This is a genomic window from Massilia niastensis DSM 21313 (assembly GCF_000382345.1).
Classification (GTDB): domain Bacteria; phylum Pseudomonadota; class Gammaproteobacteria; order Burkholderiales; family Burkholderiaceae_D; genus Telluria; species Telluria niastensis.
The window spans coordinates 1-56,927 of record NZ_KB908082.1; the positions used below are offsets into that span (position 1 = coordinate 1).

Here is a 56,927-nt window from a genome sequence, read left to right on the forward strand (position 1 = left end):
GCCATGGGCGCCTCGCGCGCAGCGGTCGACGCGGGCTTCGTGCCGAACGACTGGCAGGTGGGCCAGACCGGCAAGATCGTCGCCCCGACCCTGTACATCGCGGTCGGCATCTCGGGCGCGATCCAGCATTTGGCCGGCATGAAGGATTCGAAGACCATCGTCGCCATCAACAAGGATCCGGAAGCGCCGATCTTCTCGGTGGCGGACTACGGCCTGGTGGGCGACCTGTTCGAGGTCGTGCCGCAACTGGTCAAGGAACTGGGTTAATCGGCGCCATGGGCAATGCGTTACTGCGTTGCCCGTTGCCAGACCAGTCAAACACGTCGTTCCAGCGCACGCCGGAACGACGTTTTGCATGACGCGTACAGATTTACAATCAGGAGACAAAGGTGAGCTACAAAGCCCCGCTGAAAGACATGCAGTTCGTGCTGAACGAACTGGCCAACCTGGCCCAGATCAACCAGTTGCCCGGCTGTGAGGACGCGACCGCCGACACCGTCGAGGCGGTCCTCGAAGAGAACGCGAAGTTCTGCGGCGAAGTCATCGCCCCGCTGAACCATGCCGGCGACAAGGAGCCGAGCTTCTGGAAGGATGGCAGCGTCACCACCTCGAAGGGCTTCCGCGAAGCCTTCCGCGCCTTCGGCGAGGCGGGCTGGCAGGGCGTCCAGCATCCGCAGGAATTCGGCGGCCAGGGCCTGCCGAAGCTGGTGGCCACCCCCTGCATGGAAATGCTGCACGCCGCCAACCTGTCGTTCGCGCTGGCGCCGCTGCTGACCGACGGCGCCATCGAGGCGCTGCTGACCGCGGGTTCCGACGAGCAGAAGGCGTTGTTCCTCGAGCCGCTCATCTCGGGCAAGTGGACCGGCACCATGAACCTGACCGAGCCGCAGGCCGGCTCCGACCTGGCCGCCGTGCGCACCCGCGCCGTGCCGCAGGGCGACGGCACCTTCAAGGTCTACGGCACCAAGATCTTCATCACCTACGGCGAGCACGACATGGCGGAGAACATCATCCACCTGGTGCTGGCGCGTACGCCTGACGCGCCGCCGGGCGTGAAGGGCATCTCGCTGTTCATCGTGCCGAAGTTCCTGGTCAATGCGGACGGCTCGCTGGGCGCGCGCAACGATGCGCACTGCGTCTCGATCGAACACAAGCTGGGCATCAAGGCCAGCCCGACCGCGGTGCTGCAGTTCGGCGACCACGGCGGCGCGATCGGCACCCTGGTGGGCGAGGAGAACCGCGGCCTGGAATACATGTTCATCATGATGAACGCGGCCCGCTTCGGCGTCGGCATGCAGGGCGTCGGCCTGGCCGAGCGCGCCTACCAGCAGGCGGCCGCCTTCGCGAAAGAGCGTATCCAGTCGCGCGAAGTGGCCGGCTCGCCGGGCCCGGTGGCGATCATCCACCACCCGGACGTGCGCCGCATGCTGATGTCGATGCGCTCCCAGACCGAGGCGGCGCGCGCGCTGGCCTACGTGGGCGCGGGCATCTCCGACATCGCGCACAGCCACGCCGACGAAGCGACCCGCAAGGCCAATCTCGCGGTGTACGAATACCTGGTCCCGGTCATCAAGGGCTGGTCGACCGAGATGTCCGAGAACGTCGCGCGCGACGGCGTGCAGGTACACGGCGGCATGGGCTTCATCGAGGAGACCGGCGCGGCCCAGCACTACCGCGACGCCAAGATCCTGACCATCTACGAAGGCACGACCGCGATCCAGGCCAATGACCTGGTCGGCCGCAAGACCGTGCGCGACGGCGGCGCCGTGGCGAAGTCGCTGATCGCCCAGGTGCGCGCGACCGAAGCCCAGCTGCGCGAAGTGCAGGGCGCCGACTTTGCGGCGCTGGCGGACCGCCTGGCGGCCGGCAGCGCGGCGCTGGAGCAGGTGGTGGACTTCGTGGTGGCGAACGCCAGATCGGATGTGCGCGCGGTGTTCGCGGGCAGCGTGCCCTACCTGAAGCTGGCCGGCATCGTGCTGGGCGGCTGGCAGATGGCGCGCGCGGCGCTGGTGGCCAGTCGGAAGCTGGGTGCGGGGGAGGGCGATGCCGCCTTCCTGCGCGCGAAGATCGCGACGGCGCGCTTCTTCGGCGATCATGTGCTGTCGCAGGCGGATGGGCTGCGCATCGCGATCGTGGAAGACGCGGCGGGTGTGCTGGCGCTGGACGTCGAGCAGTTCTGAGGCGTTCCGATGTGGTAAATGAAAGAGCAACCTGCGGGCTGCTCTTTTTATGGTATCAGCCGTACGCCCCGCCCGTGTACAGCAGATCGAACAGGCGCGCAATCGTCCCGATCAGCACCACCGCCCCCACCATCACGGTCAGCACCAGCGTCAGCGCCAGCACCCAGTTCGAGCGCGACTGCCGCCCGCTGCCCGCGTTATGCTGCGCATCCCACTTCTCATCCGGCGTCAGCCCGATCACCAGCGCCTCGATGAACCCGGCAACGTAGGACACCAGCAGGGGCAGCAGCACATAGAAGGGATGCGGCTTCACCGCCCCCACCAGGATCCCGGTGACCGGCACGCTGCACAGGTGCAGCAGTCCCAGGCGGTCGGTGCCGCCCTTCAGGTAGAAGCGGTGCACCCCGAACCCGCCCAGCAGCAGGGCGAGCAGGGTGGCGACGGTCTTGTTCTTGTGCTTGACGGCCATGAATGTTGCCAATTGTTCAGGAAAGCCAAGAGTATCACCCAAAATGATGCAAATGGCAGGTTTTTGCCCGAAGCTGGCCGGCGGAGCGGGATCGCGGTGGCGGTGTGGCGAAAAATAGGCCATAATGTTTGATTCGGCGGGACTGCGCGCCCTGTTGTCATTAACGCTTGCTGCTGTGCGGTGTCGCGCGCTATAATCGTCGACTTTCTTCGTCCAGCACAACTTTTTCGGAATTATTATGGTCGTTATTCGTTTGGCTCGTGGTGGCGCTAAAAAGCGCCCGTTCTTCAATATCGTTGCAACCGATTCGCGCAACCGTCGCGATGGTCGTTTCATCGAGCGCATCGGCTTCTACAACCCGATGGCTTCGGGCGCCGAAGTCGGCCTGCGTATCGCTGCTGACCGTCTGGCTCACTGGCAAGGCGTTGGCGCACAACTGTCGCCGACCGTTGCTCGCCTGGTCGCTGGCCAGAAGCCGGCTGCTTAATTAAAGCAGGCAAGGTAGTTCAAGTCTTGACTGATTCAGCAGCAAGCGGGGTGCAAATCCCCGACGACCTGGTTCAGGTCGGGCACGTGACCGGTGCGTATGGAATCGTGGGTGGCATCCGTGTCTCCCCTTATTCGGACGACGCGGACGCGCTGCTGAACATCAAGACCTGGTGGCTCGACAAGCCGACCCTGCACGCCGTCACCGTACGGAGTGCCAAGCTGCACGGCGGCGACGTCGTTGCAACCCTGGTCGGCATGCGTGACCGCAACGAGGCCGAGGCGCTCAAAGGCGCTTCCGTCCAGGTGGCGCGCAGCGAGTTCCCCGAGCTCGAGGAAGACGAGTATTACTGGTCCGACCTGATCGGCCTCGATGTGGTCAACCTGCAGGGCGAAGCGCTCGGCAAGGTGGCCGACATGATGCACAACGGCGCGCAGTCGATCCTGCGCATCACGCCGCAGGTCAACCCCGATGCGCCTGATGCGAAAGCGTCCGAGCGCCTCGTGCCGTTTGTCGACCAGTTCGTCAAGAACGTCGACCTCGAAGCAAGACTGATTACCCTGGACTGGGGCCTCGATTTTTGAGCCCATCCAACCCGGAGCGGGATCCCGATGCAGTTTGACGTCGTGAGCTTGTTCCCAGAGATGTTCGCCGCGTTGACGCAGTCGGGTGTGACCCGGCGCGCCTTCGAGCAGCAGCGCTGGGGCCTGTCGATCTGGAATCCGCGCGATTTCACGCAGGACCGCCACCGCACCGTGGACGATCGCCCCTATGGCGGCGGCCCCGGCATGGTGATGCTGGCAAAACCGCTCGAAGCCGCGATCAATGCGGCCAAGCAAAGGCAGGTCGACCTGGGCCTGCCCGCGCCGCGTGTGGTGTTCATGTCGCCGCAAGGCAAACCGCTGACCCACGAGCGCGCGATGGCACTGAAGAACGAGCCCGGCCTCGTGCTGCTGTGCGGCCGCTACGAAGCGGTGGACCAGCGCCTGCTGGACCGCTGCGTCGACGAGGAAATCTCGCTCGGCGACTTCGTGCTGTCGGGCGGCGAGTTGCCGGCGATGGCCCTGATGGATGCCGTGGTGCGCCTGCTGCCCGGTGTGCTGGGCGACGATGCCTCGGCGGTCGAGGACAGCTTCGTCAACGGCCTGCTCGATTCGCCGCACTATACGCGGCCTGAAGTCTATGACGGCGAGCCGGTTCCGCCGGTGCTGCTGGGCGGGAACCACGCCGAGATCATGAAGTGGCGCCGCCAGCGCATGCTGGAGGCGACCGCGAAGAAGCGGCCGGATTTGCTGGAGCAGGCGCGCGCCGCCGGCCAGCTCACCGCGCTCGATGAAAAGTTTTTGGCAGGCATGAACAAGCCTGCCGTGTAAGGAATGCGTTTTTCGCATGAACCGCGCGGGCATGTTGCCCATGTGGTCAACCCCATCCTCTACTGGGCGAAGGTAGCGCCAGCACGATGGTTTATGGAGTCTACAAATGGATCTGATCCAGCAACTCGAGCAAGAAGAAATTGCGCGCCTCGGCCGCAACATCCCTGATTTCGCACCGGGCGACACCGTTGTCGTCAGCGTCAACGTCGTCGAAGGCAACCGCAAGCGCGCCCAGGCATACGAAGGCGTGGTCATCTCGCGTCGTAACCGCGGCCTGAACTCGAACTTCATCGTTCGCAAGATCTCGTCGGGCGAAGGCGTCGAGCGTACGTTCCAGCTGTACTCGCCGCTGATCGCTTCGATCGAAGTGAAGCGCCGTGGTGACGTGCGTCGTGCGAAGCTGTACTACCTGCGTGAGCGTTCGGGCAAATCGGCGCGTATCAAAGAAAAGCTGCCGAACCGTCGCGCCGCGACCACGGCCGCCAAGTAATAGCGTCCGCGTCCTGAAAAAGGCATCCGCAAGGATGCCTTTTTCTTTTTCGACGCTCACAATACGAATTCGATAAGAGGGGGAAGCCATTGGTCAAACTCGTATTCGACCCCACCCAGATGCCGCTTGCCGGCCTGGCCGGCGAAGCGCCCGTCGTGCCGGAGCGCCTGACGGCGGCCGCGCTGCGCGCACGCTTTGCGCAAACCCTGGAGTGGCAACCCGAAGTGTCGGAAGAAGTGCTCATGCTGCGCGGCCAGCGCCTGCGCTGCGCCGCCGTGCTGGTGCCGCTGGTCATGCGTCCCGAAGGCCTGACGGTGCTGTTCACGCGCCGCACCGATCACCTGTCCAGCCATGCCGGCCAGATCAGCTTCCCGGGCGGACGCACCGAGGAGCTCGACTCTTCGCCGATCGAGACCGCATTGCGCGAGACCGAGGAAGAGATCGGCCTGCACCGCCGCCACGTCGAGATCATCGGCGTGCTGCCCGATCACACCACCATCAGCGCCTATCGCGTGACCCCGGTGGTCGCGCTGGTCGCGCCGCCGTTCGCGCTGCTGCCCGACCCGAACGAAGTCGCCGAAGTCTTCGAAGTGCCGCTGGCCTTCCTGATGGATGGCCTGAACCACCAGCGCCGCACGCTCGACCTGCCCACGTCCGGCCGCCGCAGCTTCTATGCGATGCCATATGAACAATACTTCATCTGGGGCGCGACCGCCGCCATGCTGCGCAACCTGTTCCATTACTTGCGCGCGTAAAACTTTCTTACAGGTCCAAATTTGATTATGGCGGCCCACTGCGCTATCTTAGCGGGCAGTTGTAATGCGATAACAAAAAAGGGTTCCTGAATGACATTCTTTTCTATCCTGTGCGCCTTGCTGATCGAGCAGCTGAAACCGCTGCGCGCGGATAACCAGGTCTACGGTGGCATCAAGGGTTTTGCCATGCGCATCGAGGGCTGGTTCAACGCGGGCGAGCGGCGCAACGGCCGCATGGGCTGGATCCTGATGATGGCGGCGCTGATGCTGCCGACCTGGCTGGTCTGGTGGGTGTTCATGCACTACAACCTGGTGTTCCTGGCCTTTGCCTGGAACGTCCTGATCGTCTACCTGACCCTCGGCTTCCGCCACTACAGCCATTACTTCACCTCGATCCAGCTGGCCCTGAATTCGGGCGACGAAGCCAGCGCCCGCAGCCTGCTGGCGGAGTGGACCCGCCTCGACACGGTCGGCATGGACGCCACCGAGATCGCACGGGTGGCGGTCGAGAAAGCCCTGATCACGACGCACCGCAACGTGTTCGGCGTGTTCTTCTGGTTCCTGATGCCGCTGGGCCCGGCGGGCGCCGTGATGTACCGCGTGTCGGAATACCTGGCGCGCGCCTGGAACGAGCCGGACCACATGCGCAACGAAGCCTTCGGCCAGTTCGCCGCGCGCGCCTTCTACTGGATCGACTGGATTCCGGTGCGCCTGACCGCGATCGCGTTTGCCGTGGTCGGCAACTTCGAGGACGCCATCTATGCCTGGCGCAATTTTGCCAACCGTTGGGCCGACGAATCGCGCGGCATCATCCTGGCCGCCGGCGGCGGCGCGATGGGCGTGCGCCTCGGCACCCCGAACGAGAACGCGCCCCAGCTGCTGCCGGCCGACGCCGCCACGGTGGACCTGAGCGACAGCGATACCGAGGTGTTGCCGGGCGAGGAGCCGAATTTGCGCGCTCTCCAAAGTACAGTGGGACTCGTGTGGCGCGCCCTGATATTATGGATGATCCTGTTGCTGCTGACGTCGAGCGTGGTCTGGCTTGGCTGAAAATGGCGCGCGGGCTCGTGCCCAAGTCTTCTATAAGATATAATACTGGGCTGAGGTTGTTCTCATCCACGCAGTACTTTCTGTTTGAGCAAGCAGCACTATGGCCGAGTTACCCCAAACCACGGATAAAGAGCTCACTGGAGAGTTTTTTATCATGGGCATCACGAACAAAGGCAGGCAATTTCGCCCGAGCGACTGGGCGGAACGCCTGTGCGGCGTCATGTCCTGCTTTTGCCCAGGCTCGAGCGGCCTGGATGCCCACCTGAAGTTCTCTCCTTACGTCCACCCGACGGTGGTCAATGGCACCAAGGCGGTGGTGGTCGACCACCGGCTGCGCACGATCGAGCCGATGGCCTACCACTTCGTCGTCAGCTTTGCCAAGGACAACGATTTGCAGGTGGTCGATGCCTGCTTCGTTCCCTTGCCGGGCGAGAAGAAACCCGGCGCAGCCTGAGAGCGTTTAACAAAACCCACAGGGCAAGGCGCATCGTCGAAGACAGTACTGTTGTACGGCGAGACGATGCAAGGTCGCCATGGGGTTTTGTTAGGCGCTCTACATCCCGGATCCCACTGGCGCTTTGATTATGTCAAAGCGCCAGTTTCGTTTTAGACTACGCCTGTCAAGACGAGGGAGGGAGTCATGAACATCGGTGAAATCTGTACCGTCCACACCGTCTGCTGTTCCCGCGACGACACCGTGCAGGACGCAGCCATCCTCATGCGCATGCACCATGTCGGCGACCTGATCGTGGTCGAGGGCAATGGCGGCGGCAAAGTTCCAATCGGTATCCTGACCGACCGCGACATCGTGGTTTCCGTCATCGCGCCCGGACTCGATCCGGGCAGCCTGCTGGCAGGCGACGTCATGAGCGAAGACCTGCTCACCGCGAGCGAGACCGACGATGTGTACGAGACCATCGAACGCATGCGCCTGCGCGGCATCCGGCGGGTGCCGGTGGTCGATGCGTCCGGCATCCTGAGCGGCATCGTCAGCTCCGACGACCTGCTCGAATTCCTGGCCGAGGAGATGGGCGAGCTGTCGCGCATCAGTTCCTGGCAACAGGCCCACGAACGGCGGGCGCGCCAGTAAGCACATACGCGGGTCGGTCGACGACGGCGCGTCCGCGAGGGCGCGCCGGCTGCCCCGCTCGTGCCCATCTGTTACCATCCCTGATTCGCGGCGGGACGGTTGGCGTCCTGCCCCCAATGACGGGATGCCATGGATTGGATGAGCTTCAAGCGCGGCGCGGCCGCGCAGGTGATGGTGGGCGCGCTGGCCTTCGTGGTGGCCGGCGCGGCCCTGGCTGTGCAGCTGCCCAAGGGCGTCAGCCTCGGGCCCTCGGTCGAGGGCATTACCGAGTACCGGCTGGCGAACGGGCTGAAGGTCTTGCTGTTCCCGGACGCCTCGCGCCCGACGGTGACCGTCAACGTCACCTACCTGGTCGGCTCGCGCCACGAGAACTACGGCGAGACCGGCATGGCGCACCTGCTCGAGCACCTGCTGTTCAAGGGCGCGAAGAACAACCGCGACATTACCGGTGAATTCTCCGGGCGCGGCATGCAGTTCAACGGCACCACCTCGCTCGACCGCACCAACTACTACGAAGTGTTCCAGGCGTCGAACGACAACCTGCGCTGGGCGCTGCAGATGGAGGCCGACCGCATGGTCAATTCCTTCATCTCCGACAAGGACCTGGCGTCCGAGATGACCGTGGTGCGCAACGAGTTCGAGAGCGGCGAGAACTCGCCGGGCGGGGTGCTGTTCAAGCGCATGCAGAGCGTGGCCTACGACTGGCATTCCTACGGCCGCGCGACGATCGGCAACCGCAGCGACATCGAGAACGTCAGGATCGCCAACCTGCGCGCCTTCTACCGCACGTATTACCAGCCGGACAATGCGGTGCTGCTGGTGGCCGGCAAGTTCGAGCCGCGGGAAACCCTGGCGACCATCAGCCGCCTGTTCGGCGCGATCCCCAAGCCGAAGCGCACGCTGCCGCAGTTCTGGACCGTCGAACCCACCCAGGACGGCGAGCGCAGCTTCACGGTGCGGCGCCAGGGCGACGTGCAGATCGTCGCGGTCGGCTACAAGGTCCCGTCCGACCTGCACCCGGATGCCGATGCGCTCGGCTTCGCCTCCGAGATCATGGGCGACGCGCCGAACGGCAGGCTGCACAAGCTGCTGGTCGAGACCGGCAAGGCGAGTCAGGTGTTCAGCTTCGGCCAGACCGGCTATGCGCCCGGCCTGCAATTCTTCGGCGCCGTGGTGAAGAAGGGCGACCCGGTCGAGCCGGTGCGCGAGGCGCTGACCCAGGCGGTCGAGGACATCGCGCGCCGTCCGCCCACGGCGGAGGAAATGGAGCGGGTGCGCCGCGCCGCCATGAACAGCATCGAGCGCAGCCTGAACGACCCGCAGGCGGTCGGGGTGGCGCTGTCGGAAGTGATCGCGCTGGGCGACTGGCGCCTGTACTTCCTTGGCCGCGAGCGCCTCAAGACGGTGACGGCGGAGCAGGTGGCCGCCAGTTCGGGGCGCTATTTCCTGCGCAGTAACCGGATCAGCGGCAGCTTCCTGCCCGAGGACGCGCCGCAGCGCGCCGTCCTGCCGCCCGCGCCGAGCGTCGAGAGCGTGCTGCAGGACTTCAAGCCGGAGGCGTCCAGCCTGGTGTCGGAAGACTTCGAGCCGACCCAGCAGAACATCATGAAGCGCACCACGCTCGCCAGCGCCGGCGGCGTCAAGCTGGCCCTGCTGCCCAAGAAGAACCGGGGCGAGACCGTGACCGTGAACCTGCGCCAGCACATCGGCGACGAGAAGAACCTGTTCGGCAAGGGCGCGGTGCCGGCCCTGACCGCGGCGATGCTGATGCGCGGGACCACCCGCTACAGCCGCGCCGAGCTGGCCGACGCCTTCGACAAGCTGAAGATCGCCGGCGGTCCGGCCCACTTCCAGACCACGCGCGCCAACCTGCCGGAGGCGCTCAGGCTGGTGGCCCACGTGCTGAAGGAGCCGGCTTTCCCGGAAGCCGAATTCGAGCAGCTGCGCCAGCAGTCGCTGGTCGGCCTGGAAGCCAGCCGCGGCGAACCGCAGAGCGTGGCGACGCGCGCGCTGGCCCGGCATTTCGAACAATACCCGCGCGGCGACATCCGCCACGAGAACACGCTGGAAGAAGACATCGCCGACATCAAGGCCGCGCGCCTGGAGGAGCTGAAGGCCTTCCACCGCGACTACCACGGCGCCCATCCGGCCGAGATGGCGATCGTGGGCGACTTCGACCCGAAGGAGGTCGTGCCCCTGGTGGACGAACTGTTCGGCGCCTGGCGCGCAAAAGAGCACGTGGAGCCGGTGCTGCGCAAGCACGCCGAGGTGGCGCCGGCCACCCGCACGCTCGACACGCCCGACAAGGAAAACGGCTTCTACACGGCGCGCATGAACCTGGACCTGAACATCGACGATCCCGACTATCCGGCCCTGATGCTGGCCAATTACATCTTCGGCGACGGCGGACTGAAGTCGCGCCTGATGGACCGCATCCGCCAGAAGGATGGCCTGTCCTACGGCGGCGGCTCGGAGCTGTCGGCGGGCGACCTGGACCGCGCAGGCAGCTTCTCGATCAGCGCCATCGCCGCGCCGCAGAACATGGGGCGGCTGGACGCCGCCATACGCGCCGAGCTGGCGCGTGCGGTGAAGGAGGGCTTCACGGCCAGCGAACTGGCCGGCGCCAAGTCCGGACTGATGCAGCAGCGCCAGCAGACCCGGGCCGAGGATGGCGCCCTGGCGGCCGGCTGGACCTCCTACCTGTACCGGGGGCGCACCTTCGAATGGTCGCTGGCTTTCGAGCGCAAGCTGATGGCGGTCAGCTTGCCCCAGCTGAACGCGGCCTTCCGCAAGGCGATCGACCCGGCCCGGCTGTCGGTGGTCATGGCGGCCGACCAGGGCAAGGCGGGGCCGGGATAATTCTTACATGTACATACAAATCAATACCAAATACCTATCCCCACACTGTGACACGGTCGTGACCATGCGTTAAAATGTTTCCTTTCGGAAGTATTTTGCAGTGGCGGGAGTATCATGAAGGGCAATACCAAGCAGCAGCCGGAGGTGGGCAAGCCATTCGCCGGCAAGGTCGTCCTGGTCACCGGTGCGGCCAGCGGGATCGGACGTGCGATCGCCCTGGCCTTCGGCCGTTCCGGGGCCAGCGTCGTCGTCGCCGACACCTCGATCGAAGGCGGCCATGCGACCGCGGCGATGATCGTCGAGTCGGGCGGCAAGGCACTCTTTGTACAGAGCAACGTCACCCGCGCGGCGGACGTCGAGGCGCTGGTGGAAAAGACCGTCAATTACTACGGCCGGCTCGACTATGCGGTCAACAATGCCGCGGTCGAGGAAGAGGGCCAGCCGCTGGCCGACGCCGAGGACGACCAGTTCGACCGCATCATGGGCGTCAACGTCAAGGGTGTCTGGCTGTGCATGAAGTACCAGCTGCGCCAGATGCTCAAGCAGGGCAGCGGGGCGATCGTCAACATGGCGTCGGTGTCGGGCCTGGTGGCCGCGCCGAACCGCGCGATCTACGGCGCCAGCAAGCATGCGGTGGTCGGCCTGACCAAGAGCGCGGCCGCCGAGTACGCGCGCGACGGCATCCGCGTCAACGCGCTGTGCCCGTCCGCGGTGCGCACGCCGATGCTGGCGCGCATGGTCGAGCGCGATCCGGGCACCGAGAAGCGGCTCGAGTCGGCGCAGCCGATGGGGCGTGTGGCGGAACCGGTGGAGATCGCGAATGCGGCGCTGTGGCTGTGTTCGGACCAGGCCTCGTATGTCAACGGCCACGAGCTGGTGGTGGACGGCGGATTCACGGCTGTCTGACCGCTCACGCCGAGGCGGCCTGGCATGCCAGCCGCCTCAAGCCGCGTTCAGCTCCGCCACGAAGTCATACATATCGCCCCGGAACCACGAGCGGCAGAATTCCACCGCGCGCCCGTCGCGCAGGAAGCCCAGGCGTTCCACGCACAGTCCCGCATCGCCCTGGCTGGCTTCCAGCAGGCGCGCCTGCTCGGCATTGAGCAGCAGCGCCGTCAGGCGCTGCAAGGCCCGCACCGGCCGGTTCCCCGCCGCCTCCAGCGCCTCGTACATCGAATTGTCGACCGCCTCCAGCGAGGGCAGGGCGAAGGCCGCAATGGTGGCGTATTCGAGGCACATCGGCACCTCGTCCGCATAGCGGATCCGGTGGAAGCGGTACACCCCGGTGCCCGGCGACAGCCGCAGGCGCAGCGCCTCCTCGGGCGTGACCAGTCCCTCCGAGCGCTTGATCCAGACGCTGCGCGGCACCCGCCCGCGCGCCCGCATGTCCTCCGAAAACGAGCTCAGCTTGGCGAAGTTCTTTTCGATCCGGGTGTTGATGAAGTTGCCCGAGCCGGGCCGGCGCACCAGCAGGCCTTCCTCCACCAGCCCATCGATGGCCTTGCGCACGGTGATGCGCGAGATGCCCAGTTCGGCCGCCAGCTGGCGCTCGGCGGGGAGGGCGGCGGCAGGTCCGAGCGCGCCCTCGTCGATCGCCTGGCGCAGCGCGCGCTGCAGCTGCTGGTAGAGCGGCAGCTTGGCGGTGCCGGCGATGTTGTACATCAGTTGGGCGAGCGGGGTCATGCGGCCTGTCAGGGGTGTGCGAATGGGCGCATGATACCAAGGCCGGGCCCTTATTTGGGGCGCGGATCCCTCAGGGCGTGGGTGTTGACGGCCACGCGGCCGGCGCGCACCTCGCGCACCGCCTCCGCCACCGCGCGCGCGACATTGCGCACCTCTTCCTGCAGCGCGGTATCGCGGTCGAAGGTGGCGTGGCTGTCGGCATAGGATTCGTAATAGCCGACGTAACGGTCGAGCTGGCCGAAGCTGCCCGAGTCGACCAGGCCCATCCAGTTCAGCCAGTCCGACAGCGAGCGCCGCGTGCCTTCGATGCCGGCCACGTCGCCGTGCACCACCAGCCCGAAGGCGCGTCCGGCCAGGTGCTTCGGATAGTCCCATCCGGCGCGCTCGATCTCCTTGGCCAGTTCCGGCTTCTTGCCCTGGGTCGAGGTCGGATCGGGATTGCCGCCGTCGGCGCACACCAGGCGGTCGATCATCAGCTTGAGCACCGAGGGCGCCTGGTACCAGTACACCGGGGTGACGATGATGACGCCGTGGGCCAGCACCCAGCGCTCGTAGATCTCGTTCATCCAGTCGGCGGTCTGGCGTTCGGCGTTGTTCGGGTAGCAGCTGCAGGGCCAGTGGCACAGCGGCATGGCGGTCGAGACGCAGCCCTTGCAGGGATGGATGTGGCGGTCGTAGTCGGAGGTGAGCAGGCTCAGGTCGAGCAGGTCGGCCTCGAAGCCCTGTTCCGCCAGGACCTCGCACGCCAGCCTGGTCATGCGCCAGCTCTTCGAGGCTTCGCCCGGACAGCTGCCGTCGTTGCGCGCCGAGCCGTTGATGAGCAGGATGCGGTTGCGCGAGGCCGGGTCCTTCTGCTGCTGCTCCGCGCCCAGCAGGCGCTCGTGCGCCTCCTTCCACTCGACCGACAGGTCGTAGCCGGGGTCGGCGAAGCCGGGACCGGCCTTGACCGTGCGCGGGGCCTTGCGGCCGTCCGTGTAGGCGCTCCAGGCGACTTCCTCGATCTCGGCCAGCTGTGCTTCCAGCGGGTCGTAGGCGGGATCGTAGAATGCGCGCCGGAAGCGCAGGTGGAATTCTTCGCGTCCCAGCTTGGCGGGAGCCTGGCCTTTTCGTACGGTCGTCATGACGCCTCCGAGGTGATTGGCGGGATTATCCGCCGCGCTCGGCAGGGGGAATGTTCGGGCGCGCACATTCCCGGGTTAAAAAGCGAGAGGAAATCAGCCTGCCTGGCGGCGGAGCGCCTCGGCCCTGCCGAACACCTTCCTGGCCTGCCCGCGCACCTGCACGAACTCCAGTTGCTCGCCTTCCGGGCCCTTCGCATACATCAATGTCCAGCCGTCGGACTTGCCGCTGGTGATGCGGTTGGTCATGGAATTCAATGGCGCCGACAGGCGCTCCTTCTCGCTGGCCGACGAGATGATGCGGTTTGCCTTGACATTCGCCATGCCGCGTTTCGCCGCTTCCGCTTCCAGGTCGCGCACAAACTGGTTGAAGTCGACATCGTCGCGGATGTAGAAGCAGACGTGCATCGATGTCGGGAAGGCGGGACTGGTGTTCGCGTGCGGCGGCGCGAAGCTGGCGCCACTTCCCTGTGGCTGGCTGCTATCGCGGTACTGCAGCAATTCGATGACCACGTTGTCGAACTGGATGAAGCGCACGTCGAGGCGCTGGGCCCCGCCGCGCAGGTCCGGAATGCCGAGCGTGCGCGGGTTGACCTGGCGCTCCCTGGCCTTCAGCTCCTCCGTCAGCAGCAGCGTGTTGTGAATGACTTCGCCCTGGAAATCACCATCGCGCATGATTTCCGTGCCGCCCAAGACCTGCGTATAGAACTCGAAGGCGCGATCCATGTTCTGCACGGTGATGCCGACATGCTGCACGCCCTGCAGGCGGGCGCCCAGCACGCCGCGTCCGTCGGCGGGAGCGGCTTGCGCCATCGACGGCAGTCCCGCCGACAGTCCGGCAAGTCCCGCCACCGTCGCCATTCCCGCAGCGCGCATCAGTTCACGGCGCTGCGGATCATGCGACCCGCCTGTTAGCTCATGTTTGGATTCCATTTACGTTTCCTCAAAAATAGTTAGCGCAATAAACCGCCATCTTCCCAATGGCATGGAGCAAGGCTACCTGAGACGGAGGATCGCAATGGTTAAAGCTCGGATAATTATGGTAAACGTCCCGGCGAAAATTTAACCGCGATTAACTTCGTTTTGGCACGGTGCCTGACTACGCTACCAGCCTTTCAGTACTTTTTCAGGAGACCAGAAAATGCGTCAATTCCTTTTGGCGGTGGCGTCGTCGCTCGCGCTCGCCGCTTGCGCCAACCAGGCCCAGGTCAAGCCAGCCGTCGGCCAGGTAGAGATCGTGGCGGAGCTCGATATCACGCCTGGCAATGTCACGGCCAGCAAAGACGGCCGCATCTTCGCCAGCATCCACGGCATGCGCCGGGGCCCCGTACAACTGATCGAGGTGACCGGCAAGAACACGTACAAGCCATTCCCGGACGCAGCCTGGAATGGCACACCGGGTTCCGGCCCGAATGTCCTGAACACCCCGCACGGCGTGCTCATCGACAGCAAGGATCGTCTCTGGGTCATCGATCACGGCAACTGGCTGGACCAGCCGCAGCCACCGAAACTGGTCGCGTTCGACATTGCTACCGGCAAGCTGGCATACCGCTTCGACTTCGACAAAGCCGCCGCCCCGCGCACCCAGATCCTGCAGGACCTGGCCGTCGATGGCGAGCGTGGCTTCGTCTACATCGCCGACTGCGGCGACGATCCGGCCATCGTGGTCGTGGACATCAACAAGAACACGGCGCGCCGCTTCCGCGGGCATCCTTCGCTGGCCGCGGAGAATGTCGACCTGGTGGTGGAAGGGGAGTCCTTGCTGTTCCCGGATGCGAACGGCAAGATGGGCCCGGCCCGTGTCGGCATCAATCCGATCACCCTGTCGGCCGATGGCGAAACGCTGTATTACGGTCCGATGAATGGCACCCGCTGGTATTCGCTGCCGACACGCCTGTTCCGCGAAGGCGCATCGGACGCCGGCATCGCCGCCGCCATCGCCAATGCCGGTCCCAAGCCGGTATCGGACGGTGCAGCCACTGATGCGGAGGGCAATCACTTCTTCACCAATCTGCCGGACAACGGCATCGACATGCTGACCAAGGATGGCAGGCTGCACCCGCTGGTGCGCGATCCACGCTTCCTCTGGCCGGACAACGCCCACTTCGGTCAGGACTCCTGGCTGTATGTGGCGGTCAATCAGCTCCACCGCAATCCCATCTTCTCCGGCGCCGGAGACAAGGGCAAGCCGCCTTACCTGATTGCGCGTGTCTGGACGGGGACGCGTGGCCAGCCAGGCCGTTGATCAGTCGAGCCAGCAGCCACGGCATTCAGGGTCAGATCTGTCATTCGGACACCGATCGAGCACCTTTGCGCTATCTCACAATGCTGGCTTGTTTATCCCAAACCCGTCAATGCTCGGCTCCCATTTGTCACCGCAAGCGGCGCATCATGGACCATGTCGGAAAGTGGGAAAAAATCTCAGCCTACTTAAACCGTTCTGAGATTTCGCAAGGGTTGTGCGTCCATGTCCGAATGACAGACCTGACCCCGAATGCGAAGCAACAAACCATACAGGCGAAAAAAAGCCGGGCACCAGCCCGGCTCTTTTAGCGCAGCGAGAATTACATCGCCGCAGTCTGCTTGCCGCCCTGTTTCTGGTTCAGCAGCAGGATCCAGTACTTGGCCAGGTCGCCCGCGCCGGCGCCGCCCTTGACCGACTCGAAGGTCTTGATCGCCTCGGCAGTCTTGCCGCCGCGCGCCTGCGCCATGCCCAGGCGCAGCTTGGCTTCTTCCGCGTTCTTCAGGCTGCCCTTGGCGATGCCCTGCTGGATGAACTGGATGCCCTTGTCGTGCTGGTCCATGGTGGCGTAGGCCCAGCCCAGGTTGACCAGGCCGGCGCCGGTCTTGGCCTTGGCGGCCGAGGCTTCGCCGCTGGCGATGTTCTTGGCGTCGTCGGCCGCGCCCTTGTTCGCCTTGTCGCGCAGCGCGGCGTGGGTCTTGGCGTTGGAGCCCTTGCCCAGCACGCCCGCGGCATAGCCGGCTTCGATCACTTTCTTGGCTTCGGTCGGGAAGCCGTCGCGCAGCGACAGTTCGGCCAGGTCGACGTATTCCTCGGGCGCCATCTGCTTGACCGCAGCGAACTCGAGACGGTACACGTTGATCATGTTGACCTGTGCGTCGAAGCCCGACTTGCGCGCCACGCCGCGGTTCAGGACGTCGGTCCAGAAGTCGTCGTTCGGGTAGTAGGACACCAGCTTCTCGAGCGCGGTCAGGTAGCCCGCGTCATCCTTGACCTTGTTGGAAGCCGAGGCCAGCAGGCGCAGGTCTTCCTCGGTCGGGGTCTTGCCGGCCTTTTCCATCTCGGCGATCATCGGCAGCAGTTCGCTCTTCGCGGTCGCGAAGTCGCCGCTCAGGTAGTAGGCGCGCACCAGCGACGGACGGATCTTCTCCGGCGTCGGGCTGTCCTTCTGGTAGCGCTTGAACCACTCGATCGCTTTCGGGTAGTCCTTGGCGTTGTAGTGCATGTTCGCCAGGGCCTGGATGAAGTCGGCCTGCTCGGCGCCCTGCAGGCGGCCCGAGTTGATCACGGCTTCCAGCGCCGGCATGGCGATGGCGTTGTTGTTGGTGGCCGAGCCCAGCGACAGCTTCATGCGGTTCAGCACGTAGTCTTCGTACGGGGTGCGGTTCGGGAAGGCTTCCGCCTGGGTGATGCGGTTCTGCACCTCGCCATAGTTCTTGGCATCCATCAGCGGCTTGATCGCGGCGGGATCGAGCAGCTTGAACAGCTCGGGACGAACGGTGTCCTTCGCCGCCGCGGCGGCGGCCGGCGCATCGGTCTTTTGCTGGGCGTGGGCGCTGGTGACCAGGGCCGGGGCGGTGACGCCGATCGCGGCGAGCATCAGGCAGAGGCGGGCAAGACGGAATTGGGACATGAATTATCCTTCAATCAAGACAAAAAATGAGCGGGGTGCGTTTTCGTTAATATAGCGAAAATGCCAACTCGGACAAAGCGTGCATTGTCCCATAAAAACGCCATTTTCAGGCGTCGGCAATTGTGCCGCAGAGCGTCATTTCACGCCCCGACGGTTACATTGCGTTACCTTGGTGTCATCTTCCGATGACGGGACCTTCCTGTAACGCTCGACAAGCCGAAATGGTTGAATCGAACAGCCTGAGCCGTGTCGATTTTGTGCATGAACAATGCATGGGAGAAGGGGCGCCGTGGCGCTCCCGTGCTTCAGCCGTCGAACCCGGGCACCGGGCAACGGCCCGTCGCGTCGAGATCGCCCGCCAGCCAGCCGACCACGGCGTCCAGCGCCGGCGCCGCGAAGCCATAGGTCATCAGCGCCGGGGCATCGAAGTCGAGCGCCTGGTACGGATTCCAGAGGGCAATGTGAAGGTCGGGCCGCCAGGTCGCGCGGGCATGCGGACCGTAGCGCCGGCGCGAGGTCGAGGCCAGCATCGTGAGGCGGCCGTCCTGCGGCAGCGCGCTCCAGTCGAAGGTCTCGGCGTCGGCGAAGGTCGCCAGTTCCACGTCGTACAGGCGACCGAGCGCGGCGGCGATCGCCGCCGCCGGCACGCCGGCTTCCGACACGCCGTCGCTGACCACGTCCTGGCGCGCCACCAGGCGCACCTTGCTGCCTTTCGGCGGGCGGACCGGCTGGCGCAGTGCGGTCAGGCCGGCGCGCCAGGCGCGCGCCATCAGGACGCGGTCGGCGCTGTCGGTATCTGCGGCGTAGGCCGCTCCGCCCGCCGGGTGCGACCGGGCCAGCGCGGACAGCCGCGCCAGGCGCGCCTCGACTTCGGGCAGCGGCAGCACCCCGCTTTCGATCGCGGCGGCGATCGCGTGCAGGGTCTCGACCTGCGTCTCGCGCGCACCGATCGCCATCACCATGTCGGCGCCCGCCACCAGGGCGTTGACGGCCGCCTGGCCGGCGCCGTAGCGGTGCGCGATCGCGTGCATGTCCATGCCGTCGGTGATGATCACGCCCTGGTAGCCGAACTGCTCGCGCAGGATGCCGGTCAGGATCGCGCGCGACATCGTGGCCGGATTGTCCGGGTCGAGGGCAGGGTAGACGATGTGGGCGGTCATCACCGCCGGCGCGCTCGGCGCGGCGATGCGGAAGGGCGCGAACTCGAAGCGTTCCAGCTCGGCCAGCGGCTTGTCCACGGTCGGCAGGTCGCGGTGCGAGTCGACGTGGGTATCGCCATGGCCGGGGAAGTGCTTGACGCAGCAGGCCACGCCTTCCGATTCGCTGCCTTCCATCCAGGCCAGCGCGATGCGCGTGGCGGTTTCCGGATCGGCGCCGAAGGAGCGCTCGGCGATGACGGGGTTGTGCGGATTGTTGTTCAGGTCCAGCACCGGCGCGAAGTTCCAGTTGAAGCCCAGCGCACGCACGGCGCGCGCCACCGCCGCGCCGATCGCGCGCGCCAATTCAACATCGTCGGCCGCGCCCAGCGCCATCGCGCTCGGCGGCGCCGGCACCCAGGTCGAGCGCACCACGGCGCCGCCTTCCTGGTCGAGGGCGACCAGGGCCTCGGGCCCCATGGCGTCGCGCAGCGCCCCCGTGAAGCGGGTCAGCTGCGCGGCGTCCGTCATGTTCTGGCGGAACAGGCAGGCGCCGCGCACCTTGTGGGCGCGCAGGAAGGCGTCGGTGTCCGCATCCAGCTCGGTGCCGAACAGGCGCACCATCATCAGCTGGCCGGCCAGGCTCAGGTAGTCGGTCATGGCGCCCGCCCTCAGTTGGTTTTGGTGACCTTGCTCAGGTGGCGCGGACGGTCCGGATCGAGGCCGCGCGCCTTCGACAGCTTGGCCGCCATCACGTAGAAGGCCTGGATCGCCGCGATCGGGTCGAGGTCGGGAATCGCCGCCGTCGGCAGGGTCAGGTCGCGGCTCGCGATGTCGGCGGGCGCCGCCAGCAGCACGCGCGCGCCGCGCCCGCGCATCTCGTCGGCCAGCGCCACCAGGCCGGCCTGGGCCGGGCCGCGGGTCGCGAAGATCAGCAGCGGATAGCCGTCCTCGATCAGGGCCATCGGGCCGTGCTTGATCTCGGCGCCGGAGAAGGCTTCGGCCTGCAGGGCCGAGGTTTCCTTGAACTTGAGCGCCGATTCGAGGGCGACCGGGAAGCTGATGCCGCGGCCGACCACCATGATGTTGCGGGCCGGGGCCAGCACCTCGATCGCGGCCGACCAGTCGGCCTGGCAGGCTGCGCCCAGGGCGTCCGGCAGGGCGGCGATGCCGTCCTTCAGCTCGGCGTCGTTCTGCCATTCGGCGACCAGGCGCGCGCCGGCGACCAGGCTGGTGATGAAGCTCTTGGTCGCGGCCACGCTCTGTTCCTTGCCGGCGTGCAGGGGCATCGCCCATTCGGCGGTCTGGGCCAGCGGCGAGGTGACATCGTTGACCAGGGCCACCGTGGTGGCGCCGCCGTCGCGGAAGTAGCGGATCGGCTCGACCACGTCCGGGCTCTGGCCCGACTGCGAGATCGACACGGCCAGGGTGTCGCGCGTGGTCAGGGGCGACTTGTACAGCGTGATCAGCGACATCGGCAGCGAGGTCACCAGGCGGCCCATGCGCGCCATGATCAGGTAGGCCAGGTAGCTCGACGCGTGGTCCGAGCTGCCGCGGGCGACCGTCACCGCGCTGTGGAAGTTGGTGGACCGCAGCTTGCGGCCCAGTTCCGCATAGCGCTCGGTGTCGTTCGACAGTTGCAGGGCGACACACTCGGCGGCGGACAGCGCTTCCTGTAGCATCAGTGAGGTCACAGAACTTCTCCTTCGATATAAACGGCTTTGATATTCAGTTCGCGGTCGAGCACCACGAAATCGGCATGGCAGCCCGGCGCGAGGCGGCCGCGCTGGGTTTCGCCGAGGTAGTCGGCGGCATTGGTGGAGACGCGGCGGCTGGCTTCCTCGAGCGGCAGGCCGATCTTGACCAGGTTGCGCAGCGCCTGGTCCATGGTCAGGGTGGAGCCGGCCAGGGTGCCGTCGGCCAGGCGCACGCCGCCCATGCACTTGTGGACCACCTGGCGGCCCAGCATGTACTCGCCGTCCGGCATGCCGGCGGCGGCGGTCGAATCGGTCACGCAGAACAGCTTCGGGATGCAGCGCAGCGCGGTCTTGATCGCGCCCGGGTGCACGTGCAGCAGGTCGGGGATGATCTCGGCGTATTCGGCGTGCGCGAGCGCGGCGCCGACCATGCCGGGATCGCGGTGGTGCAGGCCGGGCATGGCGTTGAACAGGTGGGTGAAGCCGGCCGCGCCGTGCTCCAGGGCCGCCACGCCGACCTCGTAGTCGCCGTTGGTGTGGCCGATCTGCACGCGGATGCCGGCATCCGCGAGCGCCCGCACCAGCTCCATGTGGCCGTCGATCTCGGGCGCCACGGTGATCAGCTTCATCGGCGCCTGGGCGTCGAAGCGCTTCACTTCGTCCAGGCGGGCTTCGCGTGCGAACGGCGGCTGGGCGCCCAGCTTGCGCGAATTGATGTACGGGCCTTCCAGGTGCACGCCCAGGATGCGCGCCTCGCCCTTGCCGCGCTCGCGGCAGGCGACGCCGATGGCGGCGAGGGCGCGCTCGATGTCCTCGACCGGCGCGGTCATGGTGGTGGCCAGCAGGCTGGTGGTGCCGTGCCTGGCGTGCAGGGCGGCGATCACGTGGGCGGCGTCGCCGCCTTCCATCATGTCGCGCCCGCCGCCGCCGTGCACGTGCACGTCGATGAAGCCGGGCAGGATGTAGTCGTCGCCATTGGCGCCTGGATCGACCGGGACGCCGTCGATGGCGTCGATCCGGGCGCCGAAGCGCAGCGCGCCGTGGACCCAGCCGCCGGGCGTCAGGATGTTGCCATTCATTGTTGAGTGTCCTTCAAGTGCAATGCGATCATGCGCAGCGCGCCGGCGGCGGAGTCGCCGTGCGGGGGGCTGCAGTGCGCCAGCGTGGCGGCCGGCAAATAGGTGCGCAGCGGTTCGCCCAGGCCGCCGCACAGCGACAGCGGCAGGGCGCCGGACGGGTCGAGGGCGCGCGCGATGCTGGCCACCTCGCGGCCGGCATGCTCGAGGATGGCGAGCGCCACCGGATCGCTCGGGCCGTGCGCCACGACGTGGCGCGCCAGGCTGGCGTAGTCGGTCTGGGTGGCCTTGCCGAGCCAGACCTGGACCGCGTCGCGGGTGCCGCCGCAGGCTTCGATCACCTCGCGTGCGAAGTCGCCGCCCTGGACGCGGCCGTCGATGACCTGTTCGATGTGGTTCAGCGCGCGCAGGCCCATCCAGGCGCCGCTGGCTTCATCCCCGGCCGGGAAGCCCCAGCCGCCCACTTCGCGCCGGGTGCCGTCGGGCAGCAGCGCGTCGCCCACGCTGCCGGTGCCGATCGCGACGATCGCGCCCGGACGGCCCTGGTGCGCGCCCATCAGGGTCGAGTAGCCGTCGGTCTCGAGCACCAGGGCCGCATAGCCGGGATTGGCGGCGCGAAAATTCGCGGCCCAGTCCTTGTTGTGCACCCCCGCCAGGCCGAGGCCGATGGCGCAGGATGGCAGGGGAATGCCGTCGATGCCGATCGCCGCGAAGGCCTGGGCGACCGCGGCGTTCACCGCGTTCCAGGCGTTGGCGATGCCGTGGCGCAGGCCCGAGGGGCCGCTGGCGCCCTGGGCCAGTTCGCTGCCGTCGGCGCGGGCCAGGCGCACGCGCGTGCCGGTGCCGCCGCCATCGACGCCGATGAGATAGTCGATCATGGTAAATATGAAGAGCCGGGGAGTCAGCGCACTATAGGCAGGGCCCCCATGCTTGTCAACAGGTATTTAAGTGGTATGCAAAATTCCCGCACCGGCATACCTCGATAGCCCTTGGTTATGGGGTCAAGTGCTTGATTTGGAAGGAAAAATAATTGGTATTGTCGTTGGTATTGCCAGGGCGGGGAGCCCCATTACCCGGGAGCTCAGCGCCAGCCAGGGGCGGGTCCCGGAAAATGGGTTCGCCATGACACAGCCCGAGGGAGGACAGCATGGAACACGCACCAACGATCGCCCGCCAATAGCCATGATCGCGGGGGCGCAGCACACTTTCCGGGCGCCGCTTGGAACTGGCCGACACGCCGGATGGGCACAACGATGTGCCGCGCTTTTCCTGGACCCTGCCCGGGCCGGGCGGGGCGGTGGCGGCGCGGGGCGCCGATGCCGCGGTGCTGGACGGTGACGGCCGCCCGGCCAGCGTCACGGGATTCCTCGACGGCGCTGCCTGAGGCGGCAGGGCGCGGGAACCCGGATCCAGGCCCGGGCGGCGATGCGGGACGGGTGATCCCGCGGCCGGTTACTGGGCCGAGTGGCGGCTGCCGCTGCGGTCGACCACCAGCAGCTGGGCCTCGCCCTGGCCGTGGCGGCGCTCGCGGCCGGCGACGTGGACCGCCGCGGTGCCCGGGCCGCGCACCGCGATGTCGGCGCGGCCGGCCGTCAGCCGGCGGCCTTCCAGGCTGCCCGAACCGCTCATCTGGGCCCGCACCAGGTCGACCCTGCCGTCGATATGGGCGCCGCCCGGACCGCTCATCTTCAGCAGCAGGCGCTTGCCCGCCATGCTCGCCTTCAGGTCGCCCGAGCCATGCAGGTCGGCGTCGAGCGTGTCGGAGACCTGGGCCAGCTCCACCGTGCCCGGCCCGCGGTTCTTGATGGTGGCCTTGCGCACCGCGAGTTCATCGCCATCGAGGTCGCCGGAGCCGCTCAGCTCCGCATTCAGCTCGGCCACCGTGCCGGCCAGCGTCGCATTGCCCGGGCCGCCGAGGCGCAGCACGGCGCTCCTGGCCTGCAGGCCGCTGGCATCGAGTTCGCCCGAGCCGCTGATCTCGGCGTCGAGCTTGCGGATCGAGCCGGCCACGCAGGCATTGCCCGGGCCGCGCTGGACGGTGCTGACGCTTTCCGCCGCCAGCGAGCAGGCGATCAGGTCGCCCGAGCCGCTGATCTCGGCGCGCAGTTCGCGGCTGGTTCCGCTCAGCCGCATGCTGCCGGGACCGCTCATGCGCGCCTGCAGGCGCGCCAGGCGCAGGTCGTCCGCTTCCAGGTCGCCCGAGCCGCTGACCGTGGCCAGCAGTTCGTTGCCGACGCCGGACAGGCGCACGTCGCCCGGACCCGACATGGTCAGCTCGACGTTGGCCGCCTTCACGCGGTGCAGGTCGGCGTCGCCGCTGCCGCTGACACGCAGCGCCAGTTCGCGCACCGCGCCCGACGCCTGCAGGTCGCCCGGACCGTCGACGCTGACGCTGAGGCGGTCGCCGCCAACGTGGTCGAGCTCGACGTCGCCGCTGCCCGACATCTTCAGGCTGCGCAGCTGCTGGGCGGTGATGCTGATGGTGACGGTGTCGCGGCGCTTGCCGAAGCCGAAATGGAAACCGTTGCGCTCGACCGGCCGCACCACCAGCGTATCGCCCCGCACCACGGTCTCGATCTCGTCGAGCTGCTGGCGCTCGCCGGACAGCTCGATCCCCGGGCGGCCCTGCGCGCGCACGACGACGCGGTAGGGGCCGGACAGCTCGATGGCGCTGAACGCCCCGATGCTGCGCTGCTCGGCGACGACGACGGCGGATGCCGGTTCGGCCTGGCTGGCCTGGGCCGCGAGGAGGCCGGCGCCGATGGCGGCGGCCAGGAGGGTGTGCTTGATGACGGTCTTCATGTGGTTCTGGTCGTTGGGAGCGATCGGAGACTGGACGATAGGGCAAAACGCGGCGCTGCGTGGACGAGAGGCGACGGAACCGCGATTTCGTGGTGCGAAATGCACAACAGGGCGATGGACGGCGCGGCTCCCGGCCCGCTGCTTCGGCCCGTCCATATTAGCAGGGAGCGCCAGTCGATTCAGTCGTGCAATTGTCACGAGAGGGCAAAGGTGTGGCGCTGGCGTCATGTTGTTTTTTGAACTAGTCTGTGGATTCATCCAGACGGACTGGTTTGCCGATGGCCGATCCCCGCACCACCTTTGCCAGCGCCGGCATCGACGACGTGCTGATCACGGACCAGCTTGCCGTCAGGCCGGCACGGACGCCGGACTATCGCGCCGAGAGCGAGGCGATGGCGGCGCTCGCGCGCGCGCTGGCGGTGAATCCGCGCGGCGTCATGGACAGGCTGGTCGAGCTGGTGCTGCCCCTGTGCCGGGCCGACTCGGCCGGCATCAGCCTGTTCGAGCCCGGCGGCGAGCATGGCCTGTTCCGCTGGCACGCCATCGCCGGCGCCTTTGCCCATCACCTCGGCGGCACCATGCCGGGCGAAGCCAGTCCCTGCAGCACCGTGTTGTTGCGCAACGAGGTGCTGCTGTTCAGCGAGCCCGAGCGCCATTTTCCCGCCTTGCGCGGTCTCAGCCCGCATACCCACGAAGCCCTGCTGGTCCCCTGGGTCGTCGATGGCGTCCCGGTCGGCACCGTGTGGGCGCTCGCCCATGGCCTCGAGCGCCGCTTCGACGCCGAGGATGCGCGGCTGCTGCGCAGCCTGGCCGACTTCGCCGCCGCCAGCCACCGCACGGTCATGGCGTTCGAGGCCGCGGAAACGGCGCGCCGGCACGTGGAGCTCGAGGTGGCGCAGCGCACCCGCGAACTGGCCGGCGCCAACGAGCAGCTGCGCCGGATGGTCGAGACGCGCGCGCGGTCCGAGGCCGCCCTGCGCGAATCGAACAGCTTCCTGCGCAGCGCGATGTCGATCGAGACGGTGGGCGTGCTGTTCTTCGACCTCGACGGCAACGTGGTCGACTGCAATGCGGCCTTCGAGCGCATGTGCGGGTATTGCCTGGCCGAGCTGCGCGCGCTGCCGCACTGGGAGCAGCTGACGGCGCCCGGCTTCCATGAAGTGACCGGACGGGCGGCCGGCGAACTGGCCGATTCCGGCAAGACCCGGCCCTACATGAAGGAATTCGTGTGCAAGGACGGCAGCACCCGCTGGGCGCTGTGCGCGCCGAGCCGGCTCTCCGGCAGCGGCGAGGCCTCGCGCTGCATCGAGTTCATCCTCGACATCAGCGAGTACAAGCGCCAGGAGGAGGCGCTGCGCGAGCGCGAGGAGCGCTTCCGCATCCTGATCGAAGGAGTGGCCCAGGCCCAGTGGGAAACCAATCCCGGCGGGCTGGTGGTGGCCGATTCGCCGAGCTGGCGCGCCTTCACCGGCCAGAGCGTCGACGAGTGGATGGGCTATGGCTGGGTCAACGCGATCCATCCCGACGACCGCGAGGCGGCCCTGCAGCAGTGGACCGAGGCGGTGGCGGCGCGGCGCGTGCTGAACACCGAGTTCCGCCTGCGCAGGCCGAACGGGAGCTGGTGCTGGACCAATGCCCGGGCGGCGCCCCAGGTCGGGCCGGATGGCAGGATCCAGCGCTGGATCGGGCTGAACATCGACATCGACGAACGCCGGCGCACCCAGGAAGAGCTGCGCGAAAGCGAAATGCGCTTCCGCACCCTGGCCGACGCCGCGCCCGCCCTGATCTACGAGTTCGACGCCGATTCCGGGATGGTGTACGCCAACCGCAAGTGCCAGGAAGTGTTCGGCCGGACGGGCGAGCCGATCGCCAGGAGCGTCTGGCGCGAGCGGCTCCATCCCGACGACGCGCCCGGCTACCTGGAGATCGTGGACCTGGCGATCGAGGGCCATACGACCTTCCAGGCGCGCGTGCGGGTGCAGGACGCGCATGGCCGCTGGCGCTGGTTCGAGAGCCATGGCGCGCCGCGCTTCCACGCCAGCGGCGTCTATCGCAGCCATGTCGGCATCTCGCTCGACATCACCGACGCCGTGCGCATCGAGGAAGAACTGAAGGATGCCGACCGCCGCAAGGACGAATTCCTGGCGACCCTGGCGCACGAGCTGCGCAATCCGCTGGCGCCGATCAGCAACGCGGTGCACCTGCTGCGCCGTCCGGACGGCCGCCGCGCCGCCGACCGGCTGGTCGAGATGGTCGGGCGCCAGGTGCGCCAGATCGTGCGCCTGGTCGACGACCTGCTGGAAGTGTCGCGCATCACGCGCGGCAAGCTGGTCCTGAGCATGGAGACGGTGGCGCTGGCCGATATCGTCGCCACGGCGGTCGAGACCAGCACCCCGGTGATCGAGCAGGGCCAGCACCGGCTCGAGGTCACGCTGCCCGATCCGCCCGTCATGCTGGAGGCCGACAGGGTGCGCCTGACCCAGGTGCTCTCCAACCTCCTCAACAACGCGGCCAAGTACACCGACCGCGGCGGCTGCATCCGGCTCAGCGCCTGGCGCGAGGGCGACGAGGTGGCGCTGTCGGTGCGCGACAACGGCATCGGCATCCCGGCCGAGAGCCTGCCGCACGTATTCGAGATGTTCGCCCAGGTGCACCGCGACAGCTGGCGCGGCCAGGGCGGCCTGGGCATCGGCCTGACCATGGTGCGCAGCCTGGCCGAGATGCACGGCGGCCGGGTCGAGGCGCGCAGCGCGGGGGTGCAGCAGGGCAGCGAATTCATCGTCCACCTGCCGCTGTCCGGCGCCGGCGAGGGGGACGGGCAGGCGCAGGGAACGGGCGCCCGGTCCGACGCGCCGCTGCGCGGCCAGCGCATCCTGGTGGTCGACGACAACCGGGATGCCGCCGATTCGCTGGCCATGCTGCTGCACGGCGATGGCGCCGAGGTGCGCGCCGTCTATGGCGGGGAAGCGGCGCTGGCCGCCGTCGCGGAATTCCATCCTTCCACCGTCCTGCTCGACCTCGGCATGCCGGGCATGGACGGCTTCGAGACCGCGCGCCGCCTGCGCGCCCTGGAGGGCGGGCGCGCGCTGGGCCTGGTCGCGCTGACCGGGTGGGGACAGGAGGCCGACCGGCGCCGGACCCAGGAAGCGGGTTTCGACCGCCACCTGACCAAGCCGGTCGACATCCGGGCGCTCGAAGCCTATTTATTGCAGGCCAGGCCGGCGCCGGGGCCGGGCGCATGAGGTTGTTGCCACAGGGAAGGTGGCCCGGGCGCGTGGGCGATGTCATAATGGGGGATTGTCGAAGGAGAAGCTTGTGATCCGCCACCAGGAAGCGCGCACGCGCGCGGCCCGACGCCCAGCAGTCACCCTGAGCTTGCCTTGGGCCCTTGCGGCCGGCCTGGCGCTGGCCTGCGCCCAGGGCCGGGCGGCGCCGTCCACCTTCGGTCCCGTCATCGGCAGCGCGCTGCTGTGCCGCAGCGGGCTCGACAACGCGTATTTCCACGAATACCTGAGCAAGTCCTTCGGCCCCCCGTACAAGCGCGAAGGCGGGGCCTGGTGGTTCCGCGTCGACGCCACCCTGTGGGGCGCGCAGGTACGGGAAGTGATGGTCAGCGACGACAGCAGCGACCTGGTGTTCGTGGCGGCCCTCACCGACAGCACGCCCGAGGAGCTGGAAAAATCGGTGCGCGAAGCTGCCGGCACCGCCTTCAAGGCGGTCGACGCCTCGCCCCATCCGCTGCGCAGGTCGAATCCCGGCAGTACGATTGCGTACGCCAATGACAAAAGCAAAATATACTGCGCAAAGTTCAAATCGCAGCCGGCAGGACGCTAGCCACGCATGTACAAGCATTTCTTCCATCTGAAACAGGCGCCGTTCTCGATCGCGCCGGATCCGCGCTACCTCTTCATGAGCGAGCGTCACCGCGAGGCGCTGGCCCACCTGCTGTACGGGATCGGCAGCGGCGGCGGCTTCGTGCTCCTGACCGGCGAGATCGGCGCCGGCAAGACCACGGTGTGCCGCTGCTTCATCGAGCAGATCCCGGAGAACTGCCGGCTGGCCTATATCTTCAATCCCAAGCTGACGGTCGAGGAACTGCTGCTGACGGTGTGCGACGAGCTGCATATCGCGCTGCCGCCGGCCAGCGCCGGGCCGCTCGGGGTCAAGGGCTATGTGGATGCGATCAACCGCTACCTGCTCGACGCCCACGCCCAGGGCCTGAACAACGTGCTGGTGATCGACGAGGCGCAGAACCTGTCGCCGGAAGTGCTGGAGCAGCTGCGCCTGCTGACCAACCTCGAGACCAGCGAACGCAAGCTGCTGCAGATCATCCTGATCGGCCAGCCGGAGCTGCGCGCCATGCTGGCGCGTCCGGAGCTGGAGCAACTGGCCCAGCGCGTGATCGCGCGCTACCACCTGGGACCGCTGGGCGAGGCGGAGACCGGCGCCTACATCGGGCACCGCATGGCGGTCGCCGGGGCCGCCGGCACGCCGTTCGGGGCGGCCCTGACCCCGCTGATCCACCGCCTGACCCAGGGGGTGCCGCGCCGCATCAACCTGCTGTGCGACCGCGCGCTGCTCGGCGCCTATGTCGAGAACAGCCCGCAGGTCACCCGCACCATCCTGCAGAAGGCAGCGGCCGAAGTGTTCGCCGGCGAGGGTCCGGCCAACCGCGCCACCGGCCGCGCGGCCGCGCGCTGGCCCATGCTGGCCGGCGGCGTGCTGGCCGGCGCGGCGCTCAGCGCGGCGGCGGCCTGGCAGATCATGCCGCACCCCGCGCAGGAACCGGCGCCGGCGGCCAGGCTCGTGGCCAAGGGCACGCCGGCAGCGGCGCCGGCGGCCGCGGCGCCGCGTCCCGCCGCGATTCCTGTGCAATCGGGCGAGAGCGATGCGCTGCGCGCCCTGGCGGCCTTGTGGGGCCAGCCGCTGGCGGATGGCAACCCATGCGCCGCCGCGCTGCGCCTGAACCTGCGCTGCCACCAGGGCAGGGGAGGCCTGTACGAACTGCGCCTGCTCGACCGCCCGGCCGTGGTCACCCTGCACGACGGACCGCGCACCGGCTATGCGGTGCTGGCCGCGATGGACGAGCACAGCGTGACCCTGAGCGCGGACGGACGGCGCGAGCGCATCGGGATTCCCGCCTTCGTCGCGCGTTTCGGCGGCGAGTTCACCACCTTCTGGCGCATGCCGCGCGGTTTCCGCGACGAGGTGCGCGAAGGCGACCAGGGGCCGGACGTCGACTGGCTCGGCGCGCGCCTCGCGCAGCTGAACAAGGCCACGCAGCCGGCCCTGGACCGGCCCTTCGATGCGCGCACCAGGGAATGGCTGCGCGCCTTCCAGGCGGCGCAGAGCCTGAAGGCGGACGGCGTCGCCGGGCCGCGCACCTACATGCGTCTCAACCAGCTGTCCGGCGTGCCGGAACCGCGCCTGCTCGCGGCCTCAGGGACGGGGAAATAATATGTCCTACATTCTCGAAGCACTCAAGAAAGCCCAGGCCGAGCGCCAGCTGGGCAACGCCCCGACCATCCATGCGCCCGCGCCGACCTACACGCCGCAGGCCGCTGCCGCGCCCGGGCGCCGCCAGCTCCTGATCGGCCTCGGCGCCGGCGCGCTGGTGGCCGCCGCCGCCGTCTTCCTGTGGCCGCGCCCGGCCGCCGTGCCGCCGGTGCAGGTGGCCGCCGCGCCGGCCGCCGTCCAGCCGGCCCCGGCCCCGGCCCCGGTCCCGGTCCCACAGGCGCCGGTTCCTGCGGCAGCGCCGACGCCGGCGCCGGAACCCGCGCGCGCGGAACCGAAACCCGCGAAGGCCGAGAAGCCCGAGCAGCCCGAGAAGCCCGCCAAGCCTGCTGCAGTCAGGGCAGAACGCGAGACCGAACCTGCGCAGCCGGCGCCGAAGAAGGCCGAGCCGGCGCCGGTGGCGGCCGCCGAGCCGGCGCGCGTGGCGACGCCCGCTCCCGCTCCTGCTCCCACTTCCGCGCCCCCGTCCCAGGCGGCGGGCGAGGAGGGCGTGCGCAGCCTGCAGGAGCTGCCGGAAGCCATCCAGCGCGAGATCCCGAAGGTGGCCCTCGGCGGCTACATCTATTCGCCGAATCCGGCCGAGCGCCTGCTGCTGGTGGATAAGATGCTGCGCCGCGAAGGCGAGGAAGTGGCGCCCGGGCTGGTGCTGGAGCGCCTGCTGCCGAAAGCGGCCGTGATGAACTACCGTGGTTATCGCTACCGTGTCGCCTACTGAGGCCCGGCCCGCGGGACGGGTGCTGGCGGTGGTGGGCTGGTCCGGCAGCGGCAAGACCACGCTGCTGGAAGGCCTGGTGGCGCGCCTGGCGGCGGACGGCTTGCGCGTGAACGTCATCAAGCACAGCCACCACGACATCGAGCTGGAGCCGCCGCGCAAGGACAGCGCGCGCCTGCGCATGGCCGGCGCGGCCGAGGTCATGATCGCCTCGCCCTACCGGATCGCCATCATGCGCGAGCTGCGCGGCGCGCCCGAACCGCCGCTGGCCGAGCAGGTGGCGCGCCTCAACCCGGCCGACCTGACCCTGGTGGAAGGCTACAAGTGGGAGCCGCTGCCCAAGCTCGAGGTGTTCCGGCCGGCGCTGGGCAAGCCGCCGCTGTATCCCGAAGACGCCGCCATCCAGGCCGTGGTCTCGGATGTGCCGCGCCCGCTGGACGCCGCCGCCGGCGTCGCCTGGCTGGACCTGAACGACCTCGAGGCGGTCCTCGGGTGGTTGCACAATTGGATACAATTCAGTCCTAAAGTTTCTTTGCAGAACGTCGTTACAGGCTGAACGCCTTATCAGGAGAAACGAGATGGACGTCAATCAAATTGCAGGCCTGGCAACGAGCATGGCCGAAACCGGCACCCGGCACGAAGTCGGCATGACCATGCTGAAGCGCGCACAGGATATCGCGAAGGATCACTCGACCCAGCTGATCGAGTCGGTGAAGGCCTCCAGCCCGCCGAACCTGCCGCCCCACCTCGGCAACCGTATCAACACCACGGCCTGAACGGCCGTTGCGGCATCGCAAGCGGTCGGCGCGGCCCGGCGCTTGAGTTTTTTGCGCCGCCGGGCGACACTGGCGGCCATGTCTACCATTCACCGGAGTTCCCGATGACGCACCGCCACGCCCTGATCGCCGCCGCCCTTGCCGGTGTTTGCGCCGCCCCTGTTGTCGCCAGCGAGCAGATGGGCAGCCCGAAGGCGGACCAGGAAACCTGCTACGGCGTGGCGAAGGCGGGCCAGAACGACTGCGGCACCGCCACCCATGGCTGCGCCGGCATGGCCGCGGCCGACAACGACCCGGCCGAATGGAAGTTCGTCGCCAAGGGCACCTGCACCAGGCTGGGCGGCTCGCTCAAGCCGGCCAAGGCGGACCAGGCCGGCAAGGCGGACGCCGGCAAGGTGGACACCAGTAAATAAGCCGTGCCGGCGCTGGAGCATGCCGGCGTCGGCGTCGGGCTGCGCACCCCGCATGTCCGCGCCTTCCTCGACCGGCGCCAGCCGGTCGGCTGGATCGAAGTCCATTCCGAAAACTACCTGAACCAGTCGGGCTGGGACTGGCACGTGCTGGGCCGGCTGCGGCGCGATTATCCGCTCGGCCTGCACGGCGTCGGCCTGGGACTGGGCTCGGTGCACGGCTTCTCCGATGCGCACCTCGCGCGGGTGCGGGCGCTGGTCGACGCCGTCGATCCCTTCCTCGTTTCCGAACACCTGAGCTGGGGCGCGCTGGCCGGGCGCCAGCTCAACGACCTGCTGCCGCTGCCGCTCGACGCGGCCGCGCTGGCGCTGCTGTGCGCGCGGGTCGGGCGGGTGCAGGATGCGCTGGGGCGGCGCATCCTGGTCGAGAACGTGTCCGCCTACGTGCGCTTCCGCGGCGACGCCATGAGCGAGGCCCAGTTCCTGGCCGAGCTGGCGCAGCGCAGCGGCTGCGGCATCCTGCTCGACGTGAACAACCTGTACGTGAACCAGCGCAACCACGGCGAGGACGCCCTCGCCGCCATCGCCGCGCTGCCGCCGGGCAGCGTGGGCGAAATCCACCTGGGCGGGCACCTCGAGACGCCGGAGGCGCTGGTCGACCACCACGGCGCCGCCATCGCGCCGCCGGTGTGGGCGCTGTACCGGGCCGCGCTGGCGCGCTTCGGGCGCGTCCCTTCGCTGGTCGAGTGGGATACCGAGGTCCCGGCGCTCGAGGTCCTGCTGGACGAGGCGGACAAGGCGCGTGCGATCGCGCTCGCCTTCGATCCTCGCCCTGATCCGCCACGATCCGCGCCACTCCCGGCTGCCGCGCCGCAGGCGCAGGTGCAGGTGCAGACGCAGGCGCTGGCCGGCCTGCAGGAAGCCTTCGGACGCGCCCTGGCCGATCCCGGCCACGACGGGACGCTGGCAGCGCATCTGGCGGGGCATGCACGGCTCGGGATCTACCGCGGCAACCTGGCCGCCGGCTGGCGCCGCGCGCTGGGGAATGCCTATCCCGTCATCGAACAGCTGGTCGGCGGGGAATGCTTCGGCGGGCTGGCGCGCGCCTATGGCCGCGCCCACCCGTCGCAGGATCCGGACCTGAACCGCTTCGGCGCGGACTTCGCCGCCTTCCTCGAAGGATTCGCACCGGCGGCGCAGTTGCCTTATCTGGCGGACATGGCGCGCCTCGAATGGGCGGTGCACCTGGCCGCCCTGGCGCCGGACGCCAGGGCGCTCGATGCGGCGGCGCTGTCGGGACTGGACCCGGCGCGGCTGGCGGCGGCGCGCTTCACCCTGCATCCGTGCTGCGTCCTGCAGCGCAGCGCCTGGGCGGTGGCGCCGCTGTGGCGCGCGCACCGGCAGGAGGGAAGGGCTTTTCCCGCGGCCATGGACGTGCCGGGTGCGCTGCTGGTGCTGCGCGCGGCCTGGCGTGTCGAGGTGGTGGAGCTGGGCGCTTTCGAGTACGCCGCGCTGGCGCGGCTGGCGGCGGGGGAGGCGCTGGCGGACGCGCTCGATACGGCGTGCGCCGGGGTGGAAGCCGAGGGCGGGGATGTGCCGGACATGGGCGCGATGCTGCGCCGCTGGTTCGACCTGGGCGTCGTGGCCGCGATTGCGGCGGACGGCGCCCGCCAAGGCGTGTGTTCGGCGGGGACGGGCGACTAGTGGAAGGCGCGCAGGATGCGCTCTTCGCCGGTCCGGTCGCGGTAACGCTCGTTGGCGGCGCGGGTGGCGGCCATCATGCGTTCCAGCTGGGCGTCCTCGAAGCGCGCCAGTTCCTCATTCGCCGCTTCCAGCGCCAGGGTGAGCTTGGCGCGCGCGTTCTGGTAGATCGTGCTGGTGCAATGATCGGTATTCTTGAGCAGTTCTTCCGCGTTTTCGATCACGAGGCGCAGGTCGCCGATCAGCTGTTCCTGGGACTGCGCGCGGGATTCCGGGGTTTCCATCGTCTTCACCTTTGAGCTGCATTGATGACGTCTTAAAATATAAACAAGGAAGCCCCGCTCTGTTTGTTAGCGCGCAAACATAAGCCGCCACTTGGCGGCACCGGTTTACTGGACGCTGATCCGCACGTCGCCGATCGTGACGGTCTGTCCGCTGCGGATTTTCGCGGTCTTGCGCAGCTCCTGTTTACCATCGACCGACACCACGCCGCTGGCCACCAGGTTCTTGCCGGCGCCGCCGCTGTCGACCAGGCCGACCAGCTTCAGGAGCTGGTTAACCTCGACAAATTCTGATGTCAAATCGAAAACTATTTTTTGCATTCTATCCTCGGGATGGTGGGAGCGGCGTACGATTCACGAGGCCGCCTGAAGGCGACCCTGGCGCCGCCGGAAGGCGGTCGCCAACGTTCCTTCTGTAATGAATTACGCTGGATCGGGGCGGGTCATCTCGATCGGGACGATCCACTGGTCGAACTGCTGTTCGTCCACGAACCCCGTCTGCAGCGCGGCCTGGCGCAAGGTCAGGCCTTCCTGCGACGCCTTCTTGGCGATCTGCGCGGCGCGATCATACCCGATATGCGGCGCCAGCGCGGTCACCAGCATCAGCGATTTTTCCATCAGCTCGCCGATCCGCTCGCGGTTCGGTTCGATGCCCTGGGCGCAGTGCTCGTCGAAGGAGCGCATGCCGTCGGCCAGCAGGCGCGCGCTCTGCAGGAAGTTATGGGCGATCATCGGCTTGAACACGTTCAGCTCGAAGTTGCCCTGGGAGCCGCCGACCGTGATCGCCACGTCGTTGCCGAACACCTGGCAGCACAGCATGGTCAGCGCCTCGCACTGGGTCGGGTTGACCTTGCCCGGCATGATCGAGCTGCCCGGCTCGTTCTCGGGGATGGTGATCTCGCCCAGGCCCGAGCGCGGGCCGGAGGCCATCCAGCGCACGTCGTTGGCGATCTTCATCAGGGCGGTGGCGAGGGTCTTGAAGGCGCCGTGCGCGGCCACCATGGCGTCGTGGCCCGCCAGGGCCATGAACTTGTTGGCCGCGCTCTTGAACGACAGGCCGGTGCGCGAGCCCAGTTCGGCCGCGATGCGCGGCGCGAATTCGGGGTGGGCGTTCAGGCCGGTGCCGACCGCGGTGCCGCCGGCGGCCAGCGCCAGCAGGCCGGGCAGGGAAGCGCGGATCGCCGCCTCGGAGAATTCGAGCTGGGCGACGTAGCCGGAGAATTCCTGGCCCAGAGTCAGCGGGGTGGCGTCCTGCAGGTGGGTGCGGCCGATCTTGACGATCGGGGCGAACTCGCGCGCCTTGCGTTCCAGGGTGCCGCGCAGCTGCGCCAGCGCCGGCAGCACGTCCTTGGCCACGGCGATGGCGGCCGCCACGTGCATCGCGGTCGGGAAGATGTCGTTCGACGACTGGCCCATGTTGACGTGGTCGTTCGGGTGCAGCAGGCGGCTTTCGCCGCGTTCGCCGCCCATCAGCTCGGAGCCGCGGTTGGCCAGCACCTCGTTCATGTTCATGTTGCTCTGGGTGCCGGAGCCGGTCTGCCAGACCGCCAGCGGGAACTCGCCTGGGTGGCGGCCGTCGAGCACCTCGTCGGCGGCCTTCATGATGGCGTCGGCCTTGTCGGCGGGCAGCTTGCCGAGCGAGCGGTTGACCGCCGCCGCCGCGCGCTTGACCTGGGCCAGCGCCGCGACCAGTTCCGGCGCCATGCGCTCGCTCGAAATATGGAAGTGGTGGAGCGAGCGCTGCGTTTGCGCGCCCCAGAGCTGGTTGGCCGGCACCTCGATCGGGCCGAAGCTGTCCTTCTCGATCCTGTTTTCCATGACATTTCCTGTTTTGCAAGCTGGGATTAAAGAGTTTACCGCAATGTCCGTTATTTACGTTCGGGCTTACTGGATTCTCTTCCCTATGGCATGCCGCCTTCCTTTGTTACTGATTTCCGCGCTGCTTGCCGGCGCGGCCCCCGCCGCCGAACTGGGCGAACCACGCGTCGGCTCCTACATGGGCCAGCCCCTGGTGGCCGACATCGAACTGACCCTGCTGGAAGACCCGGCCACGGCGGTCCAGGTGCGCCTGGCCCATCCGAACGTCTATCGCGGCGCGAATATCGGCATGCCGCACGTGCTGTCGACATTGAGCATGTCCGTGGTGCGGCGCGACGGCCGCCAGTTCCTGCACGTGACCTCGCTGGCGCCGGTCGAATCGACCCACCTGCACCTTTACCTGGAGCTGGCGGACGGCAGCCAGCGCGGCGTGCGCCTGGCGACGCTGTGGCTGGCGCCGGATCCGCATCCGGCGCCGCCGCCCGTGCCTGTGAAGGTGTCGGATCCGGTGCCGGTCGCGCCCAGGGCGGTGCAAGCGGCGCCTGTCGCCGCGCCGGCGCCGGCAGTGCCCAAGCCGGTGGCGTCGAAACCTGCCGTGCCCAAGGCGCCGCCGGCCGCACCCAGGCTGGCCGAGGAAAAGCCGGTGCAGCCCAAGCCTGCGGCGGCGCCGAAAGCGCCGCCCGCCGAAGCGAAGTCCCTGCCTGTGCCGCTGCCGTCGCCGGCAGCAGCGCAGCCGGCGCCGGCAGCCTGTCCGGCCGTGACACAGGAAGCGTCCAGGGCCTGCGTCGTGCTCGACGTCAAGAACGCGCAGCTGCGCGAGCAGATCGGCCAGCTGGAAGACAAGGTCAAGGTCCTGCAGGTGGCGTTGGGCGCGAAACCTGCCGACGTGGCCGGTCCCAGGCCGGCGGACGCGAACAAGCCGCATCCGGTCCGGAAGAAGCGCAAGCCCGAGCCGGAGCCGGAGGAGGGCTGGCCCTGGGGCTGGATCGGCGGCGCGGCCGCGGCCGTGCTGGCGCTGGCGGGCGCGCTGGTAGCCGTGCGCCGGCGCAAGGGAGGGAAGGCGAAGGCTCCGGCGGTGCCGGCGGTGCCGCTCATGGCGCGTCTCCGCCAGCGGCTTTCTCGTAAGAAAAAGGCCGCCGCCCCGGTCGAACCGAGCCTGGACGAGTCCGAGCACGACACGTCTACACAAGTCTGATGTTTACGTTATACTGGGTTTGTGGTCGACGAGATCACAGACGGCGCAGGGTCTGGCGCAGCCACCACCGATAGCGTGGCGCGGAAAGCAGACAGTCGTTGAATAAACGCCTGTGTTCGGAAGCAGTTTGCCTGCCTGCTGTGTGCAGCAAACGCCGGGAGCAACCGGCAAGAGGCGACACCAGGAGATACCTGGTGTTCGCTCTCCGAATCTCGCGGCTGAGCCCATGGCTTGGTCGCTGACAAAAAGCGCCTGCGGGCGCTTTTTGTTTTTCTGCGCCCTTCCAGAAGCCTGATTCCCTGGCTATCCACCGCCTATGGTTCAGGGTCAGGTCTGTCATTCGGACATGGGCGCACAACCCTTGCGAAATCTCAGCACGGCTTTAAGTATGTTGTGACTTTTTTCCTCTTTCCGACATGGTCCGTAATGCACGGATTGCGGTGACCAATGGGAGCCATGCATTGACGGGTTTGGGATAAACAAGCCAGCATTTTGAGATAGAGCAAAGGTGCTCGATCGGTGTCCGAATGACAGATCTGACCCTGAATGCCTGTACTGCTGTTTGTGGCATGATGCCCTTGCTGTATGTACTTCCTGTGGGGCAGGGTGCCAAATGAAAAAGGCGCCAGCGGCGCCTTTGCAATCAATTAAGTCTGATCAGTGCGCCTGCATCGCGCGGTCCAGCTGGCCCATCCAGGGGTCGGTCACGTCGCGGATCGCGCGGTCGTTGGCCATCAGCTGCTTGAGCAGGTCGATCTTGCGCAGGCGCTTGGGGCCATCCAGCGCCGGCACGCCGGTATGTGCCGCGCGCGCTTCCACTTTCGCCTCGGCGCCGAGCTGCTCGAAACCGTTCCAGTCACCCGCCTTGGCCGCGCTCGCCATCTGGCCGGTCAGGGTGGCCAGGTTTTCGTACATCGAGAGGACGTCGTTTGCGGTCATATTAGCACCAGGGCAAGTACTCCGGCCGGATTGCCGGTTGTCTATCCTTTTACGGATACGTTTTCCGGAACTTTAGGCCTGGCTCGAAAAAAATGTGAAAATTTTTTAGAGCAAGGAAAGTTATCAAGAATGCATGGCCAAGCGCGGCGGCTTGCTGCAGAATGCGCGCGCCATTCCCCGTATCTTGCAGTTTGGCCCGGTTTTTTGCAGTCTGTCGCATTCCAGCCGCACTGGCGGGGCGGCTTGCTTACAGTGCCAGCTGAGTTGTTCCGCCACCATGGCGCTGATAAGAATGAAAGAGAGAGTTATGAGAGACACGCACGTCAGGCGCGCCGCGGCTGCTGCCGCGCTTGCCTTTTCGGCCGTGAGCGCCCAGGCCGAGGCGCCGTTTTCCTTTGCCGCCACCCCGGGCAAGCTGCCCAAGGACGTGGTGCCGCTGCAATACGCCGCGCACCTGGTCCCGGATATCGCGGGCAACAGCTTCAGCGGCTCGCAAACGGTGGATATCGACGTCGTCAAGGCCACGTCGACCATCATGCTCAACGCCGACAACCTGGAGATCGATGCGGCCAGCCTGTCCGGCAACGGCATCAGGCAGCGCAAGCTGACCCCGGTGCTCGACCGCAAGCAGCAGACCCTGCGTTTCAACCTGGAGCAGCCGCTGGCGCCGGGCCGCTACCAGCTGGCGCTGCAGTTCCGCGGCCTGATCAACCGCGAGGGGCGCGGCCTGTTCTACGTCAACTACAAGGCGGCAGGCGCCGACAAGAAACTGATCGCCACCACGATGGAGCCCTCGGATGCGCGCCGCATGCTGCCCACCTGGGACGAGCCGGCCTTCCGCGCCAGATTCAAGCTGACTGTCGACGTGCCGGCCAGCTTCAAGGCCTATTCCAACACCCCGATCGAGAAGCAGGAAACGATCGCGGGCGGCAAGCAGCGCATCTCCTTCGGCGTCACGCCGAAGATGCCGAGCTACCTGGTGGTGCTGGTGGCGGGCGAGATGGAGCGCCTGGCCGGCAAGCACGGGGGCGTCGACATCGGCATCGTCACCACCGAAGGCAAGCTCGGCTCGGCGAACTTCGCGCTGGCGGCCACGGGCGACCTGCTGCATTACTACAACAACTACTTCGGCATGCCGTATCCGCTGCCGAAGCTGGACCAGATCGCGATTCCCGGAGGCTTCAACGGCGCCATGGAAAACTGGGGCGCCATCGTCTATAACGAATCGGTGCTGCTCTACGACCCGAAGAAGAGCCCCGAGAGCGTCAAGAAGATGACCTTCGAGTTCAATGCGCACGAGGTCGCGCACCAATGGTTCGGCAACCTGGTCACCATGGCCTGGTGGGACAACCTGTGGCTGAACGAAGGCTTCGCCTCGTGGATGGCGTCCAAGGCCACCGAGCATTTCCACCCCGAGTGGCGGCCCTACCTGGACGGCATCGCCGAGCGCGAGTACGTGCTGAACCTGGACGCGCGCAAGACCACGCACCCGATCCAGATGAAGGTGGAGAACGAAGAGCAGGCGGCCAGCGCCTTCGACGCCATCACCTACGAGAAGGGGCTGGCCTTCCTGCGCATGCTCGAGGCCTACCTGGGCGAGGAGCCGTTCCGCAAGGGCATCCGCGCCTACATGGCGAAGCACCAGTATTCGAACACCACGTCGGCCGACCTCTGGCGGGCGCTCGAAAAGGCGTCCGGCAAGCCGGTCGAGAAGCTCGCTTCCGACTGGACCTTGCAGCCGGGCTACCCGCTGGTCAAGGTGGAGGCGGCCTGCGAGGACGGCAAGCGCAAGGTCACGCTGTCGCAGGAGCAGTTCCGCCTCGACGAACCGGCCCAGGAAAAGCGCCTGTGGAACGTGCCGCTGCAGGTCGGCACCGTGAACGGCAAGGCCTGGTACACGCTGCTGTCCGGCCCCAGCACCACGATCACCCAGGCCAGCTGCGAAGGCGCGCTGGTGGTCGATCCGCACAGCGTCGGCTACTTCCGCCTGCAGTACGATCCGGCCAGCTTCCAGGCGCTGGCGGCCCAGGTCCCGCGCCTGGCCGACACCACCCGCCTCAAGCTGCTCACCGATACCTGGAGCCTGGTCTCGGCCGGCCGCATGCAGCTGGACGCTTACCTGAACCTGGTCTCGAAATACGGCGACGAGCCGCGCCTGGCGGTGTGGGAATCGATCATCGCGAACCTGCGCACCCTGGACACGGTGGCGCGCGGCGAACCGGAGCAGGCCCTGGTCCGCCGCTTCCTGATCGGCTTCGCCAGGCCGAAGTTCGCGAAGCTCGGCTGGGACGAGAAGCAGGGCGAAGCGCCGGAAGACGCCCGCCTGCGCGCGCTGCTGGCGAACGCGCTGGCGCGCGCCGGCGACCAGGAGGCGATCGCCGAAGGACGCGCCCGTTTCGCGCGCTATCTCAAGGATCCGGCGTCGGTGAGCCCGTCGATGATCGACTTCGTGACGAGCGTCGCCGGCCGCCACGCCGACGCCGCCACCTACGAGGTGCTGGCCGCGCGCAGCGCGAGCGCCGCCACCGGCGAAGAGCGCGACCGCTTCGGCCGCGCGCTGGCCGGCGCCCAGGATCCGGCGCTGGCGCAGCGCACGCTGAAGATGGTGCTGTCGCCCGAGACGCCGCCGGACGTGATCGGCGACCTCGTCAACGGCGTCGCCAACGAGCATCCCGACATGGCCTGGTCCTTCGCCGTCGCCAACCGCGATGCGCTGATGAAGAACATGGACGCCATCGGCAGCAACCGCGCGTTCGCCAGCATCGTCGCGGGTTCCGCCGACCCGGCCCATGCCGACATGATGGAAGCCTACGTGGGCAAGAACTTCGGCCCGGACGCCGTGGTCGAAGCCGAGCGCGTCGGCAACGGCATCCGCATCCGCGCGGCCCAGAAGGCACGCCTGCTGCCGCAGGTGCGCGCCGCACTCAAATGAATTCATCGAGGAGAATGAAAGCCATGAACACCAGCTGGACACCGATCAAGACCGCCGTCAGCCTGGCGCTGTGCGGCGCCGCGTTTGCGTTCTCGCCGAGCTTCGCGGCGGGACAGGCTGCCGCCAACCCGGCCGCCGGGCAGGCCAAGCCGGCCGCAGAGCAGGCCAACCCGGCCAGGCCGGCCGCGGCGACCGTCCTGCCGGGCGACGACTTCTTCGCCTGGGCCAACCGCGAATGGCTGGCCAGGACCGAGATCCCGGCCGACCGCAGCGCCTGGAGCTCGATGCACGCACTGGCCGAGGATACCAACGCGCAGATCGTCAAGCTGATCGAGGAACTGGGCGCCGACAAGGCGACTTCCGGCGAAGCGCGCAAGGTGGTCGACTACTACAACGCCTACATGAACGAGGAGGCGATCGAGGCGGCCGGCCTGGCCCCGCTCAAGGCCCAGCTGGCGAAGATCACCGCGATCAAGGACCGCAAGGGGCTGGCGCGGGCGCTGGGCGAATCGCTGCGCGCCGACGTCGACCCGCTGAACGCGACCGACTTCGAGACCGAGAACCTGTTCGGCCTGTGGGTCAACCAGGGCCTGGCCGACCCGGCCCGGAACATCCCCTACCTGCTGCAGGGCGGCCTGGGCATGCCGGACCGCGCCTACTACCTCGACAACAGCCCGCGCATGGCCGACCTGCGCACCAGGTACCAGGCGCACATCGCCGCCATGCTCAAGCTGGCCGGCTACAGCAATCCCGAGCAGCGCGCCGTCAAGATCTTCGCGCTGGAGTCGGAGCTGGCCGAAAGCCACGCGTCGCGCGAAGAGTCGGCCGATATCCAGAAGGCCAACAACATCTGGACCGCGAAGGACTTCGCGGCCAAGGCGCCGGGCATGGACTGGAACGCGTTCCTGAAGGGCGCGCGCCTGTCCGGCCAACAACGCTTCCTGGTCTACCATCCGACCGCCCTGAAGGGCGCGGCGGAGCAGGTGGCAGCGACCGACCTGGCGACCTGGAAGGATTACCTGGCCTTCCACACCATGAACCAGTTCGCGAGCACCCTGCCGAAGGCGTTCTCGGACCAGCGCTTCGAGTTCTACGGCAAGACCCTGGCCGGCACGCCGCAGCAGTCGCTGCGCTGGAAGCGCGCGCTGGCCGCCACCAACGGCGCGCTGGATGACGCGCTCGGCAAGATCTACGTGCAGCGCCACTTCCCGGCCGAGAACAAGGCCAGGGTCCTGGAGATGGTCGCCAACATCAAGGATGCGTTCTCGCGCCGCATCGACAAGCTGGACTGGATGGCGCCGGCCACCCGCGCCCACGCCAAGGAAAAGGTGCGCACGATGTACGTGGGCATCGGCTATCCCGACAAGTGGAAGTCGTACGAGGGCCTGAAGGTAGCGCCGGACGATGCATTCGGCAACGTGGTGCGGGCGCAGGAATACCACTACGTCCAGCAGATCGCCAAGCTGAACCGCAAGCCCGACCGTACCGACTGGGCCATGCCGCCGCAGCTGGTCAACGCGGTCAACCTGCCGATGCAGAACGCGCTGAACTTCCCGGCCGCGATCCTGCAGCCGCCGTTCTTCGATCCGAAGGCTTCGGATGCGGCCAACTACGGCGCGATCGGCTCGGTGATCGGCCACGAGATCAGCCACAGCTTCGACGACCTGGGCGCCCAGTTCGATGCGCAGGGCCGCCTGCGCGACTGGTGGACCAAGGAAGACCTGGCGCACTTCCGCGCAGCGTCGCAGAAGCTGGTGCAGCAGTACGCCCAGTACAAGCCCTTCGACGACCTGGCGCTCAACGGCCAGCTGACCCTGAGCGAAAACCTGTCCGACCTGGCGGGGCTGGCGGCGTCCTACGACGCCTTCAAGATGTCGCCGAGCGGCAAGACCAGCGGCGTGGAAGCGGACCGCGAGTTCTTCACCGGCTTCGCCAGCAGCTGGCGCACCAAGATGCGCGAGGCAACCCTGCGCCGCATCGTGCTGACCGACGGGCATGCGCCGGGGCAGTACCGTACCTATACGGTGCGCAACCTGGATGCCTGGTACAAGGCGTTCGAGGTGCAGCCGGGGCAGGCCTTGTACCTGAAGCCGGAAGATCGGGTGCGCGTGTGGTAATTGCCTGATGTTTGCCCGCATGGCGCAGCCTGTGGCGCCATGCGGGCAATTCCGTCGAGCAGTGACAGCGCCACCTTCGACCCCGCGCTAAGATGCACCCATCACCAGCACATGCATCCAGTCACCATGACCCCCGACGACATTTCCCGCCGCACCCTCGCGCACTACAACAAGACCGCCGACAGCTTCTTCGCCGGCACCATCGACCACGACGTCAGCCAGAACATCGACGCCCTGCTGGCCGCCATCCAGGCCCCGTTTCCCTATACCATCCTCGACCTCGGCTGCGGCCCGGGCCGCGACCTGAAGACCTTCAGCACGCTCGGCCACCGCGCCATCGGCCTCGACGGCAGTGCGAAATTCGTGGAGATGGCGCGCGCCTGGAGCGGCTGCGAAGTCTGGCACCAGGACTTCCTGCACCTCGACCTGCCGGATGCGATGTTCGACGGCATCTTCGCCAACGCCGCGCTGTTCCACGTCCCCAGCGCCGCGCTGCCGGGCGTGCTGGCGAAGCTGCATGCCGCCCTGAAACCGGGCGCCGTGCTGTTCAGTTCCAACCCGCGCGGCCATAACGAAGAGGGCTGGAACGGCCCGCGCTATGGCAGCTTCTACGATTACGACACCTGGGAACACTACCTGACTGCAGCGGGTTTCCTTGCACTCCACCACTATTACCGGCCTGCAGGATTGCCGCGCGACCAGCAGCCCTGGCTCGCGAGCGTCTGGCGCAAGCCGGAATGTTAACCAGCGCACAGATCGCGCCTGATTTCGGGCCTAAGGTGGCACCCATGATTCACGAGACCGCGAGGTGCTGGATGAACGAGGATCAGATCAAAGGAAAAGCCAAGGATATTGGCGGCAAAATCCAAGAGAAAGTCGGCGAAGCCGTGGGTAGCCGCCAGCAGCAAAGGGAAGGCCTGTCGAAGCAGGCTGAAGGTAAGGTCCAGGAGAAAGCCGGCGACGTGAAGGATATCGTCAAAGGCAATCGCTGACCCGCGCCTTCCATTCAAGTAACAAGCCGCGCGCAACGCGCGGCTTTTTTATGCGCGTCGATCAGCCCGATCCACTTCGCCTGGCCGAGCGGTCGCCCAGCACATCCTCGATGTAGAGCATCCTTACCAGCACCAGCAGGGTCGCCGCCAGCGGGGTCGCCAGGGCCACGCCGGCGAACCCGAACAGGGTGCCGAAGATCAGCTGCATCACGATCACCAGCGCCGGCGGCATGTCGACGGCCTTGGCTTCGATCAGGGGCTGCAGCAGATAGCCCTCGACCAGCTGGATGCCGACGAACAGCAGCACCGTGTACAGCGCCAGTTCGGGACTGATCGACAGCGCCAGCAGCACCGCGGGCACGCCGGCCATGATCGGTCCGAGGTAGGGGATGAAGTCGAGCAGGCCGGCGATGATGCCGAGGATGAGCGCCAGCGGCACGCCCAGCAGGCTCAGGCCGATCGAGGTGGCGATGCCGACGATCAGCATCGAGGCCGATTTGCCCATCAGCCAGCTTGCCAGCGTATGGCCCAGTTCCTGCTGCACTTCGCGTGCGCGCGTACGCTTGGTTTGCGGAATCAGGCGGATGAAACCGGTCGTGTACAGCTGCGGTGTCGCCGCGAAATAAATCCCCACGAACAGGATGATGACCACGTTGCCGATGGCGCCCAGCAAGCCGCCGAAGAACAGCCCCGCATTCGGCACCAGCGAACCCATCTGCTTGACGATCTGCTCGGGCGCCGGCAGCTCGGCGGCGATGCGCTTGAGCAGCGGATGCTGTTCGACGGCGCTCTGGAGGCGCTCGACCGCGGCGGGAATTTCCTTGGCCAGCCTGGTGGATTGCTCGGAAATCTGCGGCGCCATCGCCCATCCGCCGAGGCCGACGATGGCGATCAGCAGCAGGACCACCAGGGTCAGCGCCAGCTTGCGCGACAGGTGCAGGCGGCGGTGCGCGATCTCGCTGAGCTTGTACAGCAGCACCGCGCACAGGATGCAGGCGAACACGAGGAGCAGCGCATCGGCGGCCAGCCAGACGGCGGCCAGGCCGAGGAAGAACAGCACCGCGATGCCGTTGATGAGGGTGACGCGGCGCGCCAGCCGGCGTTGCGTCTGCGGCGTCTCGGGCGGCAGCTCGGGTGGAGCGACAGGGCGTTGGTCGTTCATGGCGAAGACTCGGTAAGCGGCGGCGCCGCGTTGCCAAAAGATTAGCATTTGCAATGCGAAAACGTCGCGCGACTGTGTGCAAGGCTTGTGTGCGTGCACGAACAGATGACGTTTCCTGGCGGGCTTAAAGTGGCTTCGAAACATGGACATCCCGTCATGTGATCGAAAAGGAGAGCACCATGAACAAGGACCAAGTCGAAGGCAAGCTGAAAGACATCGGCGGCAAGATTCAGGAAGAAACCGGCAAGCTGGTGGACAGCAAGGAACAGCAGGCAAAGGGCCTGAAGAACCAGGTTGAAGGCAAGACCCAGGAGAAGCTGGGCGATGTGCGCGAAGCGCTGGATGACGCGACGCGTCCGCCTCCACGCTAAGCCGCTAACAACAGGTAGCAAGTGGCAAGCGACAGGCGTGCGTGCCCTCGGGCCGGCGCCTGTCGCCGTTTCAAGGCCTCGTCCATGGGGGCGCCAAAACAAAAACACCCTACGAGCCCGGGCCGGTAGGGTGTTTTCATTGCAGGGATCGACCTGGCAGATCGATCCCCTTGTCATGGCAAGGATTTACCTGGGCTGCGTTCCGCCCAGGTTCTTCTTGAAGAAGGCCTCGATCATCCCGTACACGTGGCGCTGGTTGACCTTGCCCGAGATGCCGTGCTTGGCGCCCGGATAGGTCATCAGGTCGAACTGCACGTTGCGCTTGACCAGTTCGTCGATCAGGCGGGTGGTGTTGGTGAACAGCACGTTATCGTCCGCCATGCCGTGGATCAGCAGCAGCGGCGACTTCAGGCCGTCCAGGTGCGCGAACACGCCGCTGCGCTTGTACGCTTCCGGATCGCCCTTCGGCGTGCCGCCCACGAACTGCTCGGTGTAGTGGGTGTCGTACAGCGACCAGTCGGTCACCGGCGCCACCGACACGCCCATGGCGATCCGGTCCGATGCGGCGGACAGCAGGCGCAGGGTCATGAAGCCGCCATAGCTCCAGCCGAACACGCCGATGCGCCTAGGATCGACGAAGCTCTGCTTGGCCAGCCAGTCGATGCCGGTCAGCTGGTCGTCGACTTCGTGCTTGCCGAGGCTGTTGTAGATCACGTCGGTGAACTGGCGCTCGCGGCGGCTCGAGCCGCGGTTATCCAGGCGGAACACCACGAAGCCCTGCTGCGCCATGTACTGGTCGAAGTAATTGCCCCAGGCGCGGGTCACGCGCTGCGAGTGCGGGCCGCCATAGGTGAACAGGAAGACCGGATAGCGCTTGCTCGCATCGAAGTTGGCCGGCTTGATGATCGAGTAGTGCAGGGTCTGGCCATCGTTCGCCTGCATGGTGCCGTACTCGGTCGGCAGGTGGTCCGGCAGGTATTTCGCGTACGGATGCTTCGCGTTCAGCTCGTTCTTTTCCAGCCACTCGACCATCGAACCGTCGGCGCGGCGGATCGACACCTGCGGCGGGGTGCGCGGATCGGAATAGGTGTCGACGAAGATCTTGCCGTTGCCGGCGAACGAAGCGTCGTGCCAGCCGTCGCCCTTGGTGATGCGCACCGGCTTGTCGGCGTTGCGGCCGTCCAGCGACAGCGCATAGGTCTGCTTGTCGATGACGGCGTCGCGGTTCGAGGAGACATAGACCTTGCCGGCGCTTTCATCCACCGCCAGGACGCTGTCCACGCCCCATTCGCCGCGCGAGATCGGGTGCAGCAGCTTGCCGTCCAGGTCGTACAGGTAGAGGTGGTTGCGGCCGCTGCGCTCGGAGGCCCAGAGGAAGGCCTTGCGGCTCTTCAGGAAGCGCAGGTCGTTGTGGATGCTGACCCAGGTCTTCGAGGTTTCGCTGAACAGCGGGCGCTGGGCCAGGGTGGCGACGTCGACGGCCACCAGGTCGAGGCGCTTCTGGTCGCGCGACTGGCGCTGGTAGACCAGGGTTTTCGCATCGGCGCTGAAGTCGGCGCGCACCAGGTAGATGTCCTTCTCGGCGCCGAGGTCGACCTTGCGCTGTTCGCCGGTGGCCGGATTGACGACCATCAGGTCGATCAGCACGTTCGGATCGCCCGCGGCCGGGTAATGCTGGTCGATCACCTCGGTGCGGTCGGCGAAGATCTCGAAGCGGCGCGCGACCGGCACCGGCGCTTCGTCATAGCGGCGGTAGGCGATGGCGGAATCGTCCGGCGCCCAGTAGTAGCCGGTATGCTGGTCCATTTCCTCCTGGGCCACGAACTCGGCTTCGCCGTTGTGCACGGTGCCCTTGCCGTCCGTGGTCAGCTGGCGCTCGGCGCCGCTGGCCAGGTCGATCACCACCAGGTTCTGGTTGCGTACGAAGGACACGTAGCGGCCCTTCGGCGAGATCTTCGGATCGATCACGTTGCCCGAGGCGACCTTGCGCGCCGCTTCCGGTTTCGCGGCGTCGACCAGGTACAGGTCGCCGCCGATCGGCACCAGCAGCTGGCGGCCGTCCGGCGACCAGTAATAGTTCAGGATGCCCGACAGGCCCGCGGTGCGGGCGCGTTCGCGGCGGGCCTTTTCCTCGAGCGACAGCTCCTCGTTCGGGACCAGGCGCTTGGAGTCGACCAGGCGCTGGGTGGTCTTGTTCCTGGTGTTGTATTCCCACAGGTCGAGCTGGTACTGGTTGTCGTCGCGGCCGCGCAGGAAGGTCACGCGTTCGCCGTCGGGCGACACGCGCAGGTTGCGCACGCCGGGGCCGGCCAGGGCCGGTTCGCCGTAGATGCGGTCCAGCGTCAGGCGTTCCGCCGAAGCGGGAGCGGCCGCGAGAGCGGCCAGGAGAAGGAGGAGAGGGCGCATGTGTGTCTCTGGGATCTAGTTAATCTACTGCAACGGGCGAGACGATACCAGAGTCGGGGATTCGCTGCTGTAAATATGTATAGTCAACTGGCGCCGGTCCGTCATCGGCGCCACTGGCGGGCGCCGCGCAGCCTAGTGCGCGGCAGCGTCCCGCATCCGTTGCCGCGCCAGCTTCTCGAACGCCCAGGTCAGCAGCACCGCGGCCACCGTCAGGCCCATCACCAGCCCGATCCAGAAGCCGGTCGCCTCCATCGGCACGGCCGGCGCCCACGGGAACCATTGCGGCGCCAGGCCGAGCACGCAGCCGACCGGCAGCGACACGCCCCAGAACGCCACCAGCTGGATGATCATCGGCGGGCGGGTGACGTGGTAGCCGCGGATCGCCGAGGCGGTCGCGACCTGGGTGGCGTCGGACAGCTGGAACAGGGCGGCGAACAGCAGCAGGTGGGCGGTGGCGGCCTGCACCGCCGGATCCGAGGTATAGGCGGCCGCGATCTCCCAGCGGAACACCGCGATGCACAGGGCCGACAGGGCGCCGAAGGCGACCGACATGCCGACCCCGACCCAGCCCACGAAGCGGGCGCGCTGCGGATTGCCTTCGCCCATGGCCTGGCCGACCCGGGTCAGCATGCCGATCGCAAAGCTCAGCGGCACCATGAACACCAGCGAGGCGAAGTTCAGCGCCACCTGGTGCGAGGACACCTGGACCACGCCGAAGCGCGCCACGAGCAGGCTGATCAGGCCGAAGGCGCTGACCTCGGCGAAATAGGTGACGCCGATCGGCAGGCCCAGCTTCAGGAGGCCCTGGATGCTCCTGCCCTGCGGGCCTTCCCAGCGGTCGAAGGGGTAGGTCATGCGGTAGGCCGGGGCGATCCGGATCCACCAGACCATGGCTCCCAGCATCAGCCACATGCCGCTGGCGGTCGAGACCGCGCAGCCGACCGCCCCGAGCTGCGGAAAGCCGAGCTTGCCGAACACCAGCAGCCAGTTCATCAGCACGTTGTAGACCAGGCCGCCGACCGCGATCCACATGATCGGCATGGTCTGGTTGATGCTGGTCGTGTAGCCGTACAGCGCGCGGTAGCAGGCGAAGGCCGGCATGCCGACGCTGATCGCGTGTAGGAACAGCGCGGCGCGGTCCGCCACCGCCTGGTCGAGGCCGACATGGTCGAACAGCAGGGTGCACAGGTTGGCGAACAGGCAGGCCACCAGGCCGACCAGCACGCCCTTCCACATGGCCTGGCGCACCGAATGCGGCACCTGGTCGTGGCGCGCCGCGCCGATCTCGTGGGCGACCACGGTATTAATCGCCATCATGGTGCCCATCACGGTCACCAGCACGATGGACCACACCGAGGTGCCGAGCGACACCGCGGCCAGCTCCTCGGCGCTGACGTGGCCGGTCATGGCGACATCGGCCACGCCCATGCCGACCGTGGCCAGCTGGCCGACCAGCATCGGCCAGGACAGGCGCCACAGGGTGGCGATCTCGGCGCGGACGGGAGACTGGGCAGTGACGGGTAGCGTGGCGGACATGGCAAGGCTGTAAAACGGGAAACCCCGGATTCTACTGGCTATTTGCCGCGACCGGGCGCCGTTCCGGATGAGGAAACCGTGCGCTGCCCCGCCGCCGCGCGCGCTACGATGGACACACCATCCGATCCGGAGTCTGCCGTGGAATACAAGGACTACTACCAGACCCTCGGCGTCGAGCGCAACGCATCGGCCGACGACATCAAGAAGGCCTACCGCAAGCTGGTGCGCAAGTACCATCCCGATGTCAGCAAGCTCGCCGACGCCGACCACAAGACCAAGGAACTCAACGAGGCCTACGACGTGCTGGGCGACCCCGAGAAGCGCGCCGCCTACGACCAGCTCGGCCGCGGCCACCACGCCGGCGAGCAGTTCCGTCCGCCGCCCGACTGGAGCCAGCAGTTCGATTTCGGCGGCGGCGGCGCCGACGACCTGTTCGCCGACCTGTTCGCCCACGTGGGACGCGGCCACCGGGCGCGCCGCGGCGGCGGCTTCCAGATGCGCGGCGAGGACATCCACGCCTCCATCGGCATCGACCTGCGCGACGCCTACCATGGCGGCAGCCGCAAGGTCAGCCTGCGGATACCCCGCCACGATGCGCATGGGCGCGCCACGATGCAGGAAAAGACGCTCCACGTGACGATCCCGAAAGGGGTGACGCCCGGCCAGCAGCTGCGCCTGGCGGGGCAGGGCCAGCACGGCATCGGCGGCGGCGCGGCCGGCGACCTGTACCTGGAAATCCAGTTCAATCCCGATCCGCGCTACCGGGTCGAAGGCGTGCAGGTCTACCAGAACCTGCCGGTGGCGCCGTGGGAGGCGGCGCTGGGCGCCAGCATCTCGGTGCCGACGCCGTCCGGCGCGGTCGAAGTGTCGATTCCTCCCGGCTCGCAAGGCGGACGCAAGCTGCGCCTGAAGGGACGCGGCATTCCGGCCAAACAGCCGGGCGACCTCTACCTGGTCCTGGAGATCGTGCTGCCGCCCGCCGACAATGCCCGGGCGCGCGAGCTGTACCAGGCCATGGCGCGCGACCTGGCCTTCAACCCGCGCACTCCGTAAGGCGCAGGAGCGCTTCCCAGCGCCAGCCATCCTTTGCGCCACCGCAAGACCTGCCGCGCCGATCTGCACGATGTTAAGACAGTCAGCACGGGAGGAGCAGCAATGGAAGAGCTATTGCCCTACTACGAGCGCGAACTGGTCTACCTGAACACGGTGGGCCGCGAACTGGCCCGGCACTATCCGAAGCTGGCGGCGGAACTGGGGCTGGGCGCGGAGGGCGGCGAAGACCCGCATGTGCGGCGGCTGATCCAGGCGTGCGCGCTGCTCAACGCCCGCACCGCGAAGAAGCTCGACGACGACTATCCCGAGCTGACCGAGGCGCTGCTCGGCAGCCTGTACCCGCATTTCCTGCACGGCATCCCTTCCTGTTCGATCGCGCGCGTGGATCCCGGCGGCGACCCCGGCGCGCGCAGCCTGAAGCCGGAGCAGGTGCAGGTGGTCCCGCGCGGGACCGAGATGATGTCGCTGAACGCGAAGGGGCCGCCGTGCCGCTTCCGCACCACGAGCGCGCTGGCGCTCGCCCCGCTGGCGGTCACGCGGGCCTGCTTCGATCCGGTGGCGCATGCCCCGCCCGGCGTGCGCCTGCCGCCGCGGGCCGGCAGCCGCATCAGCGTGACCGTGGACAGCGCGATGCCGGCGCGCATGCTGCACCAGCTGGGCCTGCCGCGCCTGCGCCTGTACGTCGACGGCGACAGCCTGCTGTGCGCCGCGCTGCTCGACTGCCTGTTCCTGCAGGTGGCCGACACCTGGCTCGAGGCCGAGGCCGGGCAGCCGTGGCGGCGCCTGGACCGTCTTCCGCTGTCCCTGGGCGGGCTGGAGCCGGATGAAGCGCTGGCGCCCTGCCATCCGCACGAGCACCCGGCCTACCGCCTGCTGAGCGAGTATTTCGCGTTCCCGGACAAATTCCATTTCATCGACATCGACCTGGCCCAACTGGCCGCGGCGCTGCCGGCGGGCGCGCACCGCTTCACCCTGCATTTCATCCTCACCGGCATGCATGCCGATGCCGGCCAGGCGCGCATCCTCAAGGCGCTCTCCGGCGCCAACCTCGCGCCCGGCTGCGCGCCGGTGGTGAACCTGTTCGGGCATCCGGCCAGTCCGGTGCGCATCACGCAGCGCGCCAGCATGTACGACGTCGTTCCCGGCAAGCACGAGGAAGGCATCGAGGTCTACAGCATCGACAGCGTGCACGTGCTCAGGTCCGTCGACGGCAGGGCGTCCAGCATCGAGTACCGCCCCTATTACGGCCTGCGCCACGGGGAGGGCGGGGGACCCGGCCGGCGCTACTGGTTCGCGCGCAGGGACGAACGCGGCGACCGGCGCCACCGCATGAAGATCGCCTTCACCGACGACGAGCTGTCGCTGGCCGGCGACGAGGCCTGCGTCGCGTCGATCGGGCTGACCTGCAGCAACGGACTGCATGCCTGCGCGCTCAAGCATGGCGCACCCGGCGGCGACCTGACGACCGAGACCGCCACCAACGGCCTGCCGATCCGGCTCCTGCGCCGGCCGTCGGCGCCGCTGCGCTTTTCCCAGCGCGGCGGCGCCCACTGGCGCCTGGTGACGCAGCTGGCGCTGAACCAGCGCTCGCTGGCCGACCTCGACGCCTTCCGCGAAACCCTGGCGCTCTACGACCCGGCGCGCTCGGCCGCGTCGCAGCGCCAGATCGCCGGCGTCACCGCCCTGGCCGCCAGGCCGGCCACCGCATGGCTGCGCAACCGCTACGGCGCCAGCCTGGTGCATGGCGTGGAGCTCAGGATGACGGTGGATGAGGACGCCTTCGCCGGCAGCAGCCTGGCCGTGTTCGCGCAGGTGGTCAGCCGCTTCTTCGGCCTGTACGTGCACCTGAACAGCTTCACCCGGCTGGTGCTGGTGTCGGGCCAGGGCGACAAGGAGTTGCTGCGATGCGAGCCCCGCAACGGCAGCCTGGCGCTGGTGTGATCGCGGATCTGCTGCGCGCGCCCCAGCGCTACGAATTCTTCCAGGCCGTGCACCTGCTGGTGCGCTGGCTCGGCCGCCAGGGCGTCGCACCCGAGCGCGCCTTGGGCGGCGCCATCCGTTTCCGCAACAGCCTGGCGCTGGGCTTTCCCGCGAGCGAGCTGGCAGACATCGTGCCCATCCCGGGGACGGAAGCGGATGGGCTGGCCGGGTTCGAGGTCCAGCCATTGCTGATGGGGCTGCTCGGCGTGAGCGGCGCCTTGCCGCTGCACTACACCGAACGGATTGCCGCCTGGCTGGCCGAGACCGGGGACGAGGGGCCACGCGCCTTCCTCGACATGTTCTCGAGCCGCCAGCTGGCCCTGTTCTACCGCGCCTGGAGCAAGTACCGCGTGCGCCTGCCCGCGGAGGACGGCCAGGACCGCCTGCTGCCGCTGCTGCTGGCGATCGCCGGCGTCAGCACCGGCGACGCCGGCGCCCCCGCGCCGGCCTGCCTGGCGCGCTACGCCGCGCAGCTGGGCAGCCGCGTCGTGCCCGGGCACATGGTGGCCGGCGTGCTGGCCGCCTACTTCGGCATTCCCGTGGCCGTCGAGCAGTTCACGGGGCGCTGGGATGTGCTCGCGCCGGAACAGCGCACGCGCCTGGCGCTGGGCAATTGTGTGCTGGGCGAGGGCGCCACCGTGGGCGCGCGCCTGCTGCGGCCGGAGCTGGGCATCCGAATCCGGCTGGGCCCGCTCGGCAGCCGGGACGTCGAACGCTTCCTGCCGGGCGCGGACGGCGCGCGCGCGCTGGCGGCCCTGCTCGGCCGGTTCGCGCTCGACCTGCCCTGCCGCGAATTGCAGCTGGTGCTGCGGTGCGACGACGTCGACGGCGTCAGCCTCGACGGGACGGCGCGCCTGGGCTGGGACGGGTTTCTCTGCACCCGGGCCAACCGGCGCGACCGCGACGATGTCTGCTACCTGCTCGGCTGACCGGCCGCGCCAGGCTGGCCATGCGCGCGCCGTGCCTCAGGCGGCAGTCCTACAATCGATCTGGACAAACCAGGTCGACTCGAGGAGGTCATATGGAACAGGTCAGTGGTCGGGCATTGGAAGGCGTGCGCGTGGCGGTGCTGATGACCGATGGTGTGGAGCAAGTGGAATACACGGGGCCGCGCGGCTTCCTCGAGCAGCAGGGGGCGAAGGTGACGCTCGTGTCTCCGAAGCGGGCTGGCGAGGAAGTCCAGGGCGTCAACCACGGCACGCCGGGTGACAGGTTCAGGGTCGAGATGAACGTGAGCGATGCGCGGCCAAACGATTTCGCTGCGCTGGTGCTGCCGGGCGGCGAGACCAATCCCGCCCAGCTACGCAAGAGCAGGGAAGCGATCGAGTTCATCAAGGCATTCGGCGACGAGGACAAGCCGATCGCGGCCATCTGCCACGGACCCCTGACCCTGATCGACGCCGGCATCGCCGAGTCGAAACATATGACGAGCTGGCCGGGCGCGAAGGACGAGCTGTGCAACGCGGGTGCGGAATGGACGGATGAGGAAGTCGTCGTCGATGGCAAGCTCATCACGAGTCGCAAGCCGGACGATATTCCAGCCTTTAACAATGCACTGCTGCAGGAACTGCTGGCGATCGAGGGAGTCGGGAGCGATCCGGGACCGACGTCCTGAGATCGTCGGCGGGCAGCCCGGCATGCCGGGCCGCCCATTCTGCTCAGTGCAGGTGCTCCCACAGGGTCAGGCAGCCGACCGCGATCAGGACCAGTCCGCCGAAAATCTCGGCGCGCTTGCCGACCACCGCGCCGATGCGGCGTCCGATCAGCAGGCCCAGCGTGACCATCGACAGGGTGGCGATGCCGATCGCGACCGCGGGCGCGACGATGCTCGAATCCGCGAAGGCCAGGCCGACGCCGACCACCAGCGCATCGATGCTGGTGGCAAAGCCCGTCAGCACCAGCAGCCAGAACGGCCGCTTCGCGATTTCCTCGGTGTCGTCGGGTGCGCCGCTGCCTTCGATGATCATGCGGATGCCCAGGCCACCCAGCAGGACGAAAGCGATCCAGTGATCCCAGTCCGCCACATACGAGGCGGCCATGCTGCCGAGCGCCCAGCCGATGACCGGCGTGATGCCTTCGATCAGGCCGAACAGCAGGCCGATGCGCAGGGCTTCAGGCAGGGGAACATGGTTGCGCCGGGCGCCCATCCCGATCGCGACAGCGAACGCGTCGGTGGACATGGCGAGGGCGAGGATGATGATGGCGGTGAGAGTCATGGTGGCTTTCCGATCGGGCACGAACAAAGGCATGCCGCGCGGCCCGATCGTCGCGCAAACATGCCAATGGTCTTGCCAACCAGAAGGCTTTCGCACCATGGCGTAGAACGCCAAGTATGTTGATGCGAAAACTTCCATAACGGAAGCAGGCTACTCCCCAAGGGCGCCGTTATGTTACCTCAGCATTTCTTGCCAGGCAAGAATAGCGGCTCAACGCTGTTGCATGGAAGTGGCATTGATCGATACGGTATCGAGTCCCGGCGCGCTCGCACGCCGTTGCAGCAATGCCTGCTGCAGTGCTTCCTGGCGCTGCAGGCGTTCGACGATCGCCGCCTTCGTCACCCCGGCCGTCAGCGGCTGGGCGTCGCTGAAATCGAACCGCGGACTGGTCCAGAGCATGCCCAGTTGCCGGTTATAGCTGTAGAAGGCCTGGCCGTCCCAGAGCCCGTCGCTGCCGCTGTACCAGGCGCCGCCGAAGTGCACGGTCCGCGACTGCGCCTTCGGCGACAGCATCGACATGCCCTGGGTTTCGATACCCCGCTGTCCATGCGCATACAGGCAGTGCAGTGTCGGCGAGATATCCAGATGCGTGGTCGGGTGGGGTAGCGCATGCGTCTTCCCCAGTTGTGGATCGTGGATGATCAAGGGGACGTGGTAGGACACGCTGTTCAGCACCTGGGTCGACAGGAAGCCGGCTTCCTTGCTGGTTCGCAAGCCGTGGTCGGCGGTGACGACGATGACCGTGTCCTGGTAGACGCCGGCGCGTTTCAGCGCGTCGACGATCCTGCCCAGGTCGCTGTCGAGCTTCCCCAGCCTGGAGGCGCCCTCGCGGTACAAGTCTTGTTTCGAGGCGCCGGCCGGCAGCCAGGGACCGTGCGAAATCTGGGGCAGGATGGCGTACACGAACGGTGTCGCGGCTTGCGCGGCCTGGGCGATGTGGCCGACCAGGCTGGAGAGGACGCGCTCGTCCTTCTCGGCCGTGGTCGCGCCGCGATCGGCGCTCACGACCTTGCCGCCGAGCTGGTGCACGACCCAGTCATCGACGGGATAGCGCCTGGTGATCGGATCGAAGACCTTCAGCTCATACCCTTCGTCCACCAGCGACCTGAATGCGCTCTTGAAGGGGTAATGCGCCTGCAGCGGCAGCGTTTTCTCGAGCCGGAACGAGGGGTACAGGCCGGTGAACAGCGAGAAGCGGGCATAGCTGGTGAACGGATAGGTCGAATAGTGTCGATGAGATACGTACGCCGACTTTTCCAGTTCCTTGAAGGTCGTCAGGCCGCTTGCGTATTTCGAGGTGAACAGATCGTAAGGGATCGTCTCCATGATAAATAGCACGACATTCGGGCGCCGCGGCTTGGCCGGCCGGGCCTCCTCGCACTGGTAATTCAGCCGGCTCGACGCCTGGGCGAGTTCGGGTCCCGCGACGCCTTCCTGTTCCGGCGCCACGAGTGCGCCCAGCATCTCGAGCGTGGTGGAGGCGTGGAAGGAGGTCACCGGGGACCTGTCCAGCGCCATGCCGCAGACGGCGGCCGCGGACAGCAGGGTGCACAGGACTGTGGCCGGGAGCGCCATATGCCTGCCCATGGAGAGCAGGGGCGAATGGCGAAACCAGTAGCTGGCCCAGGCGACCAGGAGAAGGAGGGCCAGGCGTCCCAGCGAACGCGGACTGACATAGTCGAACAAGGCGCCCGGCTGTTCGCGGACCCAGGTCCACATCGGCGCGAGATCGTCGAGCGACAGGAGCTTCCCGGTCGCGCCCAGCGCCTGGAGGTTCATGAACGACACCAGGATCAAGGCCAGGGACAAGGCCATGCTGGCGCGGGCCGCCGCGACGCGCCCGCAGAGCAGCCGCAGCAGCAGCAGCGCCGCCGGCACGATGGCGGCAAGCACGAGCAGGTCGAAGGCAAAGAAATGTAGGCGGGAAAGGGTGCCGAGCGCATGCTCGTCCAGCCCCGCAAGGCGCGCCACGATCCGGTAGCCGCCGTCGGTCATGATCTTGTACTTGACCGCCAGTACGCTGGCAGCCGCGAGTGCATACATGACGATCACGGGAGTGGCGCAAGATGCTTTCTTACCGGCTACGATATTTGGTTGCGCACTGGCGAGCATGATACCCAGCTATGATGGTTATAGAACAATCAAAATATATGTTTTCAGAAATTTAATATACAGAGGCCCTACATTATTGTCATGACAGAATGATGACATTGATGAAAAAACAACAATCAATTGTTGCTGGATTGAGCCGGGGGTGTGGGCCGACACCGTGGGAAGGGCTTGGAATGAGTCAGGCGGAAATGAAAAAGCCGCTGACGAATCAGCGGCTTTTTGGAATGCGGTGGTGGAGGCGGCGGGAATCGAACCCGCGTCCGCAAGCACTCTACAGACAGTTCTACATACTTAGCACTATCAATTAATTTAACCTGGACAACGGGGATGTGCACCCTTTGGACAAGCGAGTTACCTATTATTTAACAGTCGACTAAGTAACCCAGCCTACTGCGAGCCCCTGTAAATGACTCTACTGCCTTGCGGCCACCCCAGGGGCGAGGTGTTGTAGAGCTAGCAGCAATTAAGCTGCGAGTGCGTACGAGTTATCGTTTGCAGTTATTGATTTCTGGATGTATTTACGAGGTAACCAGCCCTCGGTATGCCCTGCGCTGCTTTGCAACC

The 56,927-nt window shown here is 67.3% G+C and carries 51 protein-coding genes, 1 other RNA gene and 1 riboswitch (1 of these 53 running past the window's edge); of the genes, 32 read left to right on the forward strand and 20 right to left on the reverse strand.

Features of this window, described 5'->3' with window-relative positions:
- Window positions 1–267 (forward strand): electron transfer flavoprotein subunit alpha/FixB family protein (locus H162_RS30175; protein WP_040786560.1); only part of this gene is annotated, 267 nt, incomplete at its 5' end.
- 122 nt (window positions 268–389) lie between these two features.
- Window positions 390–2,180 carry an acyl-CoA dehydrogenase gene (locus H162_RS0105515; RefSeq protein ID WP_020652454.1) on the forward strand — a complete coding sequence of 597 codons (1,791 nt, stop codon included), beginning with the start codon at window positions 390–392 and terminating at the stop codon, window positions 2,178–2,180.
- Between the two features lie 55 nt (window positions 2,181–2,235).
- Here H162_RS0105515 and H162_RS0105520 read toward each other — a convergent pair whose 3' ends face one another.
- Window positions 2,236–2,649, reverse strand: a complete 414-nt coding sequence (locus H162_RS0105520; protein WP_020652455.1) for an NINE protein — start codon at window positions 2,647–2,649, stop codon at window positions 2,236–2,238.
- Between the two features lie 238 nt (window positions 2,650–2,887).
- On the opposite strand from H162_RS0105520, the gene rpsP reads away from it, so the two are divergent.
- The 10 genes from rpsP (at window position 2,888) to H162_RS0105565 (ending at window position 11,659) form a co-directional block, all read left to right on the forward strand.
- The gene (rpsP, locus tag H162_RS33095; RefSeq protein WP_084676942.1) at window positions 2,888–3,136 is read left to right on the forward strand and encodes a 30S ribosomal protein S16; all 249 of its coding nucleotides are present in this window, start codon (window positions 2,888–2,890) and stop codon (window positions 3,134–3,136) included.
- A gap of 50 nt (window positions 3,137–3,186) precedes the next feature.
- Window positions 3,187–3,720, forward strand: a complete 534-nt coding sequence (gene rimM / locus H162_RS0105525) for a ribosome maturation factor RimM (protein WP_026354265.1) — start codon at window positions 3,187–3,189, stop codon at window positions 3,718–3,720.
- 27 nt (window positions 3,721–3,747) lie between these two features.
- Entirely contained in the window at window positions 3,748–4,509 is a 762-nt protein-coding gene (trmD, locus tag H162_RS0105530) for a tRNA (guanosine(37)-N1)-methyltransferase TrmD (protein ID WP_026354266.1), read from the forward strand.
- Window positions 4,510–4,615: 106 nt separating this feature from the next.
- Entirely contained in the window at window positions 4,616–4,999 is a 384-nt protein-coding gene (rplS, locus tag H162_RS0105535; RefSeq protein WP_020652458.1) for a 50S ribosomal protein L19, read from the forward strand.
- Window positions 5,000–5,088: 89 nt separating this feature from the next.
- Window positions 5,089–5,754 (forward strand): CoA pyrophosphatase, encoded by a 666-nt coding sequence (locus tag H162_RS0105540; RefSeq protein WP_020652459.1) that lies wholly within the window; start codon window positions 5,089–5,091, stop codon window positions 5,752–5,754.
- Between the two features lie 90 nt (window positions 5,755–5,844).
- Entirely contained in the window at window positions 5,845–6,804 is a 960-nt protein-coding gene (locus tag H162_RS0105545; protein ID WP_026354267.1) for a CobD/CbiB family protein, read from the forward strand.
- Window positions 6,805–6,958: 154 nt separating this feature from the next.
- Window positions 6,959–7,258 (forward strand): DUF3579 domain-containing protein, encoded by a 300-nt coding sequence (locus H162_RS0105550; RefSeq protein WP_020652461.1) that lies wholly within the window; start codon window positions 6,959–6,961, stop codon window positions 7,256–7,258.
- A gap of 186 nt (window positions 7,259–7,444) precedes the next feature.
- Complete coding sequence (locus H162_RS0105555) at window positions 7,445–7,894, forward strand: CBS domain-containing protein (RefSeq protein WP_020652462.1); 450 nt, start codon at window positions 7,445–7,447, stop codon at window positions 7,892–7,894.
- Window positions 7,895–8,032: 138 nt separating this feature from the next.
- The gene (locus H162_RS0105560; protein WP_020652463.1) at window positions 8,033–10,753 is read left to right on the forward strand and encodes a M16 family metallopeptidase; all 2,721 of its coding nucleotides are present in this window, start codon (window positions 8,033–8,035) and stop codon (window positions 10,751–10,753) included.
- Window positions 10,754–10,867: 114 nt separating this feature from the next.
- Window positions 10,868–11,659, forward strand: a complete 792-nt coding sequence (locus H162_RS0105565) for an SDR family oxidoreductase (RefSeq protein WP_020652464.1) — start codon at window positions 10,868–10,870, stop codon at window positions 11,657–11,659.
- Window positions 11,660–11,695: 36 nt separating this feature from the next.
- Here H162_RS0105565 and H162_RS0105570 read toward each other — a convergent pair whose 3' ends face one another.
- The 3 genes from H162_RS0105570 to H162_RS30180 form a co-directional block, all read right to left on the reverse strand.
- On the reverse strand, window positions 11,696–12,436 hold the full coding sequence (locus tag H162_RS0105570) for a GntR family transcriptional regulator (protein WP_020652465.1): 741 nt from the start codon (window positions 12,434–12,436) through the stop codon (window positions 11,696–11,698).
- Window positions 12,437–12,486: 50 nt separating this feature from the next.
- Window positions 12,487–13,557, reverse strand: a complete 1,071-nt coding sequence (locus H162_RS0105575) for a flavodoxin family protein (RefSeq protein WP_020652466.1) — start codon at window positions 13,555–13,557, stop codon at window positions 12,487–12,489.
- A 93-nt stretch (window positions 13,558–13,650) separates the two neighbouring features.
- On the reverse strand, window positions 13,651–14,487 hold the full coding sequence (locus H162_RS30180; RefSeq protein WP_040786567.1) for a VOC family protein: 837 nt from the start codon (window positions 14,485–14,487) through the stop codon (window positions 13,651–13,653).
- A 208-nt stretch (window positions 14,488–14,695) separates the two neighbouring features.
- Here H162_RS30180 and H162_RS0105585 point away from each other — a divergent pair, with 208 nt between their 5' ends.
- Complete coding sequence (locus H162_RS0105585; RefSeq protein ID WP_026354270.1) at window positions 14,696–15,799, forward strand: L-dopachrome tautomerase-related protein; 1,104 nt, start codon at window positions 14,696–14,698, stop codon at window positions 15,797–15,799.
- 319 nt (window positions 15,800–16,118) lie between these two features.
- On the opposite strand, the gene H162_RS0105590 is transcribed toward H162_RS0105585, so the two are convergent.
- From H162_RS0105590 to H162_RS0105610, 5 genes are all read right to left on the reverse strand, one after another.
- The gene (locus H162_RS0105590; RefSeq protein ID WP_020652469.1) at window positions 16,119–17,429 is read right to left on the reverse strand and encodes a tetratricopeptide repeat protein; all 1,311 of its coding nucleotides are present in this window, start codon (window positions 17,427–17,429) and stop codon (window positions 16,119–16,121) included.
- Window positions 17,430–17,734: 305 nt separating this feature from the next.
- Entirely contained in the window at window positions 17,735–19,225 is a 1,491-nt protein-coding gene (gene nagZ / locus H162_RS0105595; RefSeq protein WP_020652470.1) for a beta-N-acetylhexosaminidase, read from the reverse strand.
- Window positions 19,226–19,236: 11 nt separating this feature from the next.
- On the reverse strand, window positions 19,237–20,247 hold the full coding sequence (locus tag H162_RS0105600) for an SIS domain-containing protein (RefSeq protein WP_211223686.1): 1,011 nt from the start codon (window positions 20,245–20,247) through the stop codon (window positions 19,237–19,239).
- Between the two features lie 8 nt (window positions 20,248–20,255).
- Window positions 20,256–21,341, reverse strand: a complete 1,086-nt coding sequence (gene nagA, locus H162_RS0105605) for an N-acetylglucosamine-6-phosphate deacetylase (RefSeq protein ID WP_020652472.1) — start codon at window positions 21,339–21,341, stop codon at window positions 20,256–20,258.
- Window positions 21,338–22,216, reverse strand: a complete 879-nt coding sequence (locus tag H162_RS0105610; protein ID WP_020652473.1) for a glucosamine kinase nucleotide-binding domain-containing protein — start codon at window positions 22,214–22,216, stop codon at window positions 21,338–21,340. Before H162_RS0105610 ends, nagA begins: the two co-directional genes overlap by 4 nt.
- A 377-nt stretch (window positions 22,217–22,593) precedes the next feature.
- On the opposite strand from H162_RS0105610, the gene H162_RS35525 reads away from it, so the two are divergent.
- Window positions 22,594–22,722, forward strand: a complete 129-nt coding sequence (locus H162_RS35525) for a hypothetical protein (protein ID WP_267872143.1) — start codon at window positions 22,594–22,596, stop codon at window positions 22,720–22,722.
- A gap of 68 nt (window positions 22,723–22,790) precedes the next feature.
- On the opposite strand, the gene H162_RS0105620 is transcribed toward H162_RS35525, so the two are convergent.
- Complete coding sequence (locus tag H162_RS0105620) at window positions 22,791–24,140, reverse strand: head GIN domain-containing protein (protein ID WP_020652475.1); 1,350 nt, start codon at window positions 24,138–24,140, stop codon at window positions 22,791–22,793.
- 278 nt (window positions 24,141–24,418) lie between these two features.
- On the opposite strand from H162_RS0105620, the gene H162_RS32540 reads away from it, so the two are divergent.
- The 8 genes from H162_RS32540 to bufB all read left to right on the forward strand — a co-directional run bounded on the left by H162_RS32540 (window position 24,419) and on the right by bufB (window position 33,256).
- The gene (locus H162_RS32540) at window positions 24,419–27,382 is read left to right on the forward strand and encodes a PAS domain S-box protein (protein WP_020652476.1); all 2,964 of its coding nucleotides are present in this window, start codon (window positions 24,419–24,421) and stop codon (window positions 27,380–27,382) included.
- A 73-nt stretch (window positions 27,383–27,455) separates the two neighbouring features.
- Window positions 27,456–27,974, forward strand: a complete 519-nt coding sequence (locus tag H162_RS30195; RefSeq protein ID WP_020652477.1) for a hypothetical protein — start codon at window positions 27,456–27,458, stop codon at window positions 27,972–27,974.
- A 6-nt stretch (window positions 27,975–27,980) separates the two neighbouring features.
- Window positions 27,981–29,597 (forward strand): AAA family ATPase, encoded by a 1,617-nt coding sequence (locus H162_RS0105635; RefSeq protein WP_020652478.1) that lies wholly within the window; start codon window positions 27,981–27,983, stop codon window positions 29,595–29,597.
- Between the two features lies 1 nt (window position 29,598).
- Window positions 29,599–30,369, forward strand: coding sequence for a general secretion pathway protein GspB (locus tag H162_RS0105640; protein ID WP_020652479.1), 771 nt, complete (start codon window positions 29,599–29,601; stop codon window positions 30,367–30,369).
- Entirely contained in the window at window positions 30,356–30,922 is a 567-nt protein-coding gene (mobB, locus tag H162_RS0105645) for a molybdopterin-guanine dinucleotide biosynthesis protein B (protein ID WP_026354271.1), read from the forward strand. The genes H162_RS0105640 and mobB overlap by 14 nt, the downstream gene beginning before the upstream one ends.
- Window positions 30,923–30,944: 22 nt before the next feature.
- Entirely contained in the window at window positions 30,945–31,142 is a 198-nt protein-coding gene (locus tag H162_RS0105650) for a YjfB family protein (protein WP_020652481.1), read from the forward strand.
- 104 nt (window positions 31,143–31,246) lie between these two features.
- A complete protein-coding gene (locus H162_RS0105655; RefSeq protein ID WP_020652482.1) occupies window positions 31,247–31,555 on the forward strand; it encodes a BufA1 family periplasmic bufferin-type metallophore in 309 nt (102 codons plus the stop codon).
- 3 nt (window positions 31,556–31,558) lie between these two features.
- On the forward strand, window positions 31,559–33,256 hold the full coding sequence (gene bufB, locus H162_RS0105660; protein ID WP_020652483.1) for an MNIO family bufferin maturase: 1,698 nt from the start codon (window positions 31,559–31,561) through the stop codon (window positions 33,254–33,256).
- Here the strand turns inward: bufB and H162_RS0105665 are convergent.
- The 3 genes from H162_RS0105665 to fumC all read right to left on the reverse strand — a co-directional run bounded on the left by H162_RS0105665 (window position 33,253) and on the right by fumC (window position 35,352).
- Complete coding sequence (locus tag H162_RS0105665; protein ID WP_020652484.1) at window positions 33,253–33,537, reverse strand: DUF883 domain-containing protein; 285 nt, start codon at window positions 33,535–33,537, stop codon at window positions 33,253–33,255. The two genes, bufB and H162_RS0105665, sit on opposite strands and share 4 nt — an antisense overlap.
- A 105-nt stretch (window positions 33,538–33,642) precedes the next feature.
- Window positions 33,643–33,855 carry an RNA-binding S4 domain-containing protein gene (locus H162_RS0105670; RefSeq protein ID WP_026354272.1) on the reverse strand — a complete coding sequence of 71 codons (213 nt, stop codon included), beginning with the start codon at window positions 33,853–33,855 and terminating at the stop codon, window positions 33,643–33,645.
- A gap of 102 nt (window positions 33,856–33,957) precedes the next feature.
- Window positions 33,958–35,352, reverse strand: coding sequence for a class II fumarate hydratase (gene fumC, locus H162_RS0105675; protein WP_020652486.1), 1,395 nt, complete (start codon window positions 35,350–35,352; stop codon window positions 33,958–33,960).
- Window positions 35,353–35,455: 103 nt separating this feature from the next.
- Between fumC and H162_RS0105680 the strand changes: the two genes are divergently transcribed.
- Window positions 35,456–36,547, forward strand: a complete 1,092-nt coding sequence (locus H162_RS0105680) for a FimV/HubP-related protein (protein WP_026354273.1) — start codon at window positions 35,456–35,458, stop codon at window positions 36,545–36,547.
- A gap of 657 nt (window positions 36,548–37,204) precedes the next feature.
- Here the strand turns inward: H162_RS0105680 and H162_RS0105685 are convergent.
- Entirely contained in the window at window positions 37,205–37,486 is a 282-nt protein-coding gene (locus tag H162_RS0105685; protein ID WP_020652487.1) for a flagellar protein FliT, read from the reverse strand.
- A 307-nt stretch (window positions 37,487–37,793) separates the two neighbouring features.
- Here H162_RS0105685 and H162_RS30200 point away from each other — a divergent pair, with 307 nt between their 5' ends.
- The 4 genes from H162_RS30200 (at window position 37,794) to H162_RS0105705 (ending at window position 43,527) form a co-directional block, all read left to right on the forward strand.
- On the forward strand, window positions 37,794–40,418 hold the full coding sequence (locus H162_RS30200) for a M1 family metallopeptidase (protein WP_020652488.1): 2,625 nt from the start codon (window positions 37,794–37,796) through the stop codon (window positions 40,416–40,418).
- Window positions 40,419–40,441: 23 nt separating this feature from the next.
- Window positions 40,442–42,535, forward strand: a complete 2,094-nt coding sequence (locus H162_RS0105695) for a M13 family metallopeptidase (RefSeq protein ID WP_020652489.1) — start codon at window positions 40,442–40,444, stop codon at window positions 42,533–42,535.
- 126 nt (window positions 42,536–42,661) lie between these two features.
- The gene (locus H162_RS0105700; protein ID WP_020652490.1) at window positions 42,662–43,279 is read left to right on the forward strand and encodes a class I SAM-dependent methyltransferase; all 618 of its coding nucleotides are present in this window, start codon (window positions 42,662–42,664) and stop codon (window positions 43,277–43,279) included.
- Window positions 43,280–43,350: 71 nt separating this feature from the next.
- Entirely contained in the window at window positions 43,351–43,527 is a 177-nt protein-coding gene (locus H162_RS0105705; RefSeq protein WP_026354275.1) for a CsbD family protein, read from the forward strand.
- Window positions 43,528–43,588: 61 nt separating this feature from the next.
- Here the strand turns inward: H162_RS0105705 and H162_RS0105710 are convergent, their stop codons facing one another.
- On the reverse strand, window positions 43,589–44,689 hold the full coding sequence (locus tag H162_RS0105710) for an AI-2E family transporter (protein WP_020652492.1): 1,101 nt from the start codon (window positions 44,687–44,689) through the stop codon (window positions 43,589–43,591).
- Between the two features lie 179 nt (window positions 44,690–44,868).
- Between H162_RS0105710 and H162_RS0105715 the strand changes: the two genes are divergently transcribed.
- Window positions 44,869–45,060 carry a CsbD family protein gene (locus H162_RS0105715; RefSeq protein ID WP_026354276.1) on the forward strand — a complete coding sequence of 64 codons (192 nt, stop codon included), beginning with the start codon at window positions 44,869–44,871 and terminating at the stop codon, window positions 45,058–45,060.
- A 186-nt stretch (window positions 45,061–45,246) separates the two neighbouring features.
- Here the strand turns inward: H162_RS0105715 and H162_RS0105720 are convergent, their stop codons facing one another.
- Together H162_RS0105720 and H162_RS0105725 are read right to left on the reverse strand one after the other, a co-directional pair.
- A complete protein-coding gene (locus H162_RS0105720) occupies window positions 45,247–47,466 on the reverse strand; it encodes a S9 family peptidase (protein WP_020652494.1) in 2,220 nt (739 codons plus the stop codon).
- Between the two features lie 132 nt (window positions 47,467–47,598).
- Complete coding sequence (locus tag H162_RS0105725; RefSeq protein ID WP_020652495.1) at window positions 47,599–49,002, reverse strand: MATE family efflux transporter; 1,404 nt, start codon at window positions 49,000–49,002, stop codon at window positions 47,599–47,601.
- Between the two features lie 138 nt (window positions 49,003–49,140).
- Between H162_RS0105725 and H162_RS0105730 the strand changes: the two genes are divergently transcribed.
- From H162_RS0105730 to H162_RS30205, 4 genes are all read left to right on the forward strand, one after another.
- Window positions 49,141–50,055 (forward strand): DnaJ C-terminal domain-containing protein, encoded by a 915-nt coding sequence (locus H162_RS0105730; RefSeq protein WP_020652496.1) that lies wholly within the window; start codon window positions 49,141–49,143, stop codon window positions 50,053–50,055.
- Between the two features lie 102 nt (window positions 50,056–50,157).
- Window positions 50,158–51,996, forward strand: coding sequence for a type VI secretion system baseplate subunit TssF (gene tssF, locus H162_RS0105735; protein ID WP_020652497.1), 1,839 nt, complete (start codon window positions 50,158–50,160; stop codon window positions 51,994–51,996).
- Window positions 51,993–52,964 carry a type VI secretion system baseplate subunit TssG gene (gene tssG / locus H162_RS0105740; RefSeq protein WP_020652498.1) on the forward strand — a complete coding sequence of 324 codons (972 nt, stop codon included), beginning with the start codon at window positions 51,993–51,995 and terminating at the stop codon, window positions 52,962–52,964. Before tssF ends, tssG begins: the two co-directional genes overlap by 4 nt.
- A 92-nt stretch (window positions 52,965–53,056) precedes the next feature.
- Window positions 53,057–53,650, forward strand: a complete 594-nt coding sequence (locus H162_RS30205; protein ID WP_051109885.1) for a type 1 glutamine amidotransferase domain-containing protein — start codon at window positions 53,057–53,059, stop codon at window positions 53,648–53,650.
- Between the two features lie 43 nt (window positions 53,651–53,693).
- Here the strand turns inward: H162_RS30205 and H162_RS0105750 are convergent, their stop codons facing one another.
- The 3 genes from H162_RS0105750 to ssrA form a co-directional block, all read right to left on the reverse strand.
- Window positions 53,694–54,251, reverse strand: coding sequence for a manganese efflux pump MntP (locus tag H162_RS0105750; protein ID WP_020652500.1), 558 nt, complete (start codon window positions 54,249–54,251; stop codon window positions 53,694–53,696).
- A 3-nt stretch (window positions 54,252–54,254) separates the two neighbouring features.
- A riboswitch (yybP-ykoY riboswitch) is annotated at window positions 54,255–54,422 on the reverse strand.
- 39 nt (window positions 54,423–54,461) lie between these two features.
- Window positions 54,462–56,294: a sulfatase-like hydrolase/transferase gene (locus tag H162_RS0105755; RefSeq protein WP_169444447.1), complete on the reverse strand. Its 1,833-nt coding sequence runs from the start codon at window positions 56,292–56,294 to the stop codon at window positions 54,462–54,464.
- A 299-nt stretch (window positions 56,295–56,593) separates the two neighbouring features.
- Window positions 56,594–56,927: a transfer-messenger RNA gene (gene ssrA / locus H162_RS33100) on the reverse strand; it runs 23 nt beyond the window's last position.

What these genes read in the sequence shown, in the direction of transcription:
- H162_RS0105520 (WP_020652455.1), bottom strand. Translation starts at nt 2,649, where the DNA reads ATGGCCGTCAAGCACAAGAACAAGACCGTCGCCACCCTGCTCGCCCTG.
- rpsP (WP_084676942.1), top strand. Translation starts at nt 2,888, where the DNA reads ATGGTCGTTATTCGTTTGGCTCGTGGTGGCGCTAAAAAGCGCCCGTTC.
- trmD (WP_026354266.1), top strand. Translation starts at nt 3,748, where the DNA reads ATGCAGTTTGACGTCGTGAGCTTGTTCCCAGAGATGTTCGCCGCGTTG.
- rplS (WP_020652458.1), top strand. Translation starts at nt 4,616, where the DNA reads ATGGATCTGATCCAGCAACTCGAGCAAGAAGAAATTGCGCGCCTCGGC.
- H162_RS0105545 (WP_026354267.1), top strand. Translation starts at nt 5,845, where the DNA reads ATGACATTCTTTTCTATCCTGTGCGCCTTGCTGATCGAGCAGCTGAAA.
- H162_RS0105550 (WP_020652461.1), top strand. Translation starts at nt 6,959, where the DNA reads ATGGGCATCACGAACAAAGGCAGGCAATTTCGCCCGAGCGACTGGGCG.
- H162_RS0105555 (WP_020652462.1), top strand. Translation starts at nt 7,445, where the DNA reads ATGAACATCGGTGAAATCTGTACCGTCCACACCGTCTGCTGTTCCCGC.
- H162_RS0105560 (WP_020652463.1), top strand. Translation starts at nt 8,033, where the DNA reads ATGAGCTTCAAGCGCGGCGCGGCCGCGCAGGTGATGGTGGGCGCGCTG.
- H162_RS0105565 (WP_020652464.1), top strand. Translation starts at nt 10,868, where the DNA reads ATGAAGGGCAATACCAAGCAGCAGCCGGAGGTGGGCAAGCCATTCGCC.
- H162_RS0105570 (WP_020652465.1), bottom strand. Translation starts at nt 12,436, where the DNA reads ATGACCCCGCTCGCCCAACTGATGTACAACATCGCCGGCACCGCCAAG.
- H162_RS0105575 (WP_020652466.1), bottom strand. Translation starts at nt 13,557, where the DNA reads ATGACGACCGTACGAAAAGGCCAGGCTCCCGCCAAGCTGGGACGCGAA.
- H162_RS30180 (WP_040786567.1), bottom strand. Translation starts at nt 14,487, where the DNA reads ATGGAATCCAAACATGAGCTAACAGGCGGGTCGCATGATCCGCAGCGC.
- H162_RS0105585 (WP_026354270.1), top strand. Translation starts at nt 14,696, where the DNA reads ATGCGTCAATTCCTTTTGGCGGTGGCGTCGTCGCTCGCGCTCGCCGCT.
- H162_RS0105590 (WP_020652469.1), bottom strand. Translation starts at nt 17,429, where the DNA reads ATGTCCCAATTCCGTCTTGCCCGCCTCTGCCTGATGCTCGCCGCGATC.
- nagZ (WP_020652470.1), bottom strand. Translation starts at nt 19,225, where the DNA reads ATGACCGACTACCTGAGCCTGGCCGGCCAGCTGATGATGGTGCGCCTG.
- H162_RS0105600 (WP_211223686.1), bottom strand. Translation starts at nt 20,247, where the DNA reads ATGCTACAGGAAGCGCTGTCCGCCGCCGAGTGTGTCGCCCTGCAACTG.
- nagA (WP_020652472.1), bottom strand. Translation starts at nt 21,341, where the DNA reads ATGAATGGCAACATCCTGACGCCCGGCGGCTGGGTCCACGGCGCGCTG.
- H162_RS0105610 (WP_020652473.1), bottom strand. Translation starts at nt 22,216, where the DNA reads ATGATCGACTATCTCATCGGCGTCGATGGCGGCGGCACCGGCACGCGC.
- H162_RS0105620 (WP_020652475.1), bottom strand. Translation starts at nt 24,140, where the DNA reads ATGAAGACCGTCATCAAGCACACCCTCCTGGCCGCCGCCATCGGCGCC.
- H162_RS32540 (WP_020652476.1), top strand. Translation starts at nt 24,419, where the DNA reads ATGGCCGATCCCCGCACCACCTTTGCCAGCGCCGGCATCGACGACGTG.
- H162_RS0105635 (WP_020652478.1), top strand. Translation starts at nt 27,981, where the DNA reads ATGTACAAGCATTTCTTCCATCTGAAACAGGCGCCGTTCTCGATCGCG.
- H162_RS0105640 (WP_020652479.1), top strand. Translation starts at nt 29,599, where the DNA reads ATGTCCTACATTCTCGAAGCACTCAAGAAAGCCCAGGCCGAGCGCCAG.
- H162_RS0105650 (WP_020652481.1), top strand. Translation starts at nt 30,945, where the DNA reads ATGGACGTCAATCAAATTGCAGGCCTGGCAACGAGCATGGCCGAAACC.
- H162_RS0105655 (WP_020652482.1), top strand. Translation starts at nt 31,247, where the DNA reads ATGACGCACCGCCACGCCCTGATCGCCGCCGCCCTTGCCGGTGTTTGC.
- H162_RS0105665 (WP_020652484.1), bottom strand. Translation starts at nt 33,537, where the DNA reads ATGGAAACCCCGGAATCCCGCGCGCAGTCCCAGGAACAGCTGATCGGC.
- H162_RS0105670 (WP_026354272.1), bottom strand. Translation starts at nt 33,855, where the DNA reads ATGCAAAAAATAGTTTTCGATTTGACATCAGAATTTGTCGAGGTTAAC.
- fumC (WP_020652486.1), bottom strand. Translation starts at nt 35,352, where the DNA reads ATGGAAAACAGGATCGAGAAGGACAGCTTCGGCCCGATCGAGGTGCCG.
- H162_RS0105685 (WP_020652487.1), bottom strand. Translation starts at nt 37,486, where the DNA reads ATGACCGCAAACGACGTCCTCTCGATGTACGAAAACCTGGCCACCCTG.
- H162_RS30200 (WP_020652488.1), top strand. Translation starts at nt 37,794, where the DNA reads ATGAGAGACACGCACGTCAGGCGCGCCGCGGCTGCTGCCGCGCTTGCC.
- H162_RS0105695 (WP_020652489.1), top strand. Translation starts at nt 40,442, where the DNA reads ATGAACACCAGCTGGACACCGATCAAGACCGCCGTCAGCCTGGCGCTG.
- H162_RS0105700 (WP_020652490.1), top strand. Translation starts at nt 42,662, where the DNA reads ATGACCCCCGACGACATTTCCCGCCGCACCCTCGCGCACTACAACAAG.
- H162_RS0105705 (WP_026354275.1), top strand. Translation starts at nt 43,351, where the DNA reads ATGAACGAGGATCAGATCAAAGGAAAAGCCAAGGATATTGGCGGCAAA.
- H162_RS0105710 (WP_020652492.1), bottom strand. Translation starts at nt 44,689, where the DNA reads ATGAACGACCAACGCCCTGTCGCTCCACCCGAGCTGCCGCCCGAGACG.
- H162_RS0105715 (WP_026354276.1), top strand. Translation starts at nt 44,869, where the DNA reads ATGAACAAGGACCAAGTCGAAGGCAAGCTGAAAGACATCGGCGGCAAG.
- H162_RS0105720 (WP_020652494.1), bottom strand. Translation starts at nt 47,466, where the DNA reads ATGCGCCCTCTCCTCCTTCTCCTGGCCGCTCTCGCGGCCGCTCCCGCT.
- H162_RS0105725 (WP_020652495.1), bottom strand. Translation starts at nt 49,002, where the DNA reads ATGTCCGCCACGCTACCCGTCACTGCCCAGTCTCCCGTCCGCGCCGAG.
- tssF (WP_020652497.1), top strand. Translation starts at nt 50,158, where the DNA reads ATGGAAGAGCTATTGCCCTACTACGAGCGCGAACTGGTCTACCTGAAC.
- H162_RS30205 (WP_051109885.1), top strand. Translation starts at nt 53,057, where the DNA reads ATGGAACAGGTCAGTGGTCGGGCATTGGAAGGCGTGCGCGTGGCGGTG.
- H162_RS0105750 (WP_020652500.1), bottom strand. Translation starts at nt 54,251, where the DNA reads ATGACTCTCACCGCCATCATCATCCTCGCCCTCGCCATGTCCACCGAC.
- H162_RS0105755 (WP_169444447.1), bottom strand. Translation starts at nt 56,294, where the DNA reads ATGTATGCACTCGCGGCTGCCAGCGTACTGGCGGTCAAGTACAAGATC.